50 protein-coding genes (2 of these 50 only partly in view) are annotated in these 57671 nt (G+C 47.5%); 20 read left to right on the top strand and 30 right to left on the bottom strand.

The genetic code is table 11. The features are described from left to right. On the bottom strand, nucleotides 1–12 hold the start of the coding sequence (locus tag ACL9RG_RS03215) for an AraC family transcriptional regulator (protein WP_422791109.1). The gene continues 837 nt to the left of window position 1, outside the view; only the first 12 of its 849 coding nucleotides appear in the window; it begins with the start codon at nucleotides 10–12; the stop codon falls past the left edge of the window. Between the two features lie 115 nt (nucleotides 13–127). On the opposite strand from ACL9RG_RS03215, the gene ACL9RG_RS03210 reads away from it, so the two are divergent. Next, nucleotides 128–688 carry a helix-turn-helix domain-containing protein gene (locus ACL9RG_RS03210; protein WP_422791108.1) on the top strand — a complete coding sequence of 187 codons (561 nt, stop codon included), beginning with the start codon at nucleotides 128–130 and terminating at the stop codon, nucleotides 686–688. Nucleotides 689–854: 166 nt separating this feature from the next. Then, nucleotides 855–1184: a DMT family transporter gene (locus tag ACL9RG_RS03205; protein WP_422791107.1), complete on the top strand. Its 330-nt coding sequence runs from the start codon at nucleotides 855–857 to the stop codon at nucleotides 1182–1184. Between the two features lie 117 nt (nucleotides 1185–1301). Here ACL9RG_RS03205 and ACL9RG_RS03200 read toward each other — a convergent pair whose 3' ends face one another. The 4 genes from ACL9RG_RS03200 to ACL9RG_RS03185 all read right to left on the bottom strand — a co-directional run bounded on the left by ACL9RG_RS03200 (nucleotide 1302) and on the right by ACL9RG_RS03185 (nucleotide 4926). Beyond that, entirely contained in the window at nucleotides 1302–1973 is a 672-nt protein-coding gene (locus ACL9RG_RS03200; RefSeq protein ID WP_422791182.1) for a methionine ABC transporter permease, read from the bottom strand. Next, nucleotides 1970–2950, bottom strand: coding sequence for a methionine ABC transporter ATP-binding protein (locus ACL9RG_RS03195; RefSeq protein WP_422791106.1), 981 nt, complete (start codon nucleotides 2948–2950; stop codon nucleotides 1970–1972). Before ACL9RG_RS03195 ends, ACL9RG_RS03200 begins: the two co-directional genes overlap by 4 nt. Beyond that, nucleotides 2947–3792, bottom strand: a complete 846-nt coding sequence (locus tag ACL9RG_RS03190; protein ID WP_422791105.1) for a MetQ/NlpA family ABC transporter substrate-binding protein — start codon at nucleotides 3790–3792, stop codon at nucleotides 2947–2949. The genes ACL9RG_RS03195 and ACL9RG_RS03190 overlap by 4 nt, the downstream gene beginning before the upstream one ends. Before the next feature lie 72 nt (nucleotides 3793–3864). Continuing rightward, complete coding sequence (locus ACL9RG_RS03185; RefSeq protein WP_422791104.1) at nucleotides 3865–4926, bottom strand: isopenicillin N synthase family dioxygenase; 1062 nt, start codon at nucleotides 4924–4926, stop codon at nucleotides 3865–3867. Nucleotides 4927–5184: 258 nt separating this feature from the next. Here ACL9RG_RS03185 and ACL9RG_RS03180 point away from each other — a divergent pair, with 258 nt between their 5' ends. Beyond that, complete coding sequence (locus ACL9RG_RS03180) at nucleotides 5185–5520, top strand: hypothetical protein (protein WP_422791103.1); 336 nt, start codon at nucleotides 5185–5187, stop codon at nucleotides 5518–5520. Between the two features lie 46 nt (nucleotides 5521–5566). On the opposite strand, the gene ACL9RG_RS03175 is transcribed toward ACL9RG_RS03180, so the two are convergent. The 9 genes from ACL9RG_RS03175 to ACL9RG_RS03135 all read right to left on the bottom strand — a co-directional run bounded on the left by ACL9RG_RS03175 (nucleotide 5567) and on the right by ACL9RG_RS03135 (nucleotide 19695). After that, on the bottom strand, nucleotides 5567–5974 hold the full coding sequence (locus ACL9RG_RS03175; protein ID WP_422791102.1) for a DUF2628 domain-containing protein: 408 nt from the start codon (nucleotides 5972–5974) through the stop codon (nucleotides 5567–5569). A 204-nt stretch (nucleotides 5975–6178) separates the two neighbouring features. After that, entirely contained in the window at nucleotides 6179–6997 is an 819-nt protein-coding gene (gene cobA, locus ACL9RG_RS03170; RefSeq protein ID WP_422791101.1) for a uroporphyrinogen-III C-methyltransferase, read from the bottom strand. A 5-nt stretch (nucleotides 6998–7002) separates the two neighbouring features. Beyond that, nucleotides 7003–9639, bottom strand: a complete 2637-nt coding sequence (locus tag ACL9RG_RS03165) for a molybdopterin-dependent oxidoreductase (RefSeq protein WP_422791100.1) — start codon at nucleotides 9637–9639, stop codon at nucleotides 7003–7005. After that, nucleotides 9636–13895 carry a nitrite reductase large subunit NirB gene (gene nirB, locus ACL9RG_RS03160; protein WP_422791099.1) on the bottom strand — a complete coding sequence of 1420 codons (4260 nt, stop codon included), beginning with the start codon at nucleotides 13893–13895 and terminating at the stop codon, nucleotides 9636–9638. The genes ACL9RG_RS03165 and nirB overlap by 4 nt, the downstream gene beginning before the upstream one ends. Before the next feature lie 17 nt (nucleotides 13896–13912). Further along, nucleotides 13913–14728 (bottom strand): ABC transporter ATP-binding protein, encoded by an 816-nt coding sequence (locus tag ACL9RG_RS03155; RefSeq protein ID WP_422791098.1) that lies wholly within the window; start codon nucleotides 14726–14728, stop codon nucleotides 13913–13915. Nucleotides 14729–14738: 10 nt separating this feature from the next. Further along, nucleotides 14739–15659: a nitrate ABC transporter permease gene (gene ntrB / locus ACL9RG_RS03150; protein ID WP_422791097.1), complete on the bottom strand. Its 921-nt coding sequence runs from the start codon at nucleotides 15657–15659 to the stop codon at nucleotides 14739–14741. 12 nt (nucleotides 15660–15671) lie between these two features. Next, on the bottom strand, nucleotides 15672–16934 hold the full coding sequence (locus tag ACL9RG_RS03145; RefSeq protein ID WP_422791096.1) for a CmpA/NrtA family ABC transporter substrate-binding protein: 1263 nt from the start codon (nucleotides 16932–16934) through the stop codon (nucleotides 15672–15674). Nucleotides 16935–17331: 397 nt separating this feature from the next. Then, nucleotides 17332–18600 carry a nitrate- and nitrite sensing domain-containing protein gene (locus tag ACL9RG_RS03140; RefSeq protein ID WP_422791095.1) on the bottom strand — a complete coding sequence of 423 codons (1269 nt, stop codon included), beginning with the start codon at nucleotides 18598–18600 and terminating at the stop codon, nucleotides 17332–17334. 204 nt (nucleotides 18601–18804) lie between these two features. Further along, entirely contained in the window at nucleotides 18805–19695 is an 891-nt protein-coding gene (locus tag ACL9RG_RS03135; protein ID WP_422791094.1) for an NAD(P)-dependent oxidoreductase, read from the bottom strand. Between the two features lie 300 nt (nucleotides 19696–19995). Here ACL9RG_RS03135 and ACL9RG_RS03130 point away from each other — a divergent pair, with 300 nt between their 5' ends. Both ACL9RG_RS03130 and ACL9RG_RS03125 read left to right on the top strand, forming a co-directional pair. Beyond that, on the top strand, nucleotides 19996–20379 hold the full coding sequence (locus tag ACL9RG_RS03130) for a YebF family protein (RefSeq protein WP_422791093.1): 384 nt from the start codon (nucleotides 19996–19998) through the stop codon (nucleotides 20377–20379). A gap of 86 nt (nucleotides 20380–20465) precedes the next feature. Beyond that, entirely contained in the window at nucleotides 20466–22646 is a 2181-nt protein-coding gene (locus ACL9RG_RS03125; protein WP_422791092.1) for a TonB-dependent siderophore receptor, read from the top strand. 66 nt (nucleotides 22647–22712) lie between these two features. On the opposite strand, the gene ACL9RG_RS03120 is transcribed toward ACL9RG_RS03125, so the two are convergent. From ACL9RG_RS03120 to ACL9RG_RS03105, 4 genes are all read right to left on the bottom strand, one after another. Continuing rightward, a complete protein-coding gene (locus ACL9RG_RS03120; RefSeq protein ID WP_422791091.1) occupies nucleotides 22713–23219 on the bottom strand; it encodes a YrhA family protein in 507 nt (168 codons plus the stop codon). Nucleotides 23220–23229: 10 nt separating this feature from the next. After that, nucleotides 23230–24363: an HNH endonuclease signature motif containing protein gene (locus ACL9RG_RS03115; protein WP_422791090.1), complete on the bottom strand. Its 1134-nt coding sequence runs from the start codon at nucleotides 24361–24363 to the stop codon at nucleotides 23230–23232. A 383-nt stretch (nucleotides 24364–24746) separates the two neighbouring features. Beyond that, complete coding sequence (locus ACL9RG_RS03110) at nucleotides 24747–25862, bottom strand: ABC transporter substrate-binding protein (RefSeq protein WP_422791089.1); 1116 nt, start codon at nucleotides 25860–25862, stop codon at nucleotides 24747–24749. A 48-nt stretch (nucleotides 25863–25910) separates the two neighbouring features. Next, complete coding sequence (locus ACL9RG_RS03105) at nucleotides 25911–26483, bottom strand: GNAT family N-acetyltransferase (protein WP_422791088.1); 573 nt, start codon at nucleotides 26481–26483, stop codon at nucleotides 25911–25913. Between the two features lie 471 nt (nucleotides 26484–26954). On the opposite strand from ACL9RG_RS03105, the gene ACL9RG_RS03100 reads away from it, so the two are divergent. Further along, nucleotides 26955–27212: a hypothetical protein gene (locus ACL9RG_RS03100; RefSeq protein ID WP_422791087.1), complete on the top strand. Its 258-nt coding sequence runs from the start codon at nucleotides 26955–26957 to the stop codon at nucleotides 27210–27212. Between the two features lie 59 nt (nucleotides 27213–27271). Then, complete coding sequence (locus tag ACL9RG_RS03095) at nucleotides 27272–27574, top strand: hypothetical protein (RefSeq protein ID WP_422791086.1); 303 nt, start codon at nucleotides 27272–27274, stop codon at nucleotides 27572–27574. A gap of 143 nt (nucleotides 27575–27717) precedes the next feature. Here ACL9RG_RS03095 and ACL9RG_RS03090 read toward each other — a convergent pair whose 3' ends face one another. After that, a complete protein-coding gene (locus ACL9RG_RS03090) occupies nucleotides 27718–30012 on the bottom strand; it encodes an FdhF/YdeP family oxidoreductase (protein WP_422791085.1) in 2295 nt (764 codons plus the stop codon). Between the two features lie 622 nt (nucleotides 30013–30634). Here ACL9RG_RS03090 and ACL9RG_RS03085 point away from each other — a divergent pair. From ACL9RG_RS03085 to ACL9RG_RS03070, 4 genes are all read left to right on the top strand, one after another. Continuing rightward, nucleotides 30635–30898, top strand: coding sequence for a hypothetical protein (locus tag ACL9RG_RS03085; RefSeq protein WP_422791084.1), 264 nt, complete (start codon nucleotides 30635–30637; stop codon nucleotides 30896–30898). Between the two features lie 76 nt (nucleotides 30899–30974). After that, entirely contained in the window at nucleotides 30975–31265 is a 291-nt protein-coding gene (locus ACL9RG_RS03080; RefSeq protein ID WP_422791083.1) for a hypothetical protein, read from the top strand. Between the two features lie 331 nt (nucleotides 31266–31596). Then, the gene (locus tag ACL9RG_RS03075; protein WP_422791082.1) at nucleotides 31597–31869 is read left to right on the top strand and encodes a DUF3811 domain-containing protein; all 273 of its coding nucleotides are present in this window, start codon (nucleotides 31597–31599) and stop codon (nucleotides 31867–31869) included. A 206-nt stretch (nucleotides 31870–32075) separates the two neighbouring features. Beyond that, on the top strand, nucleotides 32076–32792 hold the full coding sequence (locus ACL9RG_RS03070; protein WP_422791081.1) for an alpha/beta fold hydrolase: 717 nt from the start codon (nucleotides 32076–32078) through the stop codon (nucleotides 32790–32792). A 42-nt stretch (nucleotides 32793–32834) separates the two neighbouring features. Here ACL9RG_RS03070 and ACL9RG_RS03065 read toward each other — a convergent pair whose 3' ends face one another. Together ACL9RG_RS03065 and ACL9RG_RS03060 are read right to left on the bottom strand one after the other, a co-directional pair. Further along, the gene (locus ACL9RG_RS03065) at nucleotides 32835–34451 is read right to left on the bottom strand and encodes a rhodanese homology domain-containing protein (RefSeq protein WP_422791181.1); all 1617 of its coding nucleotides are present in this window, start codon (nucleotides 34449–34451) and stop codon (nucleotides 32835–32837) included. Between the two features lie 4 nt (nucleotides 34452–34455). Further along, nucleotides 34456–35061 carry a cysteine dioxygenase gene (locus ACL9RG_RS03060; protein ID WP_422791080.1) on the bottom strand — a complete coding sequence of 202 codons (606 nt, stop codon included), beginning with the start codon at nucleotides 35059–35061 and terminating at the stop codon, nucleotides 34456–34458. Nucleotides 35062–35253: 192 nt separating this feature from the next. Between ACL9RG_RS03060 and ACL9RG_RS03055 the strand changes: the two genes are divergently transcribed. From ACL9RG_RS03055 to ACL9RG_RS03040, 4 genes are all read left to right on the top strand, one after another. Then, the gene (locus tag ACL9RG_RS03055; protein ID WP_422791079.1) at nucleotides 35254–36171 is read left to right on the top strand and encodes a LysR family transcriptional regulator; all 918 of its coding nucleotides are present in this window, start codon (nucleotides 35254–35256) and stop codon (nucleotides 36169–36171) included. Nucleotides 36172–36288: 117 nt separating this feature from the next. Further along, on the top strand, nucleotides 36289–37389 hold the full coding sequence (locus ACL9RG_RS03050) for an LLM class flavin-dependent oxidoreductase (RefSeq protein WP_422791078.1): 1101 nt from the start codon (nucleotides 36289–36291) through the stop codon (nucleotides 37387–37389). A gap of 85 nt (nucleotides 37390–37474) precedes the next feature. Continuing rightward, nucleotides 37475–38434: an ABC transporter substrate-binding protein gene (locus ACL9RG_RS03045; protein ID WP_422791077.1), complete on the top strand. Its 960-nt coding sequence runs from the start codon at nucleotides 37475–37477 to the stop codon at nucleotides 38432–38434. Next, nucleotides 38431–39375 carry an ABC transporter substrate-binding protein gene (locus ACL9RG_RS03040; RefSeq protein ID WP_422791076.1) on the top strand — a complete coding sequence of 315 codons (945 nt, stop codon included), beginning with the start codon at nucleotides 38431–38433 and terminating at the stop codon, nucleotides 39373–39375. The genes ACL9RG_RS03045 and ACL9RG_RS03040 overlap by 4 nt, the downstream gene beginning before the upstream one ends. 1335 nt (nucleotides 39376–40710) lie before the next feature. Here ACL9RG_RS03040 and cbl read toward each other — a convergent pair. Both cbl and ACL9RG_RS03030 read right to left on the bottom strand, forming a co-directional pair. After that, nucleotides 40711–41670: an HTH-type transcriptional regulator Cbl gene (gene cbl / locus ACL9RG_RS03035; protein WP_422791075.1), complete on the bottom strand. Its 960-nt coding sequence runs from the start codon at nucleotides 41668–41670 to the stop codon at nucleotides 40711–40713. A 207-nt stretch (nucleotides 41671–41877) separates the two neighbouring features. Then, nucleotides 41878–42831, bottom strand: a complete 954-nt coding sequence (locus ACL9RG_RS03030) for an NAD(P)-dependent oxidoreductase (RefSeq protein ID WP_422791074.1) — start codon at nucleotides 42829–42831, stop codon at nucleotides 41878–41880. A 277-nt stretch (nucleotides 42832–43108) separates the two neighbouring features. On the opposite strand from ACL9RG_RS03030, the gene glgX reads away from it, so the two are divergent. Then, nucleotides 43109–45364, top strand: coding sequence for a glycogen debranching protein GlgX (gene glgX / locus ACL9RG_RS03025; RefSeq protein ID WP_422791073.1), 2256 nt, complete (start codon nucleotides 43109–43111; stop codon nucleotides 45362–45364). Between the two features lie 716 nt (nucleotides 45365–46080). On the opposite strand, the gene apbE is transcribed toward glgX, so the two are convergent. After that, nucleotides 46081–47130, bottom strand: coding sequence for an FAD:protein FMN transferase ApbE (gene apbE / locus ACL9RG_RS03020; RefSeq protein ID WP_422791072.1), 1050 nt, complete (start codon nucleotides 47128–47130; stop codon nucleotides 46081–46083). Nucleotides 47131–47212: 82 nt separating this feature from the next. Further along, nucleotides 47213–47785 (bottom strand): DNA endonuclease SmrA, encoded by a 573-nt coding sequence (smrA, locus tag ACL9RG_RS03015; RefSeq protein ID WP_422791071.1) that lies wholly within the window; start codon nucleotides 47783–47785, stop codon nucleotides 47213–47215. A 267-nt stretch (nucleotides 47786–48052) separates the two neighbouring features. Here smrA and ogt point away from each other — a divergent pair, with 267 nt between their 5' ends. Next, nucleotides 48053–48619 (top strand): methylated-DNA--[protein]-cysteine S-methyltransferase, encoded by a 567-nt coding sequence (gene ogt / locus ACL9RG_RS03010; protein WP_422791070.1) that lies wholly within the window; start codon nucleotides 48053–48055, stop codon nucleotides 48617–48619. A gap of 81 nt (nucleotides 48620–48700) precedes the next feature. On the opposite strand, the gene ACL9RG_RS03005 is transcribed toward ogt, so the two are convergent. From ACL9RG_RS03005 to pvcA, 3 genes are all read right to left on the bottom strand, one after another. Further along, nucleotides 48701–49960, bottom strand: a complete 1260-nt coding sequence (locus ACL9RG_RS03005) for a nucleotide disphospho-sugar-binding domain-containing protein (protein WP_422791180.1) — start codon at nucleotides 49958–49960, stop codon at nucleotides 48701–48703. Between the two features lie 24 nt (nucleotides 49961–49984). Continuing rightward, nucleotides 49985–50848 (bottom strand): TauD/TfdA dioxygenase family protein, encoded by an 864-nt coding sequence (locus tag ACL9RG_RS03000; RefSeq protein WP_422791069.1) that lies wholly within the window; start codon nucleotides 50846–50848, stop codon nucleotides 49985–49987. A gap of 89 nt (nucleotides 50849–50937) precedes the next feature. After that, nucleotides 50938–51903, bottom strand: a complete 966-nt coding sequence (gene pvcA, locus ACL9RG_RS02995; RefSeq protein WP_422791068.1) for an L-tyrosine isonitrile synthase — start codon at nucleotides 51901–51903, stop codon at nucleotides 50938–50940. A gap of 188 nt (nucleotides 51904–52091) precedes the next feature. On the opposite strand from pvcA, the gene ACL9RG_RS02990 reads away from it, so the two are divergent. The 3 genes from ACL9RG_RS02990 to uspE all read left to right on the top strand — a co-directional run bounded on the left by ACL9RG_RS02990 (nucleotide 52092) and on the right by uspE (nucleotide 55673). Further along, a complete protein-coding gene (locus ACL9RG_RS02990; protein ID WP_422791067.1) occupies nucleotides 52092–52988 on the top strand; it encodes a LysR substrate-binding domain-containing protein in 897 nt (298 codons plus the stop codon). Between the two features lie 811 nt (nucleotides 52989–53799). After that, nucleotides 53800–54555, top strand: a complete 756-nt coding sequence (locus tag ACL9RG_RS02985) for an FNR family transcription factor (protein WP_422791066.1) — start codon at nucleotides 53800–53802, stop codon at nucleotides 54553–54555. A gap of 170 nt (nucleotides 54556–54725) precedes the next feature. After that, nucleotides 54726–55673, top strand: a complete 948-nt coding sequence (uspE, locus tag ACL9RG_RS02980; protein WP_422791065.1) for a universal stress protein UspE — start codon at nucleotides 54726–54728, stop codon at nucleotides 55671–55673. 113 nt (nucleotides 55674–55786) lie between these two features. On the opposite strand, the gene pntB is transcribed toward uspE, so the two are convergent. Both pntB and pntA read right to left on the bottom strand, forming a co-directional pair. Beyond that, the gene (pntB, locus tag ACL9RG_RS02975) at nucleotides 55787–57178 is read right to left on the bottom strand and encodes a Re/Si-specific NAD(P)(+) transhydrogenase subunit beta (protein ID WP_422791064.1); all 1392 of its coding nucleotides are present in this window, start codon (nucleotides 57176–57178) and stop codon (nucleotides 55787–55789) included. A gap of 10 nt (nucleotides 57179–57188) precedes the next feature. After that, on the bottom strand, nucleotides 57189–57671 hold the final stretch of the coding sequence (gene pntA / locus ACL9RG_RS02970; protein ID WP_422791063.1) for a Re/Si-specific NAD(P)(+) transhydrogenase subunit alpha. 1056 nt of this gene lie beyond the right edge of the window; 483 of the gene's 1539 nt are visible here — the last part of the coding sequence; its start codon lies beyond the right edge, outside the window; it ends in the stop codon at nucleotides 57189–57191.

The raw sequence follows: 57671 nt of genomic DNA, 5'->3' as shown, positions 1-57671 counted from the left end.
AATTAATGGCATGCTCTTAATTTCCTCCGTTAGCATTTGGCCGTTTTGAAAAATAATATGGCTGAATTACGCATTGTAGTCCAGTGATGCGCGTGGCTAAATGTTACGACAAACGGGAGAGAAAGTTATGTATCGTGAAAATATCGTCAGCGAATTGTTGGAATGGATTGAGCATAACCTTGACCAACCTCTTACTCTAGATACCATCGCAGCAAAATCTGGCTACTCAAAGTGGCACCTGCAACGATTGTTTAAGAGTTTTACGGGTTATCGTTTGGGGACTTATACTCGAGAACGCCGCCTGACTATGGCAGCGCAAGAATTGCGCGGAACTAGTTTTTCAGTTTTACGTATTGCAGAAAAATACCAATTTGATTCACAGCAGACCTTTACGCGGACCTTCAAAAAGCATTTCAATATGACCCCCGCGGTTTATCGTCGCAGTGAAGATCAATCTAATTATGGTTTCTGCCCACCTTACGTCTTAGAGCTTGAACCACCACAACCGGTCAGCGCGCCGGCGACTGTTAGCGTTGCACCTAGCGTAGCGAATAAAGAAACGGTTGCGATGAAAGAAGGTCTTGGACGCACTTTGTACTGCCAGAACGCCAGTTGGCCACAGTGGCTGCCTGGGAGTTTTATGGGCGAAGGCCGTTCAGCGAAATCAGAAGTATCGAGTAAAACCTGAGTAGATGAGTTTATCAAAATTGCCGGTGTCATTAGATGCCGGCTTGTTTTTTTAGCCCTTCAGCAGATCAATAATTCTCGCCAGATTTGTTTTAAAATGTAAATACTCGAAACACTATCGGCATTTCGGTTATTATAACGGCATTAAAAACTAGCAAAAGAATCCCATGACCTATCTTTATCTATTTATCGCCATTGTTTCCGAAGTCGTTGCTACCAGTTCATTAAAGGCTTCTGAAGGTTTCACCAAACTTTATCCTTCCATCGCCGTGGTTATTGGTTACATCCTGTCTTTTATCCTGCTTTCTATTGTCCTTAAATCAATGCCTGTCGGTATTGCTTACGCTATCTGGGCTGGATTAGGCATTGTGTTTGTTGCCTGTGCCGGGTTTGTGTTCTTTGGTCAGAAACTCGATTTATTTGCGGTTTTAGGAATGGTATTAATTGTTGCGGGCGTATTGATGATTAATCTGCTGTCAAAAACGGCTGGCCATTAATATTGATTGGAATACCCCGTTATTAGATTATTTATCAAAATATCGCGCTCAAAAATATCGACCAACAAAAAACCGCCTTCAAATTGGCGGTTTTTTTGTTAGCCATCAGATCCCTCTCTAACGTCGATGAGCTAATGAGCGCACTATTCTGTCCCCGACGCTTTGTACTAACTGCACCATGATAACCAATACCACAATGGTGGCGATCATCACTTGATTATTAAATCGTTGATAACCATAGCGAATAGCAAGGTCACCTAATCCTCCGCCGCCAATAACTCCCGCCATCGATGAGAAACCGATTAGCATTACCAGTGTTAACGTTACGCCTGCTAATAAAGCCGGCAGAGCTTCAGGCAATAATACAGTAAAGATAATATGGCGAAGATTGCCGCCCTTCGCTTGAATAGCTTCGATGCGCCCCGTATCAACTTCATCCAAAGCGCTTTCAACAATACGAGCAAAAAAGGGGATCGCACCTAACGTAATAGGTACGACCGCCGCCGTGCTGCCTAAGGTCGTGCCCACTATCAAACGAGTGAGAGGAATGAGAGCAATCAACAGCACCACAAAGGGTAATGAACGCCCCACATTGACGACTGCACCTAATAACGCATTAATTTTCGGTGAAGCAGCCAATCCCTGTGGGCGACTGACAAAAAGTAAAACGCCCAAAGGCAAACCTATTGCAATGGTTAATAACCCTGAGAGAAATACCATATACAAGGTTTCAAGCGTGCCATTGAGCACTAAAGCGTAGAGTTCATCCCAAGGAAGACTGTTTCTTATACCCACTCTGCTTTTACTCCCCGCTCATTAAGGAAAGTCATCACACCCAGCAAATCAATGCCACCAGGCGGAGGTTGGAAACCTACGCGCAAACGCCCCACCCGTTGCCCAGCAATCGACTCCACACCGCCGCCGAATAAGGTCACACCGACACAATGATGCTGAGCTAATGCACTTAAAACTGGTGATGCCAGCAAACTGTCGAAGAACGTCAGTTCGGCAACCGGCATTGATACTGCATCTTGCGCCCCACAATGCGGCAACAGAGCTTGCCCTAATAGCGAACCCGGAGTAGAGAGCAATTGATCAAGCGCCCCAGCTTCTAGCACTTTCCCTCCCGCAAGTAGAGCCGCGCTATCACAAATAGATTTCACTACGTCCAATTCATGGGTGATCAAAATAACGGTTAACCCAAGCTGGCGATTGATATCGCGCAGTAACGTCAGAATAGAGGCCGTCGTTTCCGGGTCCAGCGCGCTGGTTGCTTCATCTGATAGCAAATAATTGGGGCTGGCCGCTAACGCGCGAGCAATCCCGACCCGCTGCTTCTGTCCACCGGAGAGCTGTGATGGAAAGGCCTTAGCTTTATCACTCAAACCAACCAGTTCCAACAGTTCGTCCACTCTTTTTTGTCGCGCCGCCTTCGGCATTCCGGCAATTTTAAGCGGCACAGCCAGGTTTTCGCTGACATTTCGCGCGTGCAACAGATTGAAGTTTTGAAAAATCATACCAATGCGTTGGCGCTGTAAACGCAGTTCAGATTCAGTCAGTCCCGTTAAATCGCGGCCATCGACTAAAATACGGCCCGAGGTGGGACGTTCAAGTAAGTTTAAACAGCGGATTAAAGTGCTTTTCCCTGCGCCGCTGCGGCCAATAATGCCAAAGATAGCGCCATCATTAATGGTGAGAGAAACATCGTCTAATGCCGGGACATCGCTTGTGGCATAGCGTTTGGTCAGCTGTTCAACGCGAATCATGAGCCATTATCCGTATGGGCAACTGGAAGTACGGAACCGTGATATTTTTCAGTTATAAATTTAGCCACTTCAGGCGATTGCAGGTCTTTCGCTAATTGCAAAATACGCGGATCTTTGGCTAATTTTTCCGTTGTCACGACAATATTGGCGTAAGGATTTCCGGCAACTTTCTCCAACCCTAGCGCATCTTTCGCAGGTTCCAGACCGGCCTCAAGCGCGTAGTTACCATTGATGACAGCCAAATCAACGTCAGGTAAAGAACGTGGGATTTGCGGTGATTCCACTTCGAGGATTTTCAAATGCTTTGGGTTGTCGGCGATATCTTTTGGTGTCGCCAGATTTTTTGCCGGATCATCAAAACCCGGTTTCAAAGTAATTAATCCTTGGTCACGAAGTAAATACAGCACACGGCTGAGGTTACTTTCATTATTAGGAATGGCTACGGTGGCATTTTGTGGCACGTCGGCGAAGCGCTTATATTTGCTGGAATACACACCCAGCGGTTCAATATGTACAGTGGCCGCAACAGCAAGTTTCACGCCCAGCGCTTTCTCTTGCAGCTGTAAGTAAGGCAGATGTTGGAAATAATTGGCGTCAACATCACCACTCACCAATAACTCGTTAGGATTTATACCATTAAGAACTTCGATCACCTTTAGATTCAGACTCGGATCGATTTTCTGCACATAAGCCAGAATTTCTGCATGAGGCACCGGGTCGGCAGCCACCCTTAATGGCTCGGCTGCGTAAGCAGATACCGAAGCGACCAGCAGTGCTGCCGCTGTTGCTTTACCCAAAAAACGTCCAGAGAAACCCAAAGTACCGATAAAATTTTTCAACATGCTGTGATTCCTTATTTTTATGTCATCGCGGGAACGTTATTTGCTGGTAAAACTATTCGAGCCCCGCCAACATCAGGCCGACGTGGTCAGAACATCTTGATAAAAACGCTGTGCAACATCGGGATGTGAGCGCAATCGCCCTTTGAGGTAGTTAAAACCTACGTCGCGGAATAAAGGATTATTAGGATCGCTGGCTGGGCCGCGCGCTTCATTGGTGAGATGCGCAGGCAATGGATAAAGTGGCACAACGGCATTAAGTTGCGCGCCAAGGAAAAATGCCAACGACAGACGTTCTTTACCTGCAGGCGGTGACTCTACGCGATGAACTGTCGCGCGAAGATAGCCATTAGTCGCAAGCTCAAGCAGTTCGCCAATATTCACCACCAACGTATTTTCGATAGGCAACGCATCGACCCATTGCCCCTCTTCAACTTCAACCTGCAATCCGCGTTGCTGGTCTTGCAGCAGAAAACTGAGAAAGCCGGAGTCTTTGTGCGCGCCAACGCCTTGGTTACTTTGCGCGTCACTGCGCCCAGGGTAACGGATCAGCTTAATATGTTCGTTGGGTTTGTCGCCATAGAGTGGATCGAAGGTTTTTTCAGGTAGAGAAAGTGCTAACGCAAAAGCGCGTAATAAACGCAGTGACATGGCGGTCATCTGTCGTTGCCATTCTAGTAACAAAGGCCGCAGTTCTGGCAAGGCTTCTGGCCACTGGTTTGGCCCTTGCAAACGCGCCCATGCTGGCGTGTGCTTATCAAAAGCGATGGTTGGCCGTTCAGCACCAAGATCAAACTGTTCACGCCAGTCAGGCTGACCGCGAGTCAACTCCGATGCGGCACGGTTGTAACCGCGAAAATGCGGGGAATTGATCATCCCAACTTTTAGTTTTTCTTCATCGGGAAGTGCAAAAAACTGTCGTGAGATCTGTTGTACATCACGTAATAATTGCTCATCCACGCCATGGTTTTTCAGATAGAAAAAACCTATCTCTCGTGCCGCAAAGCGCAATTGAGCCAAAAAGTCTTCTTGTGATTCAAATGACTGGCTAAATAATGAAAAATCCAAAAGCGGAATGCTATTTTTGCCGTTAGCAGGCTGTTCTATTGATTTAGGTGCTTGCTGAATATCACTCATGATGTGCTCCATTAATATCAAAAAGCGCACGACAGCGCGCCAATGAACGGATGTAATAAATACGCTATCACTGCCCACTCATGACGTGCTAATACCCTTATCATCTAACTTATGACAGGCTTTGATATATAAAAACCACCTATCATTATGAAATAAAAGGGAAAAACAAAAAATGTTTTTTCTAGTAAAAACTTTACAAAACTGAATGTTAATACTTTAATTAACAATGATTTAAGGATAAATAAAGGGAGATGTCGAATGACAGATCAGATAGTAAAAGTAAACGAAAAAGATAATATGGTCTCTTTTGGATATAATTTATCCTTGATAAACCTGCTCTTTTTTATATTGCTTATGGTATTAGCGGTATTGACGGCAGACGCAGAAGAAGGCGGCGTGTTATCAACCGTCTTTTCTATTCTGATGCTCATTCACGTTATGTCTAATGTGCTGACCTTTGCTTTTGGGTTGGTTGGCGTATTTGGTTCATCAAAGAAGGGACGAGCGCTGGTAGTATTATGTTTATCTATTATTACTTTTTTAATTTACCTCGTGCTTATTGTTATTTATGTCTCTGAATATGCTGCAGCATAGTTTATAAGGTGGCGAAGGTATCGCCACCTTATAACGAATGATATTGCTATTTTTTCTTAGAAAAACCTTCAAGCGGGTTCCAACTCTGTTTCCCTCTCGTTTCCTTCAAGTAATAGGCATAATTGGCCGTAGATGCGGAAAAAGCCGCGCCAGCAATAGAAATGACTCTGTACACAACATCCAGTTTAAAATGTCCTAATGATTCAATTATGTAGACAATAATACTAAGCAGTACGATAGTGGAAAAAATAACTAGCCCTTTCTTCCACAATCCTAAAATACAAAAATAAATAATACCGAAGAAAAATGCCCAAATGTTGTAACCAATCTTTATACGCTGCATAAAGCTTAGTTTTCTAAATTCTTGTCTATACTCTACCGTTGCAACCTCGCCGCCAATCCTATCAAAAAAGTCAAAGCGCTCTTGCCATTTTTCACTCAGTTTATCCGCCATCACCACACCCTGTTGAATTTTGTTAGAAATTGTAAAAAACAATGAAGCTTTATTAGATACCGCCAAGCTCGGATACTGTCAACAATTTGTTGGTTTTTTAGAGATGCGATAAGGGAAATAACAGCTAAAAATGTCGATAATGGATAATGGTATTGAAGAGGAAAGCTAAAAGATAAAGTAAAGGGTGGCCATCCTGGCCGGGCCTCATCCTGCTTGTTGAATATGATTCTGCATCGATGAATGCAAACCGACGACATGACCGATAATCAATAATGCGGGAGACGCGACGGCATGGCGTTCTGCCAACATCGCTAACGTACTTAACGTACCGATCAGTACTCGCTGCGTCGGCTGCGTCCCCCGCTCAATAATGGCCACCGGCGTGCTGGCCGCTAAGCCGTGATGAATTAACTTTTGGCTCAGCGTCGCGTTATGCGTCAGCCCCATATAAAACACCAAGGTTTGTTTAGTCTCTGCTAATCCTTGCCAGTAAATATCCGGCTCACCCTGGCGAGTGTGCCCGGTGACAAAACGCACCGATTGGGCAATGTCGCGATGGGTTAACGGAATACCGCTGGCCGCGGCACAGCCAACTGCCGCCGTGATTCCAGGAACAACATGGCAGATAATCCCGGCTTGTTGGCAATGCTGCATCTCTTCACCGCCGCGGCCAAAAATAAACGGATCGCCTCCTTTTAAACGCACCACTTTATGCCCCAATCGGGCCATATCCACTAACAGCTGATTTATCTCTCCCTGATCCAGCGTATGGTGGCGCGTCGATTTTCCGGCATCAATTTGCAGCGCTGTTTCGGGGATTAATGCCATTACTGGCGCTGATACCAGACGATCAAATACCACAACATCAGCACAGGAAATTGCCCGTAGCGCTTTAATCGTCAGAAGTTCTACGTCACCCGGTCCGGCACCAACTAACCACACCTCACCGGCAGTGACCGGCTGAGTGCACGCAGCATGCTGCAATGGTTCATGTTGCGATAAAACAGAGAGGATATTTTGCATAATCATTACTCCACTCTCAGCGCAGGGATTCTGTGCTGAATAAGTTTCTTCAATTCTGGGAGACAAGAACCACAGTTAGTGCCGCATTTCAGACGGGCGCCAAGTTTTTGCGTATCATCGCAGCCGTCGAGAATAGCTTCATAGATCGCCTGCTCACCGATGCCATAACAACTGCAAATGGTGGCCCCCTGCGACATACCTTCGCCATGTGCCTGACCGCCCAGCAGCGCCAGCCGCTCTGCCGCGCTTTGCGGAGGTTGGGAAAATGCTTTAACAACCACCGCACGATCGGGCATCGGTTTCGGGCCAGCATAAAATGCCAATTGCAACCTGCCGTCTCGCCAGGCCAAAAGATGGAATCGTCCCTTGCCTAGTTCAGCCTGTTGCAACTGCCAACCCTGCATATCCACCGTTTCATTAAGCCACACCAGCCAATCATCAGGCGTTGATGTATCGGCCAATATCGAGTGAGCTACGCCTTCTTGTGTAATGCGACTCCAGTAAGCCACCTCGGGTATAGACTGCGCCTGCTCAAGGCGCGTGAATAGTTCGCCCTGCCATTGCATGTGCCAACGGCCTAAACGCACCGGGGTAAATTTACTTTCAGGCTGACCGGATAAGGGATCGACATGAGCAGCGACCAGAGCCGAGACTCGGGCTTGAGCGCTATAAATTCCATTCCAGTGCATAGGGACAAATACGCTGCCGCGTTGTTGTAGTTGATCGGGCTGGGCACGTAATAATGCCCAACCATGCGTTGATTCTACCCGTAACAGATCGCCGGCATGAATATCTGGCGCATCGTCAGGATGGAATTGGCAAAAAGGCTCGCTGATATGCTGCATCAGTTTCGCCGCCTTACCTGTGCGAGTCATGGTATGCCATTGGTCACGGATACGTCCGGTATTCATCACCAGCGGGTAAGCCGCCGATACCTGACTTTTTGCTGGACGCGGCGTAATGGGGATCAAACGCGCTTTGCCGTCAGCATGATAATAATGATGTGAGGTAAATAGCCGGGCGCTGCCCTGTGGATAATCCGCATTCACCGGCCATTGCACTGGAGACAGATGATCCCACTGTTCGTTACTTAACGTTGCCAGTCCGCTGATATCAAATGCCCGGTTGCCATGGTTTTCAAAACCAGACAACGCCGCATGTTCACGGAAAATCTCAGCCGGATGCGTATAATTAAAGGCATCGCCGAATCCGAGGCGCTGCGCGACCTGCGATATGATCCACCAGTCAGGACGGGCATCGCCTGGTGCTGGCAGGAAACTGCGCTGGCGAGAAATACAACGCTCTGAGTTAGTCACCGTGCCATTTTTCTCCCCCCAGCCCAATGCCGGTAATAACACGGTGGCACGGCGAGTCGTATCTGTATCACGCATGATGTCAGAGACAATCACTAACGGGCACCGCAACAAGGCTGAACTAACGCGGTCGGCATCGGGCAGAGATACCAAAGGATTAGTGCCAAAAATCCACACCGCTTTAATTTCATCGTTTTCTAATGCTCGAAACAGATCAACGGCATTATACCCTGCCGATTTTGTGACATTGTCACTTCCCCAAAAGCGACTGACGGTGGCAATATCATCCGCTGTGAATACCATATGCGCGGCTAACTGATTCGCTAACCCGCCGACTTCACGTCCTCCCATCGCATTAGGTTGACCCGTAATAGAAAACGGGCCACATCCCGGTTTGCCGAGACGGCCAGTGGCTAAATGAATATTGATGATCGCATTGCATTTATCTACGCCGGAGGAGGATTGATTTATTCCCATCGAATACAAACTGAGTAAGCGTGGGCTTTCCGCTACCGTGCGGAAAAACGCCAACAGCTGCTCGCCGCTTAAGCCCGTTTCAGTGCTAACTCGCGCTATCGGCCAAGTAGCGGCGGCAGCCAAGGTTTCTGCCGATCCTTGGGTATGTTGAGCCAGGAACGCATGATCAACGTAACCTTGCTGCGCCAGCCAATTGAGCAAACCGCAAAATAGTGCGGCATCGCTGCTGGGTTTTAACGGCAAATGTATATCGGCAATATCGCAAGTCGCCGTCTGACGCGGGTCAACAACGATAACCTGCATATCTGGACGTTGTTGCTTGGCCTTTACTAAGCGTTGATAAACCACCGGGTGTGCCCACGCGGTATTCGAGCCAATCAGTATGACGCAATCGGCCAACTCAATATCTTCATAGCTGCAAGGGACGGCGTCCGCGCCGAATGCTCGCTTATATCCCACCACCGCAGAAGCCATACACAACCTGGAGTTGGTATCCATATTGCCCGCGCCGATAAACCCCTTCATCAGTTTGTTGGCAACGTAATAGTCTTCGGTTAACAGTTGACCCGAGCCATAAAACGCCACCGCCTGCGGGCCATATTGGTCGATCACCTCACGTAAACCGCGAGCAACATAACTTAGTGCCTGCTCCCAATTCACTTGCTGCCCCTTTATCTCGGGAGCCAGCAAACGCCCCTGTAAATCTAATGTTTCGCCCAGCGCACTCCCTTTGACGCACAGACGTCCGAAATTGGCCGGATGTAGCGGATCGCCGCTGACTGTTCCATCCGCCGCGATGAGCACACCACAGCCAACCCCACAATAAGCACAGGTGGTGCGATGAGCATTCATAGGCCGATCGCTTCAATCTGTGCGGCGCTATCTTGAGCTTGTGCAGATGCCGTCTGACAGACCCAGACTCGCCCGTTGCGTATATCGGTTTGCCAACAGGCTAATCGAACCGACGCATTATCAATGCTGATACCATCATGCAGGCGGAAGCGCTGCTTATAGAGTGGCGAAATAACCACCGGCTCGCCCTTCACATCCCCAAGCATTCCTCGCGCTAAAACATAGGCGTCACTACCCGGTTCATGATTACCCAGCGCAAATACTTTTTGCGGCAATGAGGGTAAATGGAACAACGCGATCTGCTGCTCTCCGAGACGAGCAGCCATGCCTGCGTTTTCCGGGATAGCCGATAAGTCACAAAGCTCAACCCATTCTTGGTCAACAGCCTGCGGCGATGCACTAACATGGGCAATCTCATGCTGTTCTCGCTCTAACTTCGTCGCCGGGCGTGGCTGCTGCCGTTCGCTGACCATCACCACATTTTCATCGCCAGACGTACTATTGATAAATGGTCGGAACAAGGCCAGACGATCGGCATTAGCTAGCGTGGTTTGCCATTCACACTGATAACTTGCTACCACTTGCGCCATCTCGTTTTCCAGTTGTTCACCAAGGTGCAAGCTATCGAGGAGCACCACATTGCGTAGATAATCTATCCCGCCTTCAAGATTATCCATCCAGCTGCTGGTACGCTGCAGACGATCGGCAGTACGGATATAAAACATCAGAAAACGGTCGATAGTACGAATTAATGTCTCGCGATCCAGATCCTGCGCCAGTAAATCAGCATGGCGCGGTTTCATCCCTCCATTGCCACAAATGTACAGATTCCAGCCTTTTTCGGTGGCAATCACCCCTACATCTTTACTTTGTGCTTCGGCACATTCACGGGTACAGCCAGATACGGCCATTTTTATTTTATGAGGCGAGCGCAACCCTTTGTAACGATTTTCTAGCTCAATCGCCAAAGTCGTTGAATCTTGCACACCATAGCGGCACCAGCTTGATCCCACGCATGATTTCACGGTACGCAGTGACTTGCCGTAGGCATGACCAGTTTCAAAACCAGCATCAACCAGTTGCTGCCAGATTTCTGGCAATTGTTCGAGCCGGGCACCGAATAAATCCACTCGCTGCCCACCGGTAATTTTGGTGTACAAGTGATAGCGCTTCGCAACCTGTCCAATAGCAATCAGACCATCTGGGGTAATCTCGCCCCCCGGAATACGTGGCACAACAGAGTAAGTGCCATCTTTTTGAATATTGGCGAAATAGCGGTCATTGGTATCTTGCAGAGGCAAATGCTGCGGCTTAAGCAGATAGTCATTCCAACAGGAGGCCAAGATTGAGCCGACCAGCGGCTTGCAGATCTCACAACCGCTACCTTGCCCATGCTGAGTAATCAGTTGTTCGAAACTACGGATCTCTCCGGCGCGCACCAGGTGATACAACTCTTGGCGTGACCACGGGAAGTGTTCACAGATGTCTTTTTTGACCTCGACACCTTGTTCTGCCAAGGCAAACTCCATCACTTGCTTGGTCAGTGCCGCGCATCCTCCGCATCCGGTCGCCGCTTTAGTACAACTTTTGATGGCGCTCATGTCACCGCAGCCATTTTGTACCGCCGAGCAGATATCGGCTTTACTGACGTTATGGCAAGAGCAAATTTGCGCACTGTCCGGCAATGTCGCAACACCAAGCCCTTTTGGCGTAGCGGCAGAACTGGCGGGTAAAATCAACGCTTCGGGTTGGCCAGGTAACGGTATTTGGTTGAGCATCATAGGGAGTAATGTGCTGTATTCGCTGCTGTCCCCAACCAAAACCGCGCCGAGTAAATATTTGCCATCGGCGGAAACAACGATTTTTTTATAAACCTCTGCGGGGCCATCGATCCAGCTATAGCTTTGGCTATCAGGAGTATTGCCGTGTGCATCTCCCAATGACGCGACGTCGACACCGAGTAATTTCAGCTTGGTGCTCATATCCGCACCGCGAAACGCCACATCATTGCCACACAGCGTATCTGCCAATGTACGGGCCATCTGATAGCCTGGGGCGACCAATCCAAAAATCTGCCCGTTCCACAATGCGCACTCACCAATAGCATAAATATCGGCATCAGAGGTGCGGCACTGTTCATCGATTACAATACCGCCACGCGGCCCGATATCCAGACCACATTCCCGTGCTAATTGGTCTCGCGGGCGGATGCCGGCAGAAAACAGCACCAAATCGGTATCGAGTTCGCTGCCGTCGCTAAATTTCATCGCATAGCGATGCTCGCTGCCCGCCACAATTTCTTGGGTAGTTTTTCCGGTATGGACCTGTACGCCTAATGCGGTAATTTTTCGGCGTAACATCGCCGCGCCGCCTTCATCAAGCTGCACGCCCATTAAACGAGGGGCAAATTCCACAACATGGGTTTGCAAGCCAAGATGTTTTAGCGCGTTCGCCGCTTCCAGCCCAAGTAAACCGCCACCAACAACCACGCCCACGCGCCCTTGCTCAGCACAAGCTTTAATGCTGGCCAGATCATCTAACGTACGATAAACCAAGCATCCTGGGGCATCGTTGCCTGGAATTGGCGGGACAAACGGATAGGACCCCGTTGCCAACACCAGCCGATCGTAGGGGGTTTGATGCCCCTGTTTATCCACGACGTAGCGTTTACTGCGGTCGATATGGACAATCTCATGGCCGAGTCGCAATTCAATACCCGTCTTTTCAAAAAATCCGTCTTCGACCAAGGACAACGATTCTGCGCTGCGCCCCGAAAAAAACTCGGACAAATGCACGCGATCATAGGCTGGTGCTTGCTCCTCGCCAAAGACAACAACGTGGTACTGTTGATGAAGGTCACGCTCGACCAATTGTTGTAGAAAATGGTGGCCGACCATACCGTGACCGGCAACGACCAGAACGGGTTTTGACATTGCAGTTCTCCTCGTCGCACTGAGTGGCGACAGTTGTTCAATCGTTGCCCGCAAAGCATTATTCGCTCCGGCGGGATCGAAAATAGATAAGGTCGGTACTTGCCGCGGCATTGGGTTATCGAGTGGAAGCGCCGCCTGATGGGTTGTTGTAATGGGTTGTGTACTAACGGATTGAGCCGGAGTCAGCTGAGCCGTAAACGCTGCCCCATCGCTGATATCGCCAAAAAGCTGGAACCCAATCAGGTAACCATCTCTAAACACTAAACGACGATAATGTTGTTCCAGCGGGTCCCAGGTGGTGTGTACTTCACTGCCCTCAATCTCTTGCGCTTCGCCAGCACAAAACAGCGCAATGCCACTGACTTTCAGTCTTAATGGGTTTTGCTGTTCGCTGCTCGATAGTGCCGGCAGTCCAGCAAGATGGGTCGCCAATGTCTGCGCGTGTTGCCAGCACGGAGCCAATAGTCCCAGCGTGATTTCACCTTGCTGACAACATTCACCGATAGCGAAAATTGACGGGTCGCTGCTCAATAACTCGTGGCTGACAACAATACCTCGCTGGCATGCCAGCCCCGCTTGTTTGGCAAGGGTCATCTCTGGACGAACGCCTATCGACATCACAACCAGCGAAGCGGGATAACGCTGGTCATTTGCCAGTTCAACCGCTTGTACATGCTCGTGCTTATCAGCCAAAAACCGTCGGGTATCGGCATTAAAAACCAGCTGAATCCCGCGTTCCCGCAGGCTTATTGCCAACAGTTCGGATGAGCGACTATCCAATTGCTTGTCCATTAAGTAGGGGCCGCGATGTAATATTGTCACCTGCATACCACGCCGTTGCAGGCCTGCTGCCGCTTCAATCCCTAATACACCACCGCCGATAACGACCGCTTGCGCCTGCGCTCGACAGTGCACCAGCATCATTTCCACATCATGTTGATTACGAAACCCCACGATGCCAGATAGCGTAACGCCCGGTAGTGGTGGCATTACGGGCTGAGAACCGGTAGCCAACACCAGTTGGTCATACTTAATCGTTCTGTTAGCCGTCATCACCGTTTTAGCGATGCGGTCGATTTTCTTCACCGGTTCACGCTGATATAACGTGACGTTGTCACCAGAATTTAACGGTTCGGATAAAATATCCTCAAAGGCTTTCTCACCCGCCAGAACCGGCGACAGCATAATGCGGTTGTAATGGGCCTGAGGTTCATCACCAAACAAATGGATATCAAAGCGATGCGGCGCTAGCTGAGTCAGCGTGTCGACTAAACGCCGCCCGGCCATACCATTACCGATCACCACCAAAACCGGCTTGGTCATCCTCAATTCCTCATCAGTTACGCGGGTGTACGGTGTTTTTCATACAAGAACTGCAGAACTTGCTGACGGCACTGGTGGTAAATGGGGTCATTGGCCAGTGCCACTCGAGAACGCGGACGCGGCAAGGTGACGTCAAGTATTTCCCCCACCGTCGCCGCGGGACCATTGGTCATCATCAGTACCCGGTCGGAGAGTAAAACGGCCTCATCAACGTCATGAGTGATCAAGACAATTGTGGTGTGCAACCGCTGTTGGATTTCCATCACCGCATCTTGTAAATGGGCGCGAGTTAGCGCATCTAAGGCGCCAAAGGGTTCATCCATCAGCAGAACTTTAGGTTTCATCGCTAAAGCACGCGCAATCCCTACCCGCTGTTTCATTCCGCCGGAGATTTCCCCCGGCCGTTTGTCTACTGCATGGCCCATATGAACCAACGATAAATTGTGTTCAATCCAGTCATGCATTTCACTTTTGCTCATCTGCCCGCGAAACACTTCGCGTACGGCCAACGCCACGTTTTCATAAGTACTCAACCACGGCAGTAGCGAATGATTCTGAAATACCACGCCACGTTCAGGGCCTGGCCCGGTTATCTCTTGGTTGTCGCACAGCAAAACCCCTTCGCTCGGACGGCTAAGTCCGGCAATCAGATTTAATAACGTTGATTTACCACAGCCGGAGTGACCAATCAGGCTGACCGTTTCGCCTGGCAAAATGTCAAAGCTGACGTTATCCAGCGCTAAAAAACTGCCTTTGGGCGTAGGAAAGCGTTGGCTCACTTGCTGAACGCGAATAATGGGGGCGAGGTGGCGAGCAGCTTTAGGGTTATCCATGTTGTTCTCCTTAGCGATTGTCGTAAGTGAAGCGGCGGGCAATCGCCATCAGGCCTTGCTCTAACACCATTCCCACCAGTCCGATCAAAATGATGGCAACGATGATGTTTTGCACATTGAGGTTGTTCCATTCATTCCAGATCCAAAAACCGATACCCACGCCGCTGGTCAGCATTTCGGCGGCGACAATCACCAGCCAGGCAATGCCAATCGACAAACGCACGCCGGTCAGCACGTAAGGCAGTACCGCTGGAAAGAGGATTTTTCGCATCACGGTAAACTCATTTAATTTGAGTACCCGCGCGACGTTAAGGTAATCCTGCGGAATGCGGGCAACGCCCTCGGCGGTATTGAGGATCATCGGCCAGATAGAGCAGATGAAAATGGTCCATGCTGAGGCGGGCTCTGCGCGTTGAAATAACAACAGACCGATTGGCAGCCAGGCTAATGGACTTACCGGACGCAATAATGAGATGAGCGGATTAAGCATTCCGGCGATAAAACTGAAACGGCCAATCAAGAATCCGGCGGGAATACCAATTAATGCCGCTAATCCGAAACCGACCGCCACGCGTTCTAACGACGCCAGCACGTTCCAGCCGATTCCCATGTCATTAGGTCCGGCGTTATAAAACGGATGGGCAAATAGCACTTTGGCAGCTTCCCAAGTTTGTAACGGCGTCGGGAAACCTTTGCTGTTCATCGCCGCGATTTGCCAGACAACAACCAGTAATCCGATGCCGGTTAATGCGGGAATAGCTTGATTTACTAAGCGCTTAAAGTATGTACGCACGCCTGGCATACGTGATGTAACAGCCTGGTTTTCGCTCTGCTTCACCGGCAAGGTGGCCACCTCAGCGACAGGATTTCCATTATCAATACTGACCACTTTTGATGCGCTGGCTGATGTTACTGCGACTGATGTTTTCATCGAAGGCCTCACTTAGCGTTTCATCGCAAAACTGTCGGCATAGGCTGCCGGATTACTGCCATCCCACACCTTGCCATCCATCAACGTGCTGCTGCGCATCGCTGATGTCGGTAGATTGATGCCGCCTACTGCCGCTGCCGCTTGTTTATAGATATCAATGCGGTTTACTTTTTGGGCTACAGCCAAATAATCGGGGGCTTTGTCGAGCAATCCCCAGCGTTTTTGTTGGGTCAAAAACCACATGCCATCCGACAGGTATGGGAAATTAACTTGTCCGTCATGGAAGAAACGCATGGCATGCGCATCCTGCCATTTTCTACCGATACCATTGTCGTAACTCCCCAGCATGCGGCCCTGAATTGTTTCAACTGCGCTATTGACATAGGCCCGTCCGGCAATGGTTTTGGCCGTCGCTATACGATTATCATCGGTGCTATCTATCCAACGCGAAGCGTCTAATACGGCCGCGGTTAACGCCCTGGCAGCGTTCGGATTAGCGGCGACCCATGACGCGGTGGTGCCAAGTATTTTTTCAGGATGATCGGGCCAAATTTCCTGTGAGGTAATGGCGGTAAAACCGATGTCGTCGATAATGGCTCGCTGGTTCCAAGGCTCGCCTACGCAATAGCCGCTCATGTTGCCAATTTTCATATTGACGACCATTTGCGGCGGAGGTACTACGACATTGCGAATATCGTTGAAAGGATGAATTCCGGCATTGGCTAACCAGTAATAGAGCCACATGGCGTGGGTACCGGTCGGGAATGTCTGAGCAAAGGTATAGGTTCCTTTGGCACTCGCATCGACTACTTTTTTCAGCGAGGCGCCATCCGTCGCCCCAGCTTGTTTCATTTGGTTGGAAAGCGTGATGGCCTGCCCGTTATTGTTGAGCGTCATCAACATCGCCATATCGTGCTGTGGCCCCGCCGCGCCTGCCTGTAAGCCATAGATCAGCCCATACAGCACATGTGCAGCGTCAAGCTCTCCAGAAACCAATTTGTCACGCACCACAGCCCAACTGGCCTCTTTGCTCAACACAATTTTAATGCCGTACTTTTCATCAAATTTATTTACCGCAGCCATGACGACCGAAGCACAATCAGTGAGCGGAATAAAACCAACGCGGATTTCTTTTTTCTCTGGCGCATCAGAACCCGCGGCCCACACGCTATTCATAAATCCGGGTAATAACATGCTGCCACCTAATGCAGCGGTTCCGGCAATAAAGCGGCGGCGGCTGAGCGAACTCATCGGGGCTTTCTTTTCTTGCGTCATAGTTGGTTCCTATCAATACGATTCAATGCCACGTGATACGCTGCGCGGCGCCTTGTTTTAAGACAAAAGGCTTAAGACAAAAACAAAAAAGGCGTCCAGTCAGCACTCAGTTTTCTGAATGCTAATGGACGCCTTTATCCGTGAATTTTGTTCAGACCGCCGTTGGCCCGACATATTCTTTAAAGTGGCTCATCTATGTCGCCACTTATTACCTAGAGACTAATGCAGATGGCATGCCAACTTTAAGAGTCGGCGTAAATTCACCATGAGCACCGTTATTACCGCCATGACCTTATAGGGTTCAGCGCAAATGTTGCACGTTATCGGATCGCAACACAGGTTATATGCACATCATTAGTGCAGCTATTGTGCGTGTGCTTTAAGTGCAGTTTGCTCTTTACTCACCTAGCAAGGTCGCGACAGAAAGCATCGCGGCAGCGATATCAGAGAGCTTTTTATTTTGATTCATTGCCATATTACGCAAGGTTTTATGTGCTTGTTCTTCGGTCATCCCCTTATGCTGCATCAGCAAACCTTTGGCTTTTTCTATTTGTTTACGCTCAGACAGCGAAGCGCGAAGCTCTGCGAGTTCAGTATCTAATTGTTGTAAACGCCGGGATTGCTGTCCGACAAGCTCTAAAATTGAGCGTCCCAACTGCGGTGCGATACCTTCAGTTTGATAAGCCTGAGCGTTAGCCGCATCAGCGGAGACAAAAACGGAATAATGAGGATGTTCAGGCAACCAGCCGCCGTCATTGTTTAGCAAGTTCTGTTCGAGTGAAGACGTTGCAATAGCAATGCTCTCACGGCAACGCTCCATCAGTATGTCTTCGAGCAGATCTTCAATGATTTTCATATCATCAATGCGCGCAGTCGCCACTGTAAACCAGCGTAGCGCCATATTCTGTGGTTCACCGTCTAATGTTGCCCGGGTATAGGCAATACGACGAAAGCGTTCAAACTCGCTGCTATCTTGCGCCAATTGGCTGTACCAAATATCACGAGCGCGAGCGTCGGCAAACTCAATAAAAGTCTGAAAACAACGTTCTTGTCCTTCAATAAGATTGAGCAATTGCTGGCGAAGCGTATCGTCAAAAGCGCGGGCAGCAAATCCCGCCGCCGCTAACGCCCGCTCTTGCCCGGTCAACTCTTTACCTTGCATAAAACTGAACATTGCCAGCAATGCGCGGGAGATTTGTGGGTCTGCCGGTGTATCAGCCGCTTCAAAGACAAGGGCCAATGCGCATTTGATCACATCACAGTATTGCTGCATCGCTGACGGCTGGCCGATCGCCAGTAATGCAACCTGCTTACGCAATTCATCAAGGGTGGTCATGCTACGTAATAACGCGGCGATGCGGCTATAAAGCCTGGAGGTGCTCGTCGGTGTTGCCGTCTGCATCTTCAGGTGTTCTACCTGCTGAGTAATAACCTGCTGTGCCAAGGAAACCTGTAATGCTCGCTCACTCAACGCCTCACCAAAGGCCGGATCTTGTGAGCACAGATAAATATTGGCAATGCCGCGTTCACGCTGCAATACGTGAATAAACTGGCTCACCGCCCCGACTAGCTTGCCCATTTGCAAGAGATGTTCAAGGCCAGCAATTTCACTTTTTTTTGCAGCCGCGACAAAATCCAGCGCCGTACTCAGCAGCGGTTTTTTCATTAGTGTGAGTCTCAGCAAAAGAATGACTAATGATTGATGCAAGAGTTATGCCGTTACATCTACAGCCACGCCGATTTCAAAGGTTTTATCTGGGGTTAATATGATGCAGGCCTTGGTGTCGATAGCAAAATGAGAAAGGTAATTGCGGGGATAAGGTATTCATATTACTAAGGGAAAACATGATGTTTTCCCTTAACCGAAAGCTTAGGCTTTATTGCTTTCCTGCGCGCCTAAATAACGATACACCACCGCTAAGTCGCTATCACCGTAACCAGCGTTAACCGCATCTTGCCAGTGGCGGCTGATGCTTTGCATGATTGGCAGATTACGGGAACCACCGGCATCGATCGCCAGGTTAATGTCTTTTAACGCCCAGGTCAGTTGCATCTGCGGCTGATAATTATCGGCTTTAAACATCTCCATTTTACCTTTGATATAAGGTGCAGCCAGTGGCCCGCCTTCGAGCACATTCCACAGCTCATCAATGGTAAAGCCCAATTCGTCGGCCAGTTGGCAGCTCTCCGCAATGCCTTCCATCATCGAGATAAGCCAGGCGTTGACCACCAGCTTCATTTTTGATGCGCGACCGGCTTCACCTAACCATTTCACGGCACGCGAGATAGCAGCAAAAACCGGCTCAATGGCAGCGCCAGCTTCACGATCGCCACTGGCCAGCACAACAATTTGTGCTTGTTCAGCCGGCGTTTTAGTACCGGATACTGGCGCATCGAAGAACACCACATCCGGGCGCTCAGCTTGCAGGTAATTAATTAACTGTTCGGTTGCATCAACGCCAAGGGTACCCATTTGCGCGACGATCCCGCCCTGTTTCAATCCAGCAAGTAAGCCATCTTGCCCTTGGAAGGCCGCAAGCGTTGTCGGACCATCTGACAACATGCAGATCACCACATCAACACCTTCGACCGCTTCACGCGGCGTTTTTCCCAAAATCGCGCCTGCTTGCACCAGATCATCACCACGCGATGCTGTTCGGTTCCATACGTGAGTTTCAAAACCGTTTTTCAGTAAGTTAGCAGCGAAAGCATGGCCCATCGCACCTAAACCAAGGACAGCAACTGTTGGCTGTTGACTCATTATCCAGCTCCTTTGAGTGCTTCGAACCCATTATTATCGGGTTTGCGCGAGTTCGAATGTATGAAAGTTGTTAAGAGTGTAAGAAAAACCAGGGTTCAACACCATTTAGCATTGGGCAGACATCTGTAACTGAATGCGTCACTTCGCTGGTTTACAGCAGCTTTTATCAACCTACGGGTGAAAAATAGCAAGTCAGGAAGCAACTGAGCCATAATAAAAAAACCCGCATTCGCAACAAATAATATCGTAACATATACCCTGAAAAATCGAAGATAGACCAAAGTTGAGTGAGGATTTATCGTGAACAGTAATACGAGTAAGCTGGTACTGATTGGTTTTATTTCAGCCATTTTTATTGCCATGGTGGTGATGCTTGGCACGGTTTATGTCTACCCTGCGTGGATGCAGCGCACTACCCCTGAAGCCTGCCAGAATGTGACCAAGCAGAACGCTATTGATACCGTTACCCGCGATTTTATGGAAAACAAACTGCCGAATTGGGGAAATGATAAAGATAACCTGGGTACACAGGTCCCTAGCCTGGCCTTTATTAGCGACAATGTGGTCGAAGAAAAAGGCACTTACCGAGTACCTTTCTCAGCCAAAGGTCCTGGTGGCACACTGAGCTACATCGGTAGCCTTAACTGTTCTAATAACTATATAAAATACTCCACAGTAGAGTAGGAATTTTATTATTTGAAATAATTGTTCATATTGCTGCGCTCAGGAATTAGAATGCAAACCGTTATCATTTGCATTCAGGGATTTTTATGTCTACCAGCAGCGATTGTTCACTAAACAATTATTCGCAACATAATAAAAAACAAATAAAAAACAAGGTCATTCGCGAGAGATTTACCAAAAGTCTGCTTGCGGTGGCCGTGTTACACAGCGCCCCTCTCTTCGCCGCCAGCAGCGAAAATGCCACTAACGATTCCTCCGTTATTACTATCAATGCTGACCCCACGGATAACGTCAGCTATACGGCAAACCAGGCATCAGCGGCCAATAAAACGGCCACCCCACTGATTGAAACACCACAATCTGTCAGCGTTGTGACCCCAACAATGATCGACGATTACAATGTGCAATCTGTTGATGATGCAATGAAGTTTGTCAGCGGCGTTACGCAAGGCAATACGCTGGGTGGTATTGAAGATGGTTTTGTAAAACGCGGGTTTGGTTCCAATAGCGATGGCTCAATTTTTTTAGACGGCGTGCGCAGCAACCAAGGCTTAGGGTTTAATGCCACCACCGATCATATTGAAGTACTCAAAGGTTCTGCCTCGCTGTTATATGGCATTCAAAACCCCGGCGGAATTATCAATGTCATCAGTAAAAAACCACAATATGACTGGAATACCAAGGTAAGTGGTACAACGGGCGGTTCCGGAGGTGGTTCTGGCTTAATTGATATTACCGGGCCATTGGGAAATGGCTTTGCTTTTAGAATGATCGCCGAACGCCAAAGCGAAGATTATTGGCGTAATTTCGGTAAAGACCAGCACACGTTGCTGGCTCCCTCTTTAAGTTGGTTTGGCGAAAAAGCCAGCTTTAATATCAGCTATCAGGAATATAAGTACGATATTCCTTACGATCGTGGCACGGCCTTTATAAACGGCAAACCGCTCAATATCCCCTATAACCAACGACTCGATGAGTTGGCTAACCACGCATGGGGGAAAAATAAACGCCTGAACACTACCTACGAGTATGCTTTCAATCCTGAATGGAAAACGCGTTTAACCTACTCGTGGATGCAACGCCGCTATGACAGCAATGAAGTGCGCGCGATGGCGATTAACCCAACCACCGGCGTAGTGACTCGCCGCGCGGATGCCAACCGTGGGTTTAACCATCAAACCGAATATACCTCTTGGGATTGGATTGGTACGCCACAGCTGCTTGGCATGACTCACGATGTGCTCTTTGGTGTTGATTACGAAATGGATCAGACCTACAAGGCCTATTCCTATCGGGGTAAGAATAGTAATAACTTTAATATGTACCGCCCGGTTTATGGTGTGTCGCCTATTACCAACAGCTCAACCCTTAACGACAGCAACAGTAATATCCGCTCTACGTTGTATAACCGCTCTCTTTATTTCAAAGACAGCATCCATTTTACTGATAAATGGATTGGCGTCGTTGGTGCTCGTTATCAAGGCTATACACAAACCGGTTCGCAAGGTTGGGTTAATCCAACCACCACGCTTAATGACCACGCCAATAAGTTCCTGCCACAGACAGGATTGGTGTACATGCTAACGCCAGATGTCTCGCTTTACGGCAACGTCAGTAAATCATTTACACCATCTACTGCGACGGACGACGATGGCAATGTCTCCTCGCCAGAATTGGGTACGACCTATGAAGTAGGCAGCAAATGGCAGGTCACACCGAAGATCAATACTACGCTGGCGCTGTATCGGATTGATGAAAAAGACATGTCGGTGTTTATCAACGGCGTAACGCGTAATATCCCGAAAGCTCGTTCAACCGGCGTGGAGTGGGAGATGAATGGCGAAGTCGCGAAGAACTGGGATCTTACCGCCAACTATAGCTACGATAAAACCGAAATTACCGAAGATAACGTCAATCCAAACAATGTAGGCAATCGTCTGGTCAATGCCCCAACGCAAATGGGCAGTCTGTACCTAAGTCACACCTTACGTTGGAGCGTCATGCCTGGCGATCTACGCATTGGTGGCGGCGCGCGCTATGTCGGCAACCGCGCAGGTGATCCGGAAAACAGCTTTACCATGCCCGCTTATACCGTCGCTGATGCCTTTATTGCCTGGAATAATCAGTTGATCGGTAAACATACCCAGCTACGCCTGAATATGAATAACCTGTTCAATAAAGAGTATTACACCTCAAGCGGTGGCAACCTACGGGTACTGGAAGGCGCACCAAGAAATGTGACTTTAACGGCCACGGTAGATTTCTAATTAAGGAGGTCCTACGCCGGAATATCAGATTTTTCCCGCGTAGGCCTGCATTAGGTGCGATGGTGATCAGCTCACCGTCTCAATTAGCGCGGATAACAATTCGTTGAAGTGGGCGTGTGACTCGATGACATATTCCGGTGACGCTTTATCGTGGATTTGAAAGCAGTCGCCGATAAAGCTGTACGCAAACACGGACATACCATCTTCACCAATCAGTACTTTGTCAGAGAGATTTGGATCTACATAGATTTCGTTGTCACGTGTCTCGACGTTGCGGACGTAGATATTCGACCAGGATGGCTCACCGTCCTCCGCCTGCACCAAGCTGTACAGGGTCAGACCGTTATACTCCAGCCCATCCATGATTTTAAACATCTCGGCGTAGTCCAACCGATTAATTATCAGCCGCTGGATATCCTCATAAGCGGTTCTCTTCTGCGCATCCCATTCATCTGGGGCTGGTTTTCGTATTAAGTCCGCCATTATGTCCGGGGCTACCGAGTGAGCTATCGGGTAATTATTGGCAACCATCAGAGTATTGAACATGCCGATCAGTTGATTTGTATTTTTCATCGTTTCCCCCTTATTTCCCGACTGGGTAAATTACACCGTTTGGTGAAGGCCACAAAACATCTCTGCTGGCATTGTATGGAAGGTCTTTCGTGATTCTCGCTTGTGTCTTTGACAGTGCGGAATGATAGGGAGAGTTTTGGATCAGTATCAGGTTATCAAAAGCATTTGTACCGCCGTCATCTAGGGGGATTTTGTGGTGAACCTGCCACCCCGAAGGTACATTTCCATTTGCCAGGCGTAACAGGCCATCAGGATCAAATGTTGATAACGCGTCAGGGTGGTCGGAGAGAAATTTAAGGAAATTAGGCCGCACTTTGTTATTGAATTGCCCACGCAGCGCGTTGTACTTAACACGATCACGGCGAAGGTAATTAAGCGGGGTAACGTTCATATCATCCAGCAGAACGTGGACTTGTTTGTATTTCCCCAGATAGCTTGTTAGTTCCTCCGCCGCCATCGGATTCCTGATAACCAGCAGCGAAGCCGCTGCAACCATCATGCCGGACGTGGTTTCGTTTAAAACACCATCGTAACCCTTCACTGCATCGCCGCCAAGCTGCTCCGCTGTCTGCCGGAATCCTTCAATATTGCCGTTATACACACCACCAGCAGCCAGCAGACGACCAACGGCTTTACTGTTCAGTGTTTTGCCCTCTGGTACTACTGTCGGGCCATAATAATCATAGAATATACGTTGAGTAGGAGCAGGCTTACGTCCCTGTCTGTCGGCAAGAGCGTGCCGGTAAGCACTGATGATTTCACCCTCAAACCAAGCGTGCCTCGATGATACTGTAGGGGTAAAAATTAGGTCGCCGTTATCGTCGATGTAAAACGGGTTTTTGTTACTGCTCCAACGCTTGGAGGTATCCATACCGACAAGCCAGCCAATTTGCAAATCACGCTCTACCTCATCGTAAATTGGATCTGCGTAGCCACGATGTTTTCGTACATATGGCCTTTCGTGTGGAGATGAAAAGTGTTTTTCTTTGGGGAGGCCGAAAACAAGACTGTAACCGTTCGCTTCATAAGACAGGTCGTAGTGTACACAGGCTTCTCTTAGTGAGTCAGAAGGTGTGAGAATGTATTGAAAATCAGCGGGGTCTAATCTGTTGGTTAAATCATGTGATCGGTAAAGTTGAAACATGTGGAATCCTATCCTTTAACTTTGTAAGGATTTTTAGGCACCACGGATTAATAATCAACCAGCAAAATGTCTGAAAATATAGCGATTCCTCACCGATGACCGAAACTGCTAGAACACGAGAAAAAAGCAGACCAGTTGTAACTCTAACGGCAGGATAACGTAAATTTAGATGGTTCCGGCGGCTGAAATAATGTGTCTCTGATCGTCCAATTGATGCCATCTCAAGTCGCATATTTATGGGCGTCATTTTGTACGTCCGCCCACTTTTTCGTCTCTGGCCGATTTCCCCTGGCCTCATTCGTTCGCTTGAATGATAAAATGCGCTATTAAGAACAACTAAATAATTCAAAGGCTCATCAACTGAACAGACCAAAATCGTCGTTTTAGTGCGGCTTAAGCTGATCCCAATAGGTCCCATTAAATGGAATTGGCAGGAATCGTTGGTAGATTTCACGCACGGTTTGCTGCGGGTCAAGGTCGGCAAAGAGCTGTGGATAGAGCGCCTTGGCAAAAACTTCAACATCCACCAAATGATACGGGCTGAGATAAAAGTTATGCCACACGCCATAAGCCCGCCCTTCTTTCACCGCCCGCAGACTGGACAAAATAGGTTGGCTAGCCATAATCCGTCGGAAACTGTCTTGTGCTTGCTGTGCGGTGACACCCGGACCAAGGCGTAACGATTTTTTATCCTTGCCATCGGAACCGCCCATTCCGGTAGTGATATAGACATCAGGATTGGCCGCGATCACCGCTTCTGGGTTCATTTCACCGTAGACGCTACCAAACTTGCCGCTGGCAATATTGTCTCCACCAGCGTAATCCAATAAATCAGCAAGATTACTGTGTGAAACCGTAGTGCAGCAGCTTTCTTTACGGCCGAGGTGTAATTGCAATATCACCGTCGGTTTAGGCCCATGATAGCTTGCCAAACGCTGGCGAACCGCCTGCATATGTTGCTGATAGAAATCAATAAACCGTTGGGTTTTAGCCTGGCTATTCAAAACCAGCCCCAATAAGCGCAAGCTAGGCAGCGTATTATGAAGTTGATCGACACGTAAATCGACATAGATAACCGGAATACCTGATTTTTCTAACTGGCCACGTAGCAAACTCGGATCGCTTCTATCTTTGGCATACAGCGGTAATATCACCAGATCCGGCTTCAGCGAGATGATTTTTTCCGCATTTAACTGATCATAACTGGTGGCATTGAGCTGCGATATTTGGCTAATTTGCGGGAAGGCTTTTAAATATAACTGCCAGCTCTGATTATCGTAACGCTGCATATCCGCCGGCCAGCCGACGATGTTTTTAACCGGGTCGCCGTCTCTAACCAGCGCCAGGGTATATAACAACCGGCTTTCTCCTAGCACAATCCTCGTCGGCGTATCCGGTACCACCACTTTACGGTTGAGAATATCGACCACTGTTTTGCCTTGCGCACTCCCCGCAGCGGCACTCATAACCAACAACATTCCCCACAACCAATAACGCATAAGGCCTCTAGCCTGAATAGATAAGGTTATGAATGATAATTATTATCGTTACTTTTCGCAATTATCCGGGAGCGTATTATTTCCCTCCCCCAATGCCCGCTGCATCATCAAGGTATTTACCCAACGACCATGCTTAAACCCTACGCCGGTTAACTGCCCAATCAAGGTAAAACCTAGCGACTCATGCAAGCGTTGCGAGGCAACATTTTCACTATTACCAATGATGGATATGATTTGACGCCACCCGCCAAGGGTTGCCCGTTCAATCGCCTCAGATAACAGTCTCTTACCCACACCCTTGCCCTGCGCAGTCGGAGCAAGATACACCGAATCCTCTGCAGTAAAGCGATAGGCATAACGCGGACGATACGGCGATAAATAACAGTATCCCAGCACCTGCTCTCCAGATTTTGCCACCAGATACGGCAAGCCTTTGCTGAGAATATTCTCCCGACGAGACAACATCTCGGCTAAATCTGGCGGCTCGGTTTCAAACGTGGCTAAACCATGCAATACATGCTGGGCGTAAATCTGTTGTACCTGCTGCATATCCGTAATGCTGGCATCTGTTATCGCAATCGAGTGCAAGTGAGTTGTAGTGCAAGCTTCTGATAAGGACATGTAGATTTCTCAAACCGTGGGATGTGATGTAAAAAGAATAAATTAACCCTAAGACTTAGTGTAGCTTTTTAAGCTTATCTTCAGGATAAGCCTCTGAATAAAAGTCCCAAGAAAGTGATTAAAATACTAACAGTTACAAAGTGATAACTGTGATAAAGCTGCATAATTGACAATCATCCGTAAGCATATCGAACCTTCAAGATCCAAAGAAGCCTATGATGGGAATATCTATACACAGATTAAATATGAACATTATTTTCTGTACTTTAAATTATCGCCCATTACAAAGAACGATTTTTATAAAAATATCAATCAATTAAAATTTTTAATAAGAAAATTTGAAAATATAGAGCACGGATCCTATAGTTACCATGAAAACAATTCGCATGATAATTGTTTTCATGGTAACTATAATTAATGTGTTAATTAGATTAACCAATTGTTATATATGAATTTATTGAGGAGTAGTTTATGAAGGAAATCACAAGTTCGCAATTATTTGAAATCTCTGGTGCAGGTTTTTATCATGATGAGTTTTCTAACATTGGTGGCGAAGTGTCAAATACCATCCGAGATGTAGTCAATCATGATTTCTATTCAGTACCCAAAGATGTAGGTGGATTAATCGGTTCAGGCGTTGATGTCGCCATTCATTCGATTGGTGGTACTGTGAATTTTGGTATTGATACGGCGTCAAAACTTATTTCCGCCATTGTTCCTTTTAAATAAAAATGAAGTTGTCATTGTCATATGACAATGGCAACTTTTTTGTAGTTTAAGGATATTTCATGAAAGAATTATTTGGTGATGATATTGAAAAAGTGTCCGGGGCTGGCATTGTTGGTTTTTTAAAAGATATAAACAATACCCTCCACTCTGGCGGAAGACTCATTCAAGATACCGGCGTTACGGCGAAATCAGCCATTGGAGTGCTAGGCGCAATAAATAGTGGTTCATTCCATGATTTGGCTACTAATGTTGGTGGAACAGCTGGAGGAGTTATTGATATCGCTGTCGATATTGCTCACGTCGGCTCAGATGCGTTTGGAGTCATGTTAAATGGTTTAAAAATACTAGCTCCGACTGTTTAATAACCCCAATAAATTATTCACATTAATGGTGACAGACTAACCGGTCACCATTATATCGTTTGCATTGGCGATACGCGCTTATCTGATCCCCATATTGTGTATTAGCACTTGGCGCTATTTAAAATAGCGCCATCAGATTTTTATTAGGCTATTTTTAATTTAAGCACATCTTTAGATCTCAGTTTTATCCTGATTGGCACCGATTTGTAGGATGGCGTCCCGCTTTCTTCATCAATATAGTGTAGCGGCACAAGAACATTAGCCTCTGGATAATAGGCACCTACGGAACCCGGGGAAATACTATAGGCAATGACAGTAAGACCTTCCATGCGCTGAGAGCACCCAGGAAGTGCTGTTTCTACGTCAACCACATCGCCATGCTCAAGACCCAAGCGTTGAAGATCGCTATCATTCATAAACAGAATGTCACGCCGGCCGAAAACCCCTCGATAGCGATCATCCATGGCATAAATAGTGGTGTTATATTGGTCGTGGCTGCGTAGCGTAATAAGCCGCAGGATATCCTCACCAGGCACTATTTCGTTCTCATGAAGCCCAGAGAAAACGGAGAACATAGCCTTACCTGTTGCCGTGGGCCACTTCCTTTCAGTCGGCGGTAAGGGCATACGAAAACCACCCGGAATACGAATGCGAGCATTATAATCATCAAATCCTGGTATGGTTTTTTCGATCAGATCACGAATAAGATCGTAATCCTCAATCAATTCCATCCACGGGACTTTACTCTCAGGCATTGCTGCCTTCGCTATGCCAGCAATAATAGCAGGCTCTGAGCGTAGAGAATCTGAAGCCGGGTTTAACTTGCCGGATGAGGCATGCACCATAGACATAGAGTCTTCTACCGTCACCGACTGAAGCCCTCCTACCTGCTGATCCCGTTCTGTACGGCCCAAACACGGCAGAATAATAGTTTCTTTCGCCACTAATAAATGGCTGCGGTTAAGTTTGGTGCCAATGTGCACACTTAAATCCAACGTTTTCATTGCAGGCAGGCTCTGCTCCGGATCCGGTAGCGCAATCGCAAAATTGCCACCGAGACAGATGAGCGCTTTCGACGTTCGGTCTATCATCGACTGCATGGTCTTAACTGCATCATGCCCGTGCTCTTTGGGTGGGATGAAACCAAATACTTCTTCAAGTTTTGCTAAGAAATCTGCCGATGGTTTCTCTGTAATACCGACCGTTCGGTTGCCCTGGACATTGGAGTGTCCACGTAGCGGGCAAATACCGGCCCCCGCTTTACCAATATTGCCACGCAGTAATAGTAAATCAGCGATGAGGCGTACATTTGCCGTCCCTTTATTGTGCTGGGTGATCCCCATGCCATAGGTCACAATTGTGGCATTGGATTTTACGTAGGCAAGTGCAACCTGTTCCAGATCATTACGCGTAAGTCCACTTTCTTGCTCGATAGCCTCCCAATTACTCGCGGCTAAGTCATCAGCAAAGGCAGCAAAACCTTGGGTATGTTCTGCGATAAATGCATGATCTAACGCCCCCTCTTTTTCAGCATCTAACGCAAGTACCGCTTTAGCAATGCCTTTCAAGGCAGCAGCGTCCCCACCGGCCCTCACTTGATAATAGGTTGATGCAATATTGGTCGAAGTATAGGTGGCCATCTCAAGGACGCTTTGGGGATCGGCAAACCGTTCGAGAGCCCGCTCGCGCATTGGATTAAACACGATGATCGGCACATTCTTCCGAGCCAGTTCGTGTAATGTTCCCATCATACGAGGATGATTTGTGCCCGGATTGTGTCCAATGGAAATAACAAGTTCTGCATCGTCAAAATCATCCAGCGATACAGTGCCTTTACCAATACCAATCGACTGAGGTAGACCGACACTCGTTGGCTCATGGCACATATTTGAACAGTCTGGGAAATTATTGGTGCCATATTCACGCGCAAATAGCTGGAAGAGGTACGCCGCCTCATTGGATGCCCTGCCGGAAGTATAAAATTCGACTTGTTCTGGCCGTAGCGTCGACAAGACGGCGGCAATCCGTTTAAAAGCGTCATCCCATTCAATAGGACGCAGGGTGTCAGTATCACCATCATAAACAAGCGGCATCGTCAGCCGGCCATAGCCTTCCAACTCATAATCCGTTTTTTCCAGCAGCGACGTTACTGTATTCTCTGCAAGGAATTCAGGAGTAACACGTTTGCTGGTCGCTTCCCATGTCACCGCTTTCGCGCCATTCTCACAGAATTGAAATGTGGAACCATGCTCTTTGTCAGGCCAAGCGCAACCTGGGCAATCAAAACCGCTAGGTTGGTTAGTACGTAGCAACGTTGCCGGCGCCACAAGAATATCCATTTGAGTACGCACGGCAATTGCCGTTGCTTTCAATGCCCCCCAGCCGCCAGCTGGACCATCGTAAGGATGTATACCGGGAACCTTTCGTCTTTTCGCCATATTATTTCAATCACTATTCATTATGAATACATACTTTTGTTATAGGAAATAATTGGTAATGTTGCAAATAAGTATGCTAATTAATTCATTCCCATCTTTAATTCACGTTAATTTCAGAGGCGTCAAAACGACTACAGCACATATTTTTAACTTCGATATTAGTGTGCTCAACGGTGCTGGCATTACACTAAAATAAGGGACTGAGTAAAGGTTTAAAATAAATTATTGAAAAAACCACACCAAAGACATCAACCATAATAAAAAGGTTGTTATTATTTAAAATTGTACATGCAATCAATTACTCCCATATGTAAGCACAATTTAGAAATCATATTAAGAATATTTGTACATACATTTAACATAAATACATTCCAAACTATCATCAAAAATACTTCGCTTTAGAGAAAACTAAAAGACAAATCATAAAATTATATGTTTTATACATAAAAATCAGTTAGTTAATTTATATATAAAGTAAATTTGAAAATATATGATATGAATTCTATAGTGTAATTGAGAATGGTTTCACTGCATATTACTTGCATGACAATCAATTCTCTTGCGTAAGATCGGTTTACCATTAAAATAATGGTTATATACAAAGGCTATCGAGGAGTAGTTTATGAAGGAAATCACAAACGAGCAGTTATTAGAAATCTCTGGTGCTGGATATTATCACGATGAACTTTCTAGTATTGGTAATCAACTGACAGAAACCATCAGCAACATAGCGAATGGCAATTACGGTAAAATCCTCGGGGATACATTAGGCGTAATAGGTTCAGGAGCGGATGTTGCCGTTCATTCAGTCAGTGGTACAGCGAATTTCGTTGTTAACACCGCTTCTAAGATCATCTCCTCTATCATCCCGTTTAAAAACGCTTAAGAGTTTCTAATCGTTAGAGAGAAAGAAGTTGTCATTATCATTGGTAATGGCAACTTTTACAGATTAAGGATATTGAATGAAAGAATTATTGAATGATGAGATTGAACAAGTCTCTGGGGCTGGAATTATTGGCCTTGTTAGCGATATCAAGAGTGCCATCCATTCTGGTGGGGTACTGATACAAGATGCAGGGGTTACTGCTAAATCTGCCATCAGCGTACTAGGATCAATCAAGAATGGCTCATTCAGTGATTTACCCGCTAATGTATTTGGGACGGTGGGAGGGGTGATAGATATGGTGGTCGATGTTGCTCACATTGGTTCAGACGCCTTTAGCGCTGCACTCAACTTAAACCCAATGCCTTAATGCTTCTTTTCAATATAACAATATAGATGGTGGCCGCTCCGGTGGTCATCACACACAACCACCCTATCGCGTTTGTGAAAGAACATTCCATTTCTGATACAAAACGACATTACCCGGTAACACATTTCCCACAGAAAGCCCTTAAAGCAACGCTTATTCCTAGATGCGAGATGCCGAAGGGTTTCGCCGAGGCACTGAATACTCTGGTTGCGGGGCTGAAGCGGTTTCTGCACTTTATTCCCCCTATCTCGATCTGGATTTTATATCTCTAAGAGATTTAGCTATTACCCGCTACACTAAAGAACACTTTCCTGAACAGGACGCATTACTAATGAAAAGACTCACTCAGCAAGATATGACGGAAAGCGAACAACGCGAGTTGAAGACCCTGCTTGACCGAGGCCGCAAAGCTCAGGGGCGTGACCTGACGAACTCTGAAACCAACCGTATTAAAGATGATTATGTCGATAAACTGATGGCCGAACGAGAAAAAGAAGCCAGTAAGGCCCGTGCTGAAAAGCGCCGTGCAAAAATCAATGCAACACCGAGTACTTCAGCAACTTATAACTGGACAGCCAGCACACATCCTCGTGGGCGCCGCTAATTCCTACCGATTATAATCTGATAGTTATCAGTGACCTAAACTGATAACTATCTCTTTAACGACAGCCACTATCCCAGCCTAAAATCTTAACCCTTACCCTTCATTAACTTTATTACCACATAATTTTTTACACAGAACTGGTGTTATTAAATCGGTCGCCCTGTCATTACTACTCAATAAATAATAACCCTACAGGAATGACCATAATGTCTGATGTTAAAAAACATACCTTCGTTTTGATTGCTGGTGCCTGGCATGGCGGATGGGTGTGGCGTGATGTGGTAGAGAGGTTACGCCAGCAAGGACATACTGTTAGCGCACCAACATTAACGGGATTAGGTGAAAGACGGCATAACGCTACGCCAGATACTAATCTGAGTACCCATATTGATGACGTACTGGCCCATATCGACATGGAGGGGCTGGAAAATATTACGCTGGTTGGCTGGAGTTACGGTGGCATGGTGATCACCGGCGTTGCTGGAAGAATACCGTCCAAAATCTCATCATTAATCTACCTGGATGCAATATTCCCGGAGAGTGGCAAATCTATGATGGACTATCTGCCAGAAACCAGCCGAGAAAGACTGGAACCTTTACTGGCTGAGAATCAGGCTTTTCCCGCTTTTCCGATGGAAAAATTTGGCATCACGGACGCCGTTTTAGCAGACTTTATTACGCCACGTCTTACTTTGCAGCCCGTCCATACCTTCTTTGAGCCGGTGCATTTTACGCAACTGCCCGATGTCACTATCGGATATGTTTATTGTACCGGTTACGGTGAATCAACAACCTTTACTGAAACTTATCATCGTTTGAAAGACGACGCTCGTATTCGTATGGAAACGCTGGATACTCATCATATGATGATGTTGAGTGAGCCACAGAAAACGACCGAGCTATTGCTAGCAATGGCTCGGTAACAAAACCATGAGAGGCGCCCCACGCCGCCTCTCTATCTTTCCTTAATTCGTTAATCGCTTAAATCCGTGTGTTCCGTCTTTTTCCAACTGCGCGACTAAACCATATTCCCAATCAAGATAAGCTTGCATTGCATCAGCAGTCACATCAGTCCCTTCATAAGGGCGACGATAGCGATCGCGCGGGTTTTCAGTGTAAGTCGATGCGCCATGTTCCAAAGGCAGCGTTTCATCAATCCAGGCAAGCGTGCCGCCCTGCAATAAATAGGCTGGTGCGCCGGTTAATGCCTGAACTTCTGTGACAGCGTAACGCGCCAATAGTCCACTCGTGCAGGTAACTACCCAGCGTTTATACGTCGGTTGTGCGGCCAAAATCTGAGGCAGTGCTCCGCGAGTAGTCCACACAGCTCCGGGAATGCGCCGTTTGATAAAATTAGCGCTGGTTGTCAGGTCGATAATGCCAGTATCACCTTCAGCTAACCATGCGGCAAGCTGCTGTGGCAGTACTGACTCTATCGTTGGCACCGCTGCCGTAGAAGGTGCCCAACTGCCTGACTCAGTGAAGTGTTCACGATACGTCTCAGCATCCAGCACATAAACCTGCCAGTTCATTTGCGCCAACCAAGATGCGGTCATATTGGCTCGTATGCCATCATCATCGATCAGCACAATGCGCGCACCGCGCACGCTCGCATAGTGATCGGTTTCCTGCACCAATTGACCACCGGGAACGTGGCGAGCCCCAGGGAGATGTCCGGCCTGATATTCGTCCTGAGCACGCACATCAAAGAGATACAATGTGCGTTGTTCATCCGCCTGCCATTGAATGAGTTGTGCTAGGTCAATGTGTTGCACCCCTGCACGTTGCGCCAGCGTTTGTACAGGCTGCCAGGCCGCCTGACGAGAATTTTCGCTCAATGGCGGATAGGAGTCTTGTTGCTGATGAACCAACTCTTGCCCTGCCAACGTCCAGCCAATGGTGCCATTACGTAACGCTGCCACCGGGTTGCTCACACCTGCGTTAATCAACGACTGCGTACCAATAATGCTACGGGTGCGTCCGGCACAGTTAATAATCACCTGCGTTGTAGGATCGGGCACCAAATCACGCAGACGCAGAACAACCTCACCGCCCGGCACACTGATACCCTGCGGAATACTCATGTTCTGGTACTCATCGAAGCGGCGCACATCCAATACGGCAACGTTTGCCCCCGATTGCAATAACCCTTGTACCTGCTCGGCAGAAAATGACGGCGTGTCATAATGATGTTCCACCCATTCTCCGAAAGCTTTACTCGGTGCGTTTACATCAATAAATAACTCGCCACCTGCCTCCTGCCAACCGTGCAAGTCACCCGCCAACAAAGCAATATCAACATAACCCAGCGCTTTCAGACGAGCTGCCGCTATCTGTACCAAACGAATATCTTGCCGCTGGTCATAACGCTGCCCGTTGTCATATAAGGTGATCGCCGTATTGCGACGCGGTACGCGATCGAGTATTTCAATTTCTAGTTTTGATAACGGAAGATTGGCCGCAAATAGCGGATGTCCCGTGGCAAAATCAGCTTCTTCACGCAAGTCGATCAACAGGGTTTCTTGCCCATCGCGCAGCGCCCGGTTAAGTTCAGCGTAGTGGCGCAGAGGCAAATTGTTCAATGATTCAGGCATGAGCACTCTCTTTTGACAGATCCCAGATATTGGGCAGATGAAGGTTGGAATAGCCGGAGATAAAGGGTTTCTGTTGACCGTCCGGTGTATAAACCGCTCGTGATACCGCACCAATATTGGCACCGTAAACATGAATACTTATTGATACCTGGTCGCGATACAAATTACTGACCTGGTGAATATCATTGGCAGAAGGCGAAAGCTGTTCAACATCGCCCGGCTGAAGCACCACGGGTTCTCCTTGTGTTCTCAGCTCACCATGATGGTTAATTACAAACGTCTGGCTACTTTCGGCCCCACGTAACATACCAATCAATCCCCACACTCGATGATCGTGAATGGGGGTTTTCTGCCCCGGTCCCCAAACAAAACTAACCACCGAAAAACGTGATAATGGATCGGCATATAACAGATATTGCTGATAATATTCGGGATGCGATTGAGCAAATTCTGGCGCTAGCCAGCGATCGTCGGCAATTAACTGCCGCAGTAATGTCGCGCCCAATTCCAGGCGGGTTGACTCTGCATGAGGTTCGGACACTAAGCGGGTAAATTCTGCCAAAAAATGCCGCAACGGCGACAAATGTAATTGGGACATGCAGTGCTCCTGAACATCGACTCGATAACCAATAAGAGTTTCAGGCTAGCACCACAGAATAATAAGCAAAATTCAATTTATGGATAAGCTAATATGCAAATTACACATTAAAATACGCCTTTCCTCGCAGCCAGCAGGCGGTATTTACGCTATCCTGCGAACATCAATATCAAGAATAAGAGCGTTTTAGCGATGAAATTTGAAGACTTAACTGCATTCATGGCGGTCTATCGCCTGCAATCGACCCGGGTGGCCGCTGAGGAATTAGGGTTAACCCAGCCGGCGATTACCCGCCGTGTACAGAATTTTGAAGAATCCTTGGGTATCGTGCTATTGGACCGCCAGACGAAACCCCTAAAACCGACGTTAATCGGCAAAAGAGTGTTTCAACAGTGCCAAAATATTTTGCGCGAAGTGGATGCATTGCGAGATTTAGTGGCCGATGATACTCCTGCCTCTGGGCTACTGCGCTTAGCTGTCCCACAAAGCCTCAGTGAAAGCAGCCTATTACCGGCACTCAATGCACTATCCAGCCATTTTCCGCAAGTGCAACCGCGTTTGAGCAGCGGTTGGGGGGAAGAGTTATTAACCCGTGTCCAGCAACAAGACCTTGATGCCGCGGTGGTTCTGTTTCCAGCCAGCAAACAATTTGCTGATGGCGTTGAGAGTCAGGCATTAGGTTCCGTCGAACTGGTCGTTGTTGGCCCTAAAACCGCCGCGCCTCCACCGAAGCATTTAGATCAATGTTACCAGCAAGGTTGGATACTAAATCCGCAAGGCTGTGGTTTTCGTGCCGCGTTGCAGCGTGCACTAACGGAGCAAGGCTTACCTTTGCTTATCAACCTCGAAGCCTTTGGCACCAGCCTGCAACTCTCCTTGATTGCCCAAGGTCGCGGCATGGGATTAATGCCCCGAGCGTTGGTCGAACAACATCCACTGCGCGATCAACTTTCGCTCTATACGCTTAACGACTTCGCTCCACACAGCCAATTGTGGCTGATTTACCCCCCTATTCTGGCCAGCCAAATCCCGGCGGTCGAAGTGTTTGCCGAAGCGATGGCAAAGGGATTAGGGCTAGAGAGTAGAAGGGTTATTGCGATTAATAATTAATTTTAATATTAACTTATGTTAAAAATGAATTTCTAACATAGTAAAAGGCTGTTTATGGTAGTCACACTTGCCGCCTGATAGACGGGCGGCACAAATCCCTAGCAGGAGTGACAACCTATGAGCGTGCAATTTCTTGGTATGATCGGCCATCGTTTAGCATCGGAGATCATTCCAGCGACAGGCCCAATATTTGATAAAAAATATATTGCCGAGTTCGCCCAAGCCCACGAAAACGCCGGTTTCGACCGTATTTTAGTCGGCTATTGGTCCGATCAACCGGACGGTTTTCTGGTCACTGCACACGCGGGGGCTAATACTTCAAAAATCAATTTCTTACTGGCCCATCGCCCTGGTTTCGTCGAGCCGACGTTAGCTGCACGTAAATTTGCGACCTTAGATAATCTGCTTGATGGCCGTTTGGCCGTACATATCATCAGCGGCGGCAGTGACCACGAGCAACGCCGCGATGGTGATTTCTTGGGTAAAGAGCGCCGTTACGATCGTACCGAAGAGTTTTTACAAGTCGTGAAGAACAGTTGGTACTCGAACGAAAGCTACAATCATCAAGGCGAGTTCTATCAAGCTGAAAATGCCTTCTCAGCCATCAAACCTCATCAAGCACACCTTCCCGTCTATTTTGGCGGTTCATCCGATGACGCGATTCGTGTCGCCGGCAAACACGCCGATGTTTTTGCATTATGGGGCGAACCTTTGGCAAGTGCGGCGGAAACGGTTAATGCAGTAAAAGCAGAGGCGGCACGTCACCAGCGTGATGTTGGGTTTAGCATATCATTCCGCCCTATTCTGGGCCGTACTGAAGAAGAAGCCTGGGCGAAGGCCGAAGCCATCAGGGCTAAAGCTAAAACCCAGTTGGAACAGTCCGGCTATACCTTTGGCTTGCCGAAACCACAAAGTGTCGGCGCTAAACGCCTGCAGGATGCCGTCGCACAAGGTGACAGACTTGATAGCGTGTTGTGGACGGGTATTGCGGCGCTGGTGGGCGGCGGCTATAACTCCACCGCACTAGTGGGTACGCCAGAGCAAGTCTCCGACGCCTTGCTGAAATATTACGATTTGGGGATCGAAAACTTCCTGATCCGTGGTTTTGATCCGCTTAACGATGCAATTGAATACGGTCGTGAACTCATTCCATTAACGCGTAAAAAAATCGCGGCTCGCCAACAGGCCGTTAGCACCTCTACCAGTGCGGTGGCTTAACATTATTATGCAAACGAAAAAGACTATGCCTTTAAAGAGTAAATTAAAAAAATTGGCGGCTATTGGCCTGTTCTCGAGCTTATTAATGAGTGCAACAAGCAGTTGGGCGGCACAGGACATCAACCTACGTGTCGGTGATGTGAAAGGAGACCGAATTGTTGCACTGCGAGCCTCTGGCGAGCTAGAGAATTTGCCTTATAAATTAACTATCGACACCTTTGCCTCTGGTGCACCGGTACAAGAGGCATTGAATGCCGGGGCGTTAGATGTCGGACTCACCGGTGATTTACCCTTCCTGTTTGTTTATGCGGCAGGTGCGCCGGTTAAAGCAATCGATGCCTGGAAAAACAATCCTGATAGCATTGCGTTATTGACTTCACAACACTCCACGATTCACAGCCTGCAAGACCTGAAAGGTAAACGTATTGCGGTTAACCGCGGCGGCTGGGGACACTATTTGATTCTAGGGCTGCTGGAACGTGCCGGACTCAAACCAAGCGATGTCACACTCAACTTCCTTGGTCCGGTTGACGGCCGCGCCGCTCTCGCTTCTGGTGCTGTCGATGCCTGGGCACCGTGGGAACCTTATGTCTCTAGTGCGATTATTCAGGACAAAGCGCGTTTAGTCCCTCAAGGCGGCGGTCAGGGCATTATGTCTGGCTACTCTTATGTACTGGCACGCGAAACAGCGTTATCCGATGCCGATAAACGTAAGGCTATTTCCGACCTATTGACGCGGTTAGCCAAAGCACAAGTGTGGGCGAAACAGCATCCACAACAGTTTGCCGAGGCGCTGGCTAAAGAGCTGCAATTCCCGCTCAACGTCACCCAAGCCTGGATTGCCGATGCCCAAGTTTCCCCCGTAGTATTTGATAAAAGCATTGCGGCTACGCTGCAACAATCGGCAGACTTCTTCCATGGTTATAAGGTACTGCCAAAAGCAATTGATGTCGCACCAGCCTTTGACTACGGCCTGGCAGAGGGTGCAAACCAGGTCGCCAAGCAGTTCTTAGCTACCTCGCCTAAAGCGGAGGCTACACCATGAAATTAATACGCAAAACTTTGCTCTCGCTGGCCTTGTTTGCCAGCGCGCATGCCGTAATGGCGGAGCAAATCACGCTGCGTGTTGCCGATCAAAAAGGCAATATGCGTGCCCAGATGGAAGCCGCCGGAAAACTGGCTAACCTCCCCTATAAAATAGAATGGAACGAATTCCCCGCTGCTGCCCCACTGGCTGAAGCGCTCAATGCTCAGGCGGTAGATATCGGTATTATCGGCGATGCACCGCTGCTCTTTGCAGAAGCGGCCGGTGCACAGGTTAAAGCCGTTGCGGTAGACAAATATGATCCCTATGGCACCGCGTTAGTGGTTAAAGGCGATAGTCCATTGCACAGCGCTGCCGATCTGAAGGGGAAGAGTATCGCCACCAACCGCGGCTCAATCGGCCACTTTGTTGCGCTTAAAGCACTGGCTAGCGCAGGACTGACCAGCAAAGATGTCACCTTTCGTTTTCTAACGCCAAGCGATGCCAAACTTGCTCTAACCCAAGGTTCAGTGGATGTCTGGGCAACATGGGAGCCTTATACTGCCTTTGCCGAAACACAGGATCATTTCAGAGTGTTGGTGAGTGGCCGTAATCTCTCGGCTGGAAATTCTTTTCTGGCCGCAACGGATAAAGCGCTTGCCGATAACCAAAAGCGTCAGGCGATCCAGGATTATTTACAACGCTTAGCCGATGCCCAAGTTTGGGCTAACCAACATATCGATAGCTACAGTCAAACGCTGGCCAAAATTATCGGCTTCCCGCCGGAAGCTGCAAAACTATCCTTCAGCCGCGCTCATCCACACTGGCAAAGCATCGATGCCGCGACTGAAGTCCAGCAACAACAAACCGCAGATTTTTATCATCAGCAAGGGTTACTGCCGGTTCAGCTCGACGTGAAACCAACATTTGAGAATAGTTTTAAGGTTCAGACCGGAACTTAAACGGTTTCTTCGCCAGAAGGGCTCGGTTTTCGGAAAACCAAGGAGTCGCGTTCGAATCAACGGCAAGATTTAGGAAATGGCAGTGCAGTGAATATTTCGGCTTATCAAATACAGGGTTCAATGTGGCATTGCAGCCGAAGCCGCCTAAAGGGTAGCGCGCTACCCTTTAGAATCCCGCGCTTTTTTGATACTTCAACTCTGGATCCAGTGGAGACTATGTTTCAGGTGCTTCCGTTATCGCGCAAATTTCATCCCATCCGGGATGCCCGACTGCGGGATTAGAGCCAATGATAAAACTATTGTCTCTCACCTCTTGCCGGTGAAATTTTGAGTGCGCTTAGCGGCTTTTAAAAACATCTAAAACAGTTGTTTTGTGACTTTACATGGTCCAATAATGAGCCGAAATTTTGTGAAAACACCCCGAACAGCGCAAAAAACAAAAAAAATTCACGATTTTTTTCTAAGAAATAATGGAATTATTACCATAAAATAAGGTGCTGGAAGCCAAAGAATAGCAACCATTCGACTTCGCCCAAGGTAATTTAGACAGCGAATGCTGCTGGAAATCAAAGGCACGATAAATACCAATGTGAGCAATATAGATAATGAATTTTTTGATAAAGCAAAAAAATACAACGAATACCATAACATCTGAAAAGCCGCCAATAATGCATAATCCAGTTTAGTATCTTGCCCATAGGCATCAAAAGAAAGTTGATATCCTCTAATAATTCGCCTTATAAAATCCATCTCTGACCATCCTTGATACTATTAAAAAGAAGAGGCAACGTTGCCTCGCCATAAAAAATAACTATAATTTTCAATGCATAACATTGATATCAATAGTGACGCGCCATCTTTTATTATGCAAAGTTCATTTGTCTATTGAATACTCAAAATACGTGTCTTAGCAACGATAAAAACAAAGGCAGTTTAGCCGTTGAATTTAAATAACCAGCAAGGCGCGCTCGAAATGGCGCTGAAGAAGTGGTGAGGAATCGCGAAGTCTTTATTGAGCGAGTCCGAATCCCGACTGAAGGCACTGCGGAGCAGCGACATTTGCGCCTGTCACCGTAGCGCCTGAAACATAGCCTAATTAAAGTCCGATATCACACCATGAAAAGGCGCGGGATTGTAAAGGGATGCGCCTACATCCCTTTACTCGGTTTCGGCTGTAAGGTTGAGATAATCACCGATCTTAATAAACCGAAATATTCACCGTATTGAAAAATACCTTTCTTCGGTTTCCCAAACCGAACCCTTTTCTCGGTTTTCGGAAAACCGACCCCGTTCCAGCCCTTCTGGCGAAGAAACCGCAACAAGCCCGGTCTGGCCTCATATCTGGTAATCAATAACCGGTTCTTCTGGCGTTGCCTCAGCAAACACTTTGTCTTTGATCTCATTGATCGACAGACTTGGATTACAGAGCTCAATAAAGCGCCACACATAGTTACGTTGTAACTGTGCGCGTTTCAAACCAAGCCAAACAGTATTCGATTCAAATAAATGTTCTGCACTGATCAAGTTCAAACCAGTATCGCGTGCCTGATCAAAGGCTTGGTCGGCAAGTATCCCGACGCCTAAACCTAATTCCACGTAAGTTTTAATTACATCAGAATCTTGGGCACTTAATACAATATCAGGATTCAACCCTGCCCGAGAGAACGCATCATCAATGCGAGAGCGCCCGGTGATCCCTTGGCGATAGGTGATCAGCGAATGTTCACTTAACTGTTGCAACGTAATCGGCTGCTGTTGATTCAATGGATGGTCTTGCGGTAATAAAATCGCGTGGTGCCAGCGATAATATGGAAAGGCTGCCACCGACGGATCGTTGATTAGCTGCTCGCTGGCAATGGCCACATCGACCTGGCCGCCGAGCAGCATAGAGAGCACTTCCTGCGGCGAACCTTGATGTAACTCCAAACGTACTGCCGGATAAATAGCACGGAATTCTTTAATCACCGATGGCAAGCTATAGCGAGCCTGCGTATGCGTTGTCGCAATGGTGAGTACTCCGGCATCTTCTTTGGAGAAAATATCAGCCAACCGGCGAATGTTCTGTGCTTCGTTAAGAATACGCTCGGCAACTGCCAGTAATTCCTTGCCAGGTTCTGTCAGGCCAAGTAAACGCTTGCCGCGGCGGATAAAAATTTCGACGCCAAGTTCATCTTCTAGCTCACGGATATGCCGACTCACGCCCGATTGTGACGTGAACAACATATTGGAAACTTCCGTCAGGTTGTAGTTGCATCGCGCTGATTCGCGAATAATTTTTAGCTGTTGGAAATTCACCGTACCTACCTCTGTGTTATGCCTGTCACCTATTGTTACCGCCAGAGTTGCCGTTGTAGAAATAAATAAAAGCGGTTACTTATGCATTTTTCGACTAAAGAGAAATTTGAGAGCAATTTCAAGAGGCAGGACGCGTGATATATGAGAGATAAAACCGACCTGTTTCATTAAAAATCAGCGTGAAACAGGTCGCGGTGACTCTCATTATTAGGCAACAGGTGTCAACACCGGCTGCTGATTAAAGTACGCCTGTAAATTCTCTAAAACAAGATGCATCATGTTAGCAATGGATTCCGGTGAACGTCCGGCCAGATGCGGAGTAAGGATCAAGTTGTCTGTCAGGGCAATCATTTCAGCGGGCACCTGCGGTTCACCATCCACGACATCCAACGCAGCCCCGGCAATTTCTCGTTGCTGCAAACTATGAATTAGCGCCTGATTATCAACGTTGCTACCACGTGAAATGTTGATTAAGTACCCTTTTGGCCCCAGTGCTTTCAATACTGCCGCATCAACCAGTTTCAACGTTTCCTTACCGCCTGGCGTTGCCACCACCAAATAATCTGCCCATTCGGCTAAAGAGAGCGCATCGGGAAAATAGCGCCAGTCACGATGTTCAGATAACTCAAGTGGGCGACGGTTAAAGTATCCGACTTGCATTGAAAAGCCCCCAACGCAGCGCTCGGCAATAAGGCCACCAATATTTCCTAAACCAATAATCCCTAGTTTTTTACCTGTCATTGCTGGCGGTACCAATCGTGAGCGGGTCCATTCTCCTTGACGCGTTCTGGTGTCCAGCCAGGCAATGTTACGGGTGATGGCCAGCATCAGTGCCAATGTGTGGTCGGCCACCGAAACATTGTTCGTACCCGGCCCATTCGTTACGGTAATGTTACGCTGCTTAGCGGCGTCAAGATCGATACGCTCATAACCCACGCCCTGCGCACAAATCATTTCCAGTGCGGGTAATGCGGCTATCTCCGCCGCGCTCAGACCAATCACGCCAATGGTAAGCACCGCTTTAACTCGCGCTGCGGTATTAGCATCCAACTCTGCCCGCTGTGCTGGTGTGGTCGCGAAAACAATATCAAATCCTGCCTGAGCAAATTTTTCTGGATAGCCAGCCTCGAGTTCGACATGACTCAGTAAGGCAATTTTCATCACAACTCCTAAGATATATTGAGCAGTTGAATTTATAGGGGTACCTGTATGTGAGCAGGCCGTTAACTATCATTGAACCGGTAGTCGTTGTACAGGTTTTCGTTGTACCAAGTTTTGTCGTACGCGATTGTGTAAGACAGGGTTTTATTAACACAGCACGACACGCTTTTAAGGCTATCGCTTAGATACCGTTAGGCCAGCGCCAAGCGGGTCTACACTTCTAAAGCGGACATCCGCGCTTAAGTCCAGACCGTTGACTCTTTCGGAGATACTTGTAATGGATAAAGCACCATCAAATAATCCTCTTTTGTTCACGCCTGCATCGGACGTAGGGTCGCTTCCTGTAGGTGTTGCCGTCGACTCTCAAGGCGTGCGCTTCATTCATCACTACAGCGAAGGCGAAATCGTAAAGAATTTTGATGAAAGCCATAAGACTCGAGTTCGCGAAGGCTTACCCTACCCGCTGGGTGCAACATGGGACGGTTTAGGCGTTAATTTTGCACTGTTTTCCGCTAATGCCACCAAAGTTGAGCTTTGCCTGTTTAACGATGAGGGTGAAGAGACAGACCGGATTGAGTTGCCAGAATATACCGATGAGATATGGCATGGTTATCTGCCTGATGCCCGGCCAGGGTTACTTTATGGTTATCGGGTTCATGGCCCTTACGCGCCACATGATGGACATCGTTTTAACCCTGATAAACTCCTGCTTGACCCTTATGCCAAACAGATAATTGGTGAGTTAATTTGGGACGATGCGCTGTACTCTTATGATTTACATAGCGATAAAAAAGACCTGCATATCGACACCCGCGATAGTGCCTCATTCTTGCCGAAATGCCGTGTGATTGATCCCGCATTTTCATGGGCGCGATCCAGGAAAAACCATATCCCGTGGGGCGATACGCTAATTTATGAAACCCATGTTCGCGGTTACACCATGCGCCATCCTGCGGTACCCGAACATATGCGCGGCACGTTTTCGGGCCTGAGCACGCCACAAATTGTCGATTATATTAAATCGCTTGGCGTGACCTCGATAGAACTGATGCCCATTCATTCCTTTACCGATGACCGATATCTGCAAGAAAAAGGTTTGCACAACTTTTGGGGCTATAACACGCTGAGCTTCTTTGCTCCGCATCCGCAATATATGGCCACGCACACTGTTAACGAGTTTAAGCAGATGATTGCCACTCTGCATGCGGCGCAAATCGAGGTAATTTTAGATGTGGTTTATAACCACACGGCAGAAGGCAATGAATTGGGGCCAACGCTGTCGTTCAAAGGAATTGATAACGCCAGTTATTACCGGTTAATGCCTGAAAATAAACGTTATTACATCAACGATACTGGTACTGGAAACACGCTCAATTTAAGCCATCCACGCGTACTACAGATGGTGACAGACTCGCTAAGATATTGGGCGACTGAGATGCAGGTTGATGGTTTCCGTTTCGATTTAGCCACCATTTTAGGCCGCGAGAGCTACGGCTTTGATGAAGGCGGCGGTTTTTTGGATACCTGCCGTCAGGACCCCATACTCAGTCAATGCAAATTAATTGCTGAGCCTTGGGATTGTGGCCCGGGCGGTTACCAGGTAGGCGGTTTTCCTCCCGGTTGGGCTGAATGGAACGATCGCTATCGCGATTCAGTGCGTAAGTTTTGGCGTGGCGATGAAGGCCAGTTGGCGCAGTTTGTCACCCGCTTGTCCGGTTCTGCCGATATCTTTCATCATCGTGGCCGCAAACCCTATGCTTCAGTCAATTTTATTACTGCGCACGACGGATTCACGCTGAAAGATTTAGTCTCGTATGAAAACAAACATAATGAGGCTAACGGTGAGGATAATCAGGACGGCAGCGATAACAATATCTCTGCCAATTATGGTGCCGAAGGTTTAACGGACGATCCCTCTATCAATGAGCTACGCCTGCGACAAATGCGCAATATGCTGGCAACGCTGTTCTTTTCTCAGGGCACGCCAATGTTACTGGCCGGTGACGAATTTGCTCGTAGTCAGCAAGGCAACAACAATGCATATTGTCAGGATACAGATATTGCCTGGGTTGACTGGCAAATTGGCGACCATGGTAAATCATTGTTACTGTTTACCTATCGCTTAATTGAGCTGAGAAAGCGCTTCCCTATTCTGCACAGCGGTCGATTCCTTACCGGTGTAGAAAATGAAAAGCTGAAGGTGAAAGATGTCAGTTGGTTCCACCCGCAAGGTCACGAGATGACAGACGATGCGTGGAGCGATGCGAATGCCAAGAGCATCGCGATGCTGCTCGATGGCCGCGCACAGCCCACCGGACTCGTACGTTTTGGATCGCTAAGCACCGTACTTTTACTCTTCAACGCCTCGCACGAAGATGTAGTTTTTACTCTGCCCTCAGTGGCACATGGCAAAAGCTGGCGACACATTCTTGATACTTTCCAGCCTGATGATATCAACGAGCATGATTTTGACTTTGGGAAGGAATATATCTGCACCTCAAGGACTGTGGTGTTGTTTGAGCTCATTAGTTGATGAGCACGAGGCAACTTTTCGATCGAAATGCGTTCGAATCAACGCGGGGATTTTAGAAAATAGGACTGTGAATTTTTCGGTTCTTCAAATGCAGTTTTCAATGTCAGGTTGTCGACCGAACCGACATAAGAGGAAAAGGGGCTTTCCTCTTATGGATCTCCAGCCCTTTCAATACATTAGCACCCGATCCAGCGGAGGCCATGTTTCAGCGGCTTCTGTGATAGCGCAAATTTCATCCCTACGGGATGCCCGGCTACGGGATTCGAGTCAATGATAAAACTATTGTCTCTCACCACTTGCCGGTGAAATTTTGAGTGCGCTTAGCGGCTTTTAAGGTCAAGTTCAAAGGCAAAGGCAAAGGCAAAGGCATTTTTGCTTTTGACGTTAAAAAAGCTAGGTGGCGCGCTCGAAATGACGCTGAAGGAGTGGTGAGAAATCGCGAAGTGTTTATTGAGCGAGTCCGAATCCCGATTGAAGGGACTGCGGAGCAGCGACATTTGCGCCTGTCGCGGAGACATCTGAAACATAGCCTAATTGAAATTCGATATAACACCATGAAAAAGCGCGGGATTGTAAAGGGATGCGCCCTACATCCCTTTACTCGGTTTCGGCACGAGTGCCAAATTAAACACCGTATTTGAGAAACCGAAAAACTCACCGTTCTAAAATTTCTAAATTTATTAAATTTCCAAAATTTAATCGCCCCAAGGCTCGATCTAGCCTTGATCCGCTTTCCGTATGTAAGTCTTAAATTGTGGTGTCATATACGCCTGAAAACCATCCGGGGTTTTCATAATCAAATACACTGCCAGATGCTGCTGTTCGGCTAATGCCATAGCTTTTTTCTCGCCGAGTACCATCAGGCCAGTATCCCAACCGTCGGCTTCTAATGCAGTTGAGGCGATGACCGTTGCAGAAACCAGTTTATGCTGGATAGGCCGTCCGGTTTTAGGGTCGATGATGTGCGACAAACGCACGCCGTCGAGTTCGTAATAGTTGCGGTAGCTGCCGGAGGTACTGATGCCCATCCCTTGCAGATCGACAATCGCTTGCACCGCGTTCTCTTTATCCGTTGGTTTTTGAATCGCAACCTGCCACGGGCGGCCTTTTTCATTGTATCCACGCGAGACAACCGCTCCACCAACCGATACCAGATAATCGCTGAATCCCATACCTTCAACTAAACGAGCCAGGTGGTCGGTCGCGTAACCTTCGCCAACGGTAGAAAGGTCAACGTAAAGACCCGGCAAATCTTTTTGCAGGTACGTGCCGTCACTTTGCTCGATCACTTTAAGATGCTGCAAACCATCGAGCTTCTTGGCAGCGTCGATTTGTTCTTGTGTTGGCATTTTTACTGGCTGCTTAGTTGGGCCAAACCCCCATAAATTCACCAATGGGCCGACAGTAATATCCATTGCCCCATCGGTTAAACGCCCAATACGCAGTGAGGTGGTGATCGCATCGGCCATGCCCTGACTGATCGGTTGCGGTTCGCTGCCAGTATATTGATTAAAACGCGACAGAACCGAATCGTCTTTATAGGTAGAAAGCTGGTGATCGTCTTCTTTTAACTGGCTTTCTATTTTTTCACGCAGTTCTGCTTCTTGAGATTTGCTGGCACCCAATACGCTAACCCGATAATAGGTGCCCATGGTTTTGCCACTAATGACCGAAACCTGTTGCTTATCAGCAGGTCCACAGGCCGCAAGCAGGCCTGCACAGCAAAGAATCAACGCACTGCGCAAAGAATAACGACTGACTAACATGGGTAAAACTCACTTAGCAAATAGCTCAATTGTTCTAAAAAATAGTGGAGATGAGAGTAAACAACCGCGCTTAAACCGGGCATTAACGACTATGCTTCGCATGGCGCTCCCAGTTTTCCTGCTTGGCTTGTGCCGATTTTTTCAAGGCAACATAGCAGGCACCCGCTCCGCCATCGCGCTGAACGGCAACGCTAAACGCTTGTATCTCGTCGAGTTGCTTGAGCCATTTGGCAACATAGCTACGAATAATGTTGGCATGGCTTAGGTTGTCTTTACCTCGTCCATGGATGATCAATAATGTGCGCAAATTATGCCGTTGGGCCTCAGTGACAAAAACAAACAGCTCCTGCCGGCACTGTTCGACCGGTTTACGCAGCAGATTAAGACTCGCTTGCAGAGGATATTTACCTTGACGTAATTTATCGAGCACGCCCTGTTGCACCCCAGATTGTTTGTAATCCAGCGGCTGTGCAAAATCGATAACCTCTAGAAAATCCGTGGTCAGAATATTCTCGATTTCAGCAATCTCGTCTTCTGCTGGCACTTTCGTCACGTTTGACTGCGTTTTCAGGTACACGACTTTATCTTGATTCGCCAGCGGTTGTACGCCTGCCATCTCTTGGCTAAAGAGATCGTCATCATCATTACTGTTCATCGTATCTCCTGACATTAATGCTACTCAGCCTCTTACCCAGTTAGCGGCACGGGTATGATGGTGCCTTACCAAACGGTACTCTGTCTGTATGAGTATTTTAAGGAAAGTTAGGCGCAAATCAAAACGGCGTACGACTTTTGTTTCACTAAGGGTGCCATACCTTACCGAGGCGGCATTTTTATTCTTTGGGGTTATTTTCATAGGGGGGAAGAAAATGACATGTCATAATCTAGTCGCTCTTATCCGACCCGTTGCAGGAACCATCGCATGTTGAAATTAATCAGTGAAATCATCACGACTCCGCTCGGCGAATTAGAAATTATTGCCGATACGCAAGGCAATCTTCGCGCATTAGAATGGCTCGATTATCACGCCCGCTTACTCAAGTTACTTGCCCAACACTATGGGCCTGATTACAGCACGGAAGGCGCGGCGAAAAGTAACGCCTCATCCAAGGCAGGATTCACGCTGCAACAACAGGCGGTTCCAGAAACATTGCGTCAGGCAATCGTCAATTATTTTGCCGGAGATTTGCACAGTATTGATAACATTGCGGTAGCCACTGCCGGCACCGAGTTTCAACGCAGTGTCTGGGCGATGCTGCGCACAATTCCTTGCGGTGAAGTGATGTCTTACGGTGAAATGGCCAGCCGTTTAGGTAACCCAGGTGCTGCGCGAGCGGTTGGCCTGGCGGATGGCTCCAATCCAATTAGTATTGTGGTGCCCTGCCATCGTGTCATTGGCAGTAATGGCGCACTGACCGGTTATGCTGGAGGTGTCGATCGCAAACGCTGGTTATTGCAGCATGAAGGCTATCTGCAACTGCTGCTATAGCGTTAATTGCTCTACGGTTTGTGCCTCTTACTCACCATAAAAAAGGTGCCGCGAACGGCACCTTAGGCATTCCAAAAAAGCTTAGCGGGTGAAAGCCAACACATCAGCCGCAATTGTCGCCAAAGGATCGTGGCGAGCGTAGTCGGCTTGTATTAGCTCAGCTCTTTGCCGATAGCTAGGTTGTTGCAGTATACGAGTGGCCGCCTCTAACAACTGAGCTTCACTCGGATAACTGGTGCGCAGATTAATACCGCATCCCGCAGCAACGATACGCATCGCCGCCTCCTGTTTATCCTCCCCAACGCCGGCAATAATCAATGGCACGCCGTATTCGAGTGCTTGGTTGATCGTGCCGTAACCACCGTTAGTAATAAACAGTGAAGCCTGCCCGAACCAGTCATCAAAGGAGATAAACTGCTGTACTTTCGCATTGGCGGGCAGCTTATCTATCAGTCCATCGACTTCTCTGCCTCCCGTGGTAACCAATATCCGCACCGGCAGTTGCGCTAATGCGTTGAGCGTTGGAATAATCAACTGATTAAAATCGACGTTTGCGATGGTGCCTTGCGTCACCACCACGAGCGGGCGCGAGTCTGATTGATCCCAGCCAATATTCCGCACCACTGATTTTCCACTGCCCTTCAGTGCGCCGATAAAATGCAGATTCTGCGGCAAATCGTCACGCGCATATTCCAGCGCGGCAGTCGACAATTGGAAGAAACTGTCGCAACCGGCAATTAAGGCATCGGTAAAAGGTAAACGTAATGCCGAACCACCGGATAGCTCCAACGCAACATTGAAGCTCTGCTGCACCTCATCAATCAGCGTTTGTGTTTCTTTATCGACGAGTTGCTCGCGGCTCAAGTCATAGGGCAAAAGTGCGGGAGCAATACGCGGCCCGTAAAAAACAGAATCACGAGACGAATATGGCAGCGGTGTCACACCGACACCGAAGACCACCGGGCGCTCTTTCAATTGCAGTAACGGCAACACACCGTAAAAACCGTTTTCAATGATCACGACATCAATAGCTTCGGCCTTAATCACCGCAAGCAATTGCTGATGCAACAAGGGGATCGGAGCTGCAAAAAAATCTTTCAACGCCAGCGCCATTTGCGCATTACCCGGTGGTAATGCTGCGCGCTGTGGGAAATGCTCTTCCAGATGGCGATAATCAAAATCAACTCGCGCATCGAAAGGCACAAACTTTGCACCTATTGTTTCGCTTCTTTCGCGAAACAATTCCCCCGTTAACACCGTGACTTGATGTCCTTGGGCAACCAGATATTTGCCAATGTCGAGTATCGGAAAAATGTGGCCGGGGGTTGCCACTGCTGCCATCAATATATTGGCCATAGTTATCTGTTAAGCCTCTTCGCTAGCCGGTTGTAATGCCAAATTGGCGTGTGTCGGGTTGCTTTGGATATGTACGCGCTGTAGGTGGCGAGCTGAGCGAGCAGTAAACCCCTCTCGTCCATGCAATAGTGAGAAGTTATCGGCTATGACAACATCTCCTTGCTGCCATTGATGGGCATAATAATGGCGTGGATCATAGAGATGCTGTTGCAAGTTATCGTGGAAAGCTTCTTCCTGCTCTGGCGGGATGCCATGGTATTCAAGCTCATGTTTATTGAGGAATTTCTTACCTTCTGTCGGCGGCTCGTTATAACGCATGATGCTCCCTTCACCGCTTGGGTGCTCAACCACCAACGGTGAACACACTTTGCCGCCGTAGTGCACCACTTGTTTAATGCGATAAGTAATAGATACGGCTTTCCACTTCGTTAATAACTCGTCATCCACGTGTGCCAATACGCGAGTCGTATCAACAAATGTCGTACGCCCTCCTTCATCTTGCTCAGGCGCAGCAACGCAGTGGAACAGTTGAAACTCAGGGATCGTCGGTTTGTACATGCCATCCCAATGCAACGGTACGTAACTGCTATCAAAAATATGATCTTTAGCATCTGGGTGTTCTTTCACATCCAGAACCGCACCGAACGGCCACATCATGATCTCGCCCCACTGCTCAGCGTAACGGGTTAAGCGCTGCTCATCGCTAAAACCTGAGCTAAAACCACGCAATACCAATAAATGGTGCTGTTGTGCCAATGCTCGCAAGGCCGTAACCGACAGGTCGCTGATTTGCTGTCCGGCAAACTGCGGCGTTAACACGGCGCCAAAAGGCGTGTTTAGAGTAATCTGGCAATTAAGTTGTGGGTGACTCATTAGTTATTCTCCTTGTAGCGAGTTTGCGCTCACACAGCGTCGTAGTTATCAAAAGACGCCTGACAAATTGACAGGCGTAATAGGCAATATCAGGCGGTCTGTGCCCCTTCGATCAGGTAATGGCTGGGTGTGCCGCGGATCTCAACCAATTCACCCGCGTGCTGCTGAGCATCTTTACGCTTCATCAATACAAACTGCCCGTTGAGTTTGGCAGCAACACCGTGCCACGGAGTCAGCCAATCATCTTTAGTTGGCATCATATGAATACCCATTTTCAAACTATCCGCCGGTTGCGGGTGGATAGACAAACGGATTGCCGCGGGGAAATGCTGCGCCAATAAATTGCCCCAAGCCCAGCTGCGTTGAATCACGCCACAGGCACGTTGTTTAGCATCTTTCTGTAATGCTGCATTCGAACCGCTGTAGCCGGGCTGCTGGCTGTCCTCATAGAGAAAACGGGTAATCGCGCGGTACAATTGCAATCCTTGCTCGTCCTGGAGCAATTGCTCTTTAATAGCGGCTTCTGATTCGGCATAGCTTTCAACCAAAATTTTGCGCAATAAGTCATAATCGTCAGTATGCTCAGCCAGGCCTTTTACATCGCCAAGATTGAACACACTCAAATGTGTCGCGCCGAGTTCATGCAGCAGATTTTCAATTTCCACTTGATAACGGTTAATCGTTTCATCGTTGACCAAGATAAGATCGGCGAAAACATGCCCATCAGAGCAAATCATGATGTGCGCACCCGGCGGATAATAAAGCTGGATCCGCTGACAAAGAGAATTGAGGAATATAAGGGATAGGCGCTCAGCCATATCGGGTATTGTTCCAATCACTTTATTACTATTTGGTGATTTAGTTGGAAATGCCGGCAATACGAATTCGATACGTTGGTTATTTTCAATAAAAGACCGAATGCGCGGTAATTGTACTGCGATGACTTGCTGTTCTTCTTCAGTAATGGATGTTTCTACCCCAGGGAATCGACGACGGTATTGCATTAACTCATAAAGAATTTTTGAGGATGTTTCTTCGATATAGACACTATCCATAATTAACTCCTGTTAAGATATGGCTTAGGATTTTTCGATAAAATAATAATGCTTATTTAAAATAGATATAACGAGAATGAAATTATTATTACCCTGCCAATTACATAGCTCAGACAATATAGATGAGACGATGCTATATTATTAGTCCATTTAATTTACAATCTTGGTTAAGTTATACTTAATAATCTATGAATAATATTCTTAAACGTATGGCCATATTTTCTAAAGTTGTCGACTGCGGAGCATTCAGTATTGCCGCTAAAGAATTAGGAATTACTACCTCTGCAGTAAGCCAGCATATCCGCCATTTGGAGACTCATCTGGGTATTCAATTGCTATTACGTTCCACACGCTCACTTAATTTAACGGAAGCAGGCGTGTCTTTTTATGAAGATTGCCTATTGATGACTCATGCGGCAGAACGAGGTGAACAACGAATAGCGGCGTTGCGCGGAGAATTGGTTGGAGAATTACGCATCGCGACATCAACACCTTTCGCCGCCCACTATCTACTTCCGGCATTGCAGAGTTTTCTGGATGAACACCCACAAATCACGCTACGCCTGGAGGTGGATGATGAACGAATAGACTTGATTAATCAGCGTATTGACCTAGCTATTCGCGGCGGCGTGCTAACAGACTCGAGTTATGTCTCTACTCGAATAGCACAATGCCGTGAAGTACTCTGTGCTTCGCCAGCTTATCTTGCCTGCTATGGAATACCTGATACACCACAATCGCTACTCAATCATCAGTGGATAATTCTCACACCTCTGGGCACACCGCAATTTATTCGTCTAAACAATGATAATGGTGATGAACACCGTCTGCGCTTAAATGGCCGTTTATTCACCAATAATGGTATGGCGATGAAAGAATTAGCACTTACGGGCCGAGGGATAATCCGCAATTTTTTTGCAGAGGTTGCTCAAGAATTAGAAACTGGAGAGTTAGTAGAAATATTGCCTGCCTGGCGCTTACCCGATATTAATTGCTATGCCATTATGCCCAGACGTGACATGCAGCCACTTAAGGTTCGTCGTCTTCTGGAACACATAAAGATCTACCTAAAGAAGATAAACTAGCCCCAAAAATCATTTTAATTGGAATAAGATTTATCCTTAAAAAATAAAAAAGCAATTAAGCAGACGTCTCTTAGCTGCACCAACTATTTCCATATGCAAATAAAAAAACATGCACAAACATACACGCTACCCATGGGACTGTTAAGTTCAGGGTGATTAAAAAATTTAAAAAGCATAAACAATCACCGAATTATTATATGAGACATCGCCTATTACTCTTCATGTCTTAAATTAAATGGAGAAGGCTCCCTGTAAAAATAAAATAATATGATAAAAGCATGATCAGCTCATTATTACTTCAACTTAAAAAAGAAAATAATAACGTTCGGGACTTTAATGCGTGAAATAATTTTCCGCAGTCATACTTTTGGTACTTTTTCTTTTTTATTGAAATGAGAATCAGCTTGCGTATCCGTTACTAGGGAAATTTTTTGGTAATAAAAATCATCTGTTCACAATTCACTATTACGCACAACATTACGTCAACAATTCAACGCCGCACGTGGTTGCAATGTACTAATGTACTGTATAAAAAGATTTTTTTGTAAAACAGCGCCACTTAAAGCATCAATACCTTGAAATGAAAGTATATTTATCTCAAGTATGATGTAAAATGCCCGCAAATTCGCCTACCTAACAATTGGTAATGAGGCAACGGCTTTACAAAGTGGGTGAGTTTTTTTTTATAATTAAAAAAATGTTTACAGACTAATGCGTTATAAATCGCAAAATTATAATAACAAGCACCCTTATCAGATTCTTCAAAATATGTTAAAATTGATGCAAGTCAATATTGGAAGAGAGAACCCTTATGATTCCGGAAAAACGTATTATTCGACGTATCCAATCTGGTGGTTGTGCGATCCACTGCCAGGACTGCAGTATTAGTCAGCTATGTATCCCGTTTACGCTTGATGAGCATGAACTTGATCAGCTGGATAATATCATTGAACGGAAAAAGCCAATTCAAAAGGGCCAGGCTCTGTTTAAAGCCGGAGATTCACTAAAATCTCTGTATGCTATCCGCTCTGGTACCATCAAAAGTTACACGATCACCGAACAAGGTGATGAGCAGATCACCGGCTTTCATTTAGCGGGCGACCTCGTGGGTTTCGATGCGATTAGCGCGCTGCAACACCCTAGCTTTGCTCAAGCACTTGAAACATCAATGGTTTGTGAGATTCCTTTTGAAACGGTCGATGACCTTTCAGGAAAAATGCCTAAATTACGTCAGCAAATGATGCGTTTAATGAGTGGCGAAATCAAAGACGATCAAGAGATGATTTTGTTGCTCTCCAAGAAGAATGCTGAAGAACGCCTGGCAGCATTTATCTTTAATCTGTCGCGACGTTTTGCTGAACGAGGCTTCTCACAGCGTGAGTTTCGTCTGACGATGACTCGTGGTGATATTGGTAACTACCTCGGATTAACAGTTGAAACCATTAGCCGCTTGTTAGGACGCTTCCAAAAATCATCCATTTTAAGCGTCAAAGGTAAGTACATTACTATCGAAGATCACGCAGCACTCTCTTTGCTCGCGGGACAAACCATTACATTAGCATCCTAAAATTTTTGCCAAACCTGCCTACCGGATTAATAAAGTGAGAGGTTATTGATCCGGTTAAATCTGTCTATTATTCTGATTGTTCTGCTTGCCAAACTTGGTTTACTCTACACTTACACTGTTTTGGATGTTGGGTTAATTCGCTGTTCAATCCCAGGTGTTACGGAGGCCCCATGGCTAAATATCAGAACCTTCTGGTAGCTATCGACCCCAATCAAGATGACCAACCGGCATTACGTCGCGCGGTGTATCTGGTGCAACGCAACGGTGGCCGAATCAAGGCCTTTCTACCGATTTACGATTTCTCTTACGAAATGACCACTATGCTCTCCCCTGAAGAGCGTACTGCAATGCGCCAAGGTGTAATCAGCCAACGCGCAGCATGGCTTGCTGAGCAATGCCATTATTACGTTGACGCTGGGATTGAAATTGAGATCAAAGTGGTTTGGCACAACAAACCTGTTGAATCGGTGATTAATGAAGTACTCACCTATCAACACGACCTATTGTTGAAGATGGCTCATCAGCACGACCGTTTGGAATCGGTTATCTTTACACCAACCGATTGGAATTTGCTGCGTAAATGTCCTTGCCCAGTATGGATGGTTAAAGATCAACCTTGGCCTGAGGGCGGCAAAGCTGTGGTTGCCGTTAATCTGGCAAGTGAAGAACCCTATCACGATCCTTTAAACATTAAGCTGGTGAAAGAAACGTTGGAGTTGGCTGAACACGTTAATCAGACTGAAGTTCATCTGATCGGCGCTTATCCGGTTACCCCTATCAATATTGCTATTGAGTTGCCAGATTTTGATCCGAGTGTTTATAACGATGCCATTCGCGGTCAGCATTTGATTGCTATGAAAGCGTTACGACAAAAATTCCATTTAGATGAAAAATTTACTCACGTCGCCAAAGGGTTGCCAGAAGAGGTTATCCCTGATTTAGCCGAACACTTGCAAGCAGGCGTGGTTGTATTGGGCACTATTGGTCGCACAGGTTTGTCTGCCGCCTTCCTTGGTAACACCGCCGAACAGGTTATCGATCATCTTAAGTGCGATTTATTAGCGATCAAACCTGATGATTTTGAGTGTCCGATTACGATTGAAGCTGAAGGGCAATAAAAATTTATTCCTATATTTACAACACATTTCTAGTTAAGAAAAAGCCCATCTGATGATCATCAGATGGGCTTTTTACTGGCCAGAATTTAAGGTTCTACAATCAAGATGTTCTTCTAGATTGCACGCAAAATAGCTTCTACGCTAGCCTTCGCGTCCCCAAACAACATCTGAGTATTTTCTTTAAAGAACAACGGATTTTGCACGCCAGCATAACCCGTATTCATTGAGCGCTTAAAGACAATGACATTATGCGCTTTCCACACTTCCAGCACTGGCATTCCGGCAATAGGACTCTTTGGGTCTTCCTGCGCGGCAGGATTTACGGTGTCGTTAGCACCAATGACTAACACAACATCGGTATCGCTAAAGTCATCGTTGATCTCGTCCATTTCCAACACGATGTCGTAAGGAACTTTGGCTTCAGCTAATAGCACGTTCATATGACCAGGTAAGCGCCCTGCTACTGGGTGAATACCAAAACGGACATTAATACCTTTCGCCCGCAGTTTGGCGGTGATGTCATGTACCGGATATTGTGCCTGTGCCACCGCCATGCCATAACCGGGTGTGATGATAACCGAGCTAGCACCTTTGAGCATTTCGGCTACATCTTCAGCATTGGTTTCACGATATTCGCCGACTTCCTGATTCGTATCTGTTGTTACACCATCGGTACCAAAACCACCGGCAATAACGCTGACAAACGAACGGTTCATCGCTTTGCACATGATGTATGACAAAATAGCACCCGAGGAACCAACCAAAGCACCGGTCACGATCAACAAATCGTTGCTTAGCATGAAACCTGCCGCTGCCGCTGCCCATCCCGAGTAAGAGTTCAGCATCGATACCACCACCGGCATATCTGCACCGCCGATAGATGACACTAAGTGCCAACCAAATGCTAAGGCTATCAATGTCATAATCAGTAAAGCAAACGCTTGAGTTACGGTACTTTCGGTTCTTACAAAAGCCACAAGCAACAAGAAAGAGAGAACCAACGCCGCCAGGTTGAGCTTATGACGATGCGGCAAAGTGAGCGGCTTAGAAGAAAATGTGCCACGCAGTTTGCCGAAAGCGACAATCGAACCGGTAAAAGTCACTGCCCCAATAAAGATACCGAGGAAGATTTCTGTCAGATGGATATTCTCCATCACGGCATCCATCGGCGTCACACCGTGATCCAGATAGCTATTAAACCCGACCAATACCGCTGCCAGACCCACAAAGCTATGTAGAATAGCCACCAACTCTGGCATTTGCGTCATTTCAACTTTGCGCGCCAAGCGAATGCCAATAGCTCCACCTGCCACCATCGCAATAAGTATCCATCCAAGATCATGAACATCAGGCCCAAGCATGGTGGCGATTAATGCCAAGGCCATTCCGGTAATGCCAAAAATATTGCCACGGCGAGAGGTTTCATGTTTTGACAAACCGGCCAGGCTGCAAATGAACAAAATAGCAGCAACAATATAGGCTGCAGTAACCAAACCTTCAGACATAAGCTCCTCCTCAATCCCTGCGGAACATTTTCAGCATGCGCTGAGTAACGGTAAAACCACCAAAGATGTTGATGCTGGCGATCAATATGGCAATAAATGACAGGAAGCTCACCCAGCCACCGTGGCTGATTTGCAGTACAGCACCAATAATAATGATCCCCGATATCGCATTAGTTACCGACATCAGCGGCGTATGCAGCGCGTGGCTGACGTTCCATACCACGTAATAACCCACCACGCAGGCCAAAGCGAAAACGGTAAAGTGAGATAGAAATTCTTTCGGCGCGACGCTGGCCAACCAGCAGAACAGTAAGACAGCAATAACCAACCCACCAAACAGCGCCCCTGACATGGAGGATTTTTTCTCCGCTGACACCGTATGTGCTGCTGGTGCTGTAGAGTTGACCTGTTGCGGCTGAGCTGAAACTTGGATAGGTGGCGCAGGCCAGGTAACCTCGCCCTCTTTTACAACAGTCACGCCTCGCACTACGGT

Origin of the sequence: Rouxiella sp. Mn2063 (genome assembly GCF_049319665.1) — a bacterium.
Classification (GTDB): domain Bacteria; phylum Pseudomonadota; class Gammaproteobacteria; order Enterobacterales; family Enterobacteriaceae; genus JBMOUD01.
The sequence above is the reverse complement of the archived record's forward strand: the minus strand, read 5'-3'. Positions and strand labels throughout refer to the sequence as shown.

Coding starts and splice junctions, on each gene's coding strand:
- ACL9RG_RS03210 (WP_422791108.1), top strand. CDS start 128: ATGTATCGTGAAAATATCGTCAGCGAATTGTTGGAATGGATTGAGCAT.
- ACL9RG_RS03205 (WP_422791107.1), top strand. CDS start 855: ATGACCTATCTTTATCTATTTATCGCCATTGTTTCCGAAGTCGTTGCT.
- ACL9RG_RS03195 (WP_422791106.1), bottom strand. CDS start 2,950: ATGATTCGCGTTGAACAGCTGACCAAACGCTATGCCACAAGCGATGTC.
- ACL9RG_RS03190 (WP_422791105.1), bottom strand. CDS start 3,792: ATGTTGAAAAATTTTATCGGTACTTTGGGTTTCTCTGGACGTTTTTTG.
- ACL9RG_RS03185 (WP_422791104.1), bottom strand. CDS start 4,926: ATGAGTGATATTCAGCAAGCACCTAAATCAATAGAACAGCCTGCTAAC.
- ACL9RG_RS03180 (WP_422791103.1), top strand. CDS start 5,185: ATGACAGATCAGATAGTAAAAGTAAACGAAAAAGATAATATGGTCTCT.
- ACL9RG_RS03175 (WP_422791102.1), bottom strand. CDS start 5,974: ATGGCGGATAAACTGAGTGAAAAATGGCAAGAGCGCTTTGACTTTTTT.
- cobA (WP_422791101.1), bottom strand. CDS start 6,997: ATGCAAAATATCCTCTCTGTTTTATCGCAACATGAACCATTGCAGCAT.
- ACL9RG_RS03165 (WP_422791100.1), bottom strand. CDS start 9,639: ATGAATGCTCATCGCACCACCTGTGCTTATTGTGGGGTTGGCTGTGGT.
- nirB (WP_422791099.1), bottom strand. CDS start 13,895: ATGACCAAGCCGGTTTTGGTGGTGATCGGTAATGGTATGGCCGGGCGG.
- ACL9RG_RS03155 (WP_422791098.1), bottom strand. CDS start 14,728: ATGGATAACCCTAAAGCTGCTCGCCACCTCGCCCCCATTATTCGCGTT.
- ntrB (WP_422791097.1), bottom strand. CDS start 15,659: ATGAAAACATCAGTCGCAGTAACATCAGCCAGCGCATCAAAAGTGGTC.
- ACL9RG_RS03145 (WP_422791096.1), bottom strand. CDS start 16,934: ATGACGCAAGAAAAGAAAGCCCCGATGAGTTCGCTCAGCCGCCGCCGC.
- ACL9RG_RS03140 (WP_422791095.1), bottom strand. CDS start 18,600: ATGAAAAAACCGCTGCTGAGTACGGCGCTGGATTTTGTCGCGGCTGCA.
- ACL9RG_RS03135 (WP_422791094.1), bottom strand. CDS start 19,695: ATGAGTCAACAGCCAACAGTTGCTGTCCTTGGTTTAGGTGCGATGGGC.
- ACL9RG_RS03125 (WP_422791092.1), top strand. CDS start 20,466: ATGTCTACCAGCAGCGATTGTTCACTAAACAATTATTCGCAACATAAT.
- ACL9RG_RS03120 (WP_422791091.1), bottom strand. CDS start 23,219: ATGAAAAATACAAATCAACTGATCGGCATGTTCAATACTCTGATGGTT.
- ACL9RG_RS03115 (WP_422791090.1), bottom strand. CDS start 24,363: ATGTTTCAACTTTACCGATCACATGATTTAACCAACAGATTAGACCCC.
- ACL9RG_RS03110 (WP_422791089.1), bottom strand. CDS start 25,862: ATGCGTTATTGGTTGTGGGGAATGTTGTTGGTTATGAGTGCCGCTGCG.
- ACL9RG_RS03105 (WP_422791088.1), bottom strand. CDS start 26,483: ATGTCCTTATCAGAAGCTTGCACTACAACTCACTTGCACTCGATTGCG.
- ACL9RG_RS03100 (WP_422791087.1), top strand. CDS start 26,955: ATGAAGGAAATCACAAGTTCGCAATTATTTGAAATCTCTGGTGCAGGT.
- ACL9RG_RS03095 (WP_422791086.1), top strand. CDS start 27,272: ATGAAAGAATTATTTGGTGATGATATTGAAAAAGTGTCCGGGGCTGGC.
- ACL9RG_RS03090 (WP_422791085.1), bottom strand. CDS start 30,012: ATGGCGAAAAGACGAAAGGTTCCCGGTATACATCCTTACGATGGTCCA.
- ACL9RG_RS03085 (WP_422791084.1), top strand. CDS start 30,635: ATGAAGGAAATCACAAACGAGCAGTTATTAGAAATCTCTGGTGCTGGA.
- ACL9RG_RS03080 (WP_422791083.1), top strand. CDS start 30,975: ATGAAAGAATTATTGAATGATGAGATTGAACAAGTCTCTGGGGCTGGA.
- ACL9RG_RS03075 (WP_422791082.1), top strand. CDS start 31,597: ATGAAAAGACTCACTCAGCAAGATATGACGGAAAGCGAACAACGCGAG.
- ACL9RG_RS03070 (WP_422791081.1), top strand. CDS start 32,076: ATGTCTGATGTTAAAAAACATACCTTCGTTTTGATTGCTGGTGCCTGG.
- ACL9RG_RS03060 (WP_422791080.1), bottom strand. CDS start 35,061: ATGTCCCAATTACATTTGTCGCCGTTGCGGCATTTTTTGGCAGAATTT.
- ACL9RG_RS03055 (WP_422791079.1), top strand. CDS start 35,254: ATGAAATTTGAAGACTTAACTGCATTCATGGCGGTCTATCGCCTGCAA.
- ACL9RG_RS03050 (WP_422791078.1), top strand. CDS start 36,289: ATGAGCGTGCAATTTCTTGGTATGATCGGCCATCGTTTAGCATCGGAG.
- ACL9RG_RS03045 (WP_422791077.1), top strand. CDS start 37,475: ATGAGTGCAACAAGCAGTTGGGCGGCACAGGACATCAACCTACGTGTC.
- ACL9RG_RS03040 (WP_422791076.1), top strand. CDS start 38,431: ATGAAATTAATACGCAAAACTTTGCTCTCGCTGGCCTTGTTTGCCAGC.
- ACL9RG_RS03030 (WP_422791074.1), bottom strand. CDS start 42,831: ATGAAAATTGCCTTACTGAGTCATGTCGAACTCGAGGCTGGCTATCCA.
- glgX (WP_422791073.1), top strand. CDS start 43,109: ATGGATAAAGCACCATCAAATAATCCTCTTTTGTTCACGCCTGCATCG.
- apbE (WP_422791072.1), bottom strand. CDS start 47,130: ATGTTAGTCAGTCGTTATTCTTTGCGCAGTGCGTTGATTCTTTGCTGT.
- smrA (WP_422791071.1), bottom strand. CDS start 47,785: ATGAACAGTAATGATGATGACGATCTCTTTAGCCAAGAGATGGCAGGC.
- ogt (WP_422791070.1), top strand. CDS start 48,053: ATGTTGAAATTAATCAGTGAAATCATCACGACTCCGCTCGGCGAATTA.
- ACL9RG_RS03005 (WP_422791180.1), bottom strand. CDS start 49,960: ATGGCAGCAGTGGCAACCCCCGGCCACATTTTTCCGATACTCGACATT.
- ACL9RG_RS03000 (WP_422791069.1), bottom strand. CDS start 50,848: ATGAGTCACCCACAACTTAATTGCCAGATTACTCTAAACACGCCTTTT.
- pvcA (WP_422791068.1), bottom strand. CDS start 51,903: ATGGATAGTGTCTATATCGAAGAAACATCCTCAAAAATTCTTTATGAG.
- ACL9RG_RS02990 (WP_422791067.1), top strand. CDS start 52,092: ATGAATAATATTCTTAAACGTATGGCCATATTTTCTAAAGTTGTCGAC.
- ACL9RG_RS02985 (WP_422791066.1), top strand. CDS start 53,800: ATGATTCCGGAAAAACGTATTATTCGACGTATCCAATCTGGTGGTTGT.
- uspE (WP_422791065.1), top strand. CDS start 54,726: ATGGCTAAATATCAGAACCTTCTGGTAGCTATCGACCCCAATCAAGAT.
- pntB (WP_422791064.1), bottom strand. CDS start 57,178: ATGTCTGAAGGTTTGGTTACTGCAGCCTATATTGTTGCTGCTATTTTG.